56 protein-coding genes (1 of these 56 running past the window's edge) are annotated in these 51,300 nt (G+C 66.9%); 27 read left to right on the top strand and 29 right to left on the bottom strand.

Annotated features, from left to right (window positions below; genetic code table 11):
• Positions 1 to 23 precede the first annotated feature (23 nt).
• Together IE191_RS03265 and lipB are read right to left on the bottom strand one after the other, a co-directional pair.
• A complete protein-coding gene (locus IE191_RS03265) occupies positions 24 to 314 on the bottom strand; it encodes a hypothetical protein (RefSeq protein ID WP_191322908.1) in 291 nt (96 codons plus the stop codon).
• The gene (gene lipB, locus IE191_RS03260) at positions 311 to 988 is read right to left on the bottom strand and encodes a lipoyl(octanoyl) transferase LipB (protein ID WP_191322907.1); all 678 of its coding nucleotides are present in this window, start codon (positions 986 to 988) and stop codon (positions 311 to 313) included. The genes IE191_RS03265 and lipB overlap by 4 nt, the downstream gene beginning before the upstream one ends.
• A 122-nt stretch (positions 989 to 1,110) precedes the next feature.
• On the opposite strand from lipB, the gene IE191_RS03255 reads away from it, so the two are divergent.
• Positions 1,111 to 1,932 carry a hypothetical protein gene (locus tag IE191_RS03255; RefSeq protein ID WP_191322906.1) on the top strand — a complete coding sequence of 274 codons (822 nt, stop codon included), beginning with the start codon at positions 1,111 to 1,113 and terminating at the stop codon, positions 1,930 to 1,932.
• Between the two features lie 84 nt (positions 1,933 to 2,016).
• Here IE191_RS03255 and IE191_RS03250 read toward each other — a convergent pair whose 3' ends face one another.
• The 3 genes from IE191_RS03250 to IE191_RS03240 all read right to left on the bottom strand — a co-directional run bounded on the left by IE191_RS03250 (position 2,017) and on the right by IE191_RS03240 (position 4,300).
• Positions 2,017 to 2,643 carry a class I SAM-dependent methyltransferase gene (locus IE191_RS03250; RefSeq protein ID WP_191322905.1) on the bottom strand — a complete coding sequence of 209 codons (627 nt, stop codon included), beginning with the start codon at positions 2,641 to 2,643 and terminating at the stop codon, positions 2,017 to 2,019.
• Between the two features lie 135 nt (positions 2,644 to 2,778).
• Entirely contained in the window at positions 2,779 to 3,735 is a 957-nt protein-coding gene (locus IE191_RS03245) for a 2-hydroxyacid dehydrogenase (RefSeq protein WP_191322904.1), read from the bottom strand.
• A gap of 55 nt (positions 3,736 to 3,790) precedes the next feature.
• Complete coding sequence (locus tag IE191_RS03240; protein ID WP_229815073.1) at positions 3,791 to 4,300, bottom strand: DUF2141 domain-containing protein; 510 nt, start codon at positions 4,298 to 4,300, stop codon at positions 3,791 to 3,793.
• 293 nt (positions 4,301 to 4,593) lie between these two features.
• Here IE191_RS03240 and rpe point away from each other — a divergent pair, with 293 nt between their 5' ends.
• The 3 genes from rpe to purH are packed head-to-tail and all read left to right on the top strand — an operon-like array spanning position 4,594 to position 8,808.
• On the top strand, positions 4,594 to 5,253 hold the full coding sequence (gene rpe, locus IE191_RS03235; protein ID WP_191322902.1) for a ribulose-phosphate 3-epimerase: 660 nt from the start codon (positions 4,594 to 4,596) through the stop codon (positions 5,251 to 5,253).
• 4 nt (positions 5,254 to 5,257) lie between these two features.
• A complete protein-coding gene (locus tag IE191_RS03230) occupies positions 5,258 to 7,207 on the top strand; it encodes a heparinase II/III family protein (RefSeq protein WP_229815072.1) in 1,950 nt (649 codons plus the stop codon).
• Positions 7,208 to 7,218: 11 nt separating this feature from the next.
• The gene (gene purH, locus IE191_RS03225; RefSeq protein WP_191322901.1) at positions 7,219 to 8,808 is read left to right on the top strand and encodes a bifunctional phosphoribosylaminoimidazolecarboxamide formyltransferase/IMP cyclohydrolase; all 1,590 of its coding nucleotides are present in this window, start codon (positions 7,219 to 7,221) and stop codon (positions 8,806 to 8,808) included.
• 91 nt (positions 8,809 to 8,899) lie between these two features.
• Here the strand turns inward: purH and IE191_RS03220 are convergent, their stop codons facing one another.
• Complete coding sequence (locus IE191_RS03220; RefSeq protein WP_191322900.1) at positions 8,900 to 10,360, bottom strand: PQQ-dependent sugar dehydrogenase; 1,461 nt, start codon at positions 10,358 to 10,360, stop codon at positions 8,900 to 8,902.
• Between the two features lie 71 nt (positions 10,361 to 10,431).
• On the opposite strand from IE191_RS03220, the gene msrC reads away from it, so the two are divergent.
• Positions 10,432 to 10,911: a free L-methionine (R)-S-oxide reductase MsrC gene (gene msrC / locus IE191_RS03215; protein ID WP_191322899.1), complete on the top strand. Its 480-nt coding sequence runs from the start codon at positions 10,432 to 10,434 to the stop codon at positions 10,909 to 10,911.
• A 4-nt stretch (positions 10,912 to 10,915) separates the two neighbouring features.
• Here msrC and IE191_RS03210 read toward each other — a convergent pair whose 3' ends face one another.
• The 7 genes from IE191_RS03210 to IE191_RS03180 form a co-directional block, all read right to left on the bottom strand.
• A complete protein-coding gene (locus IE191_RS03210; RefSeq protein ID WP_191322898.1) occupies positions 10,916 to 11,962 on the bottom strand; it encodes a nucleoside hydrolase in 1,047 nt (348 codons plus the stop codon).
• 132 nt (positions 11,963 to 12,094) lie between these two features.
• Positions 12,095 to 13,072 (bottom strand): ParB/RepB/Spo0J family partition protein, encoded by a 978-nt coding sequence (locus IE191_RS03205; protein WP_191322897.1) that lies wholly within the window; start codon positions 13,070 to 13,072, stop codon positions 12,095 to 12,097.
• Positions 13,069 to 13,845 (bottom strand): ParA family protein, encoded by a 777-nt coding sequence (locus IE191_RS03200; RefSeq protein WP_191322896.1) that lies wholly within the window; start codon positions 13,843 to 13,845, stop codon positions 13,069 to 13,071. Before IE191_RS03200 ends, IE191_RS03205 begins: the two co-directional genes overlap by 4 nt.
• Complete coding sequence (gene rsmG, locus IE191_RS03195; protein WP_229815071.1) at positions 13,842 to 14,546, bottom strand: 16S rRNA (guanine(527)-N(7))-methyltransferase RsmG; 705 nt, start codon at positions 14,544 to 14,546, stop codon at positions 13,842 to 13,844. Before rsmG ends, IE191_RS03200 begins: the two co-directional genes overlap by 4 nt.
• Positions 14,543 to 16,396, bottom strand: a complete 1,854-nt coding sequence (gene mnmG / locus IE191_RS03190; RefSeq protein WP_191322895.1) for a tRNA uridine-5-carboxymethylaminomethyl(34) synthesis enzyme MnmG — start codon at positions 16,394 to 16,396, stop codon at positions 14,543 to 14,545. The genes rsmG and mnmG overlap by 4 nt, the downstream gene beginning before the upstream one ends.
• 175 nt (positions 16,397 to 16,571) lie before the next feature.
• Positions 16,572 to 17,879: a tRNA uridine-5-carboxymethylaminomethyl(34) synthesis GTPase MnmE gene (gene mnmE / locus IE191_RS03185; RefSeq protein ID WP_191322894.1), complete on the bottom strand. Its 1,308-nt coding sequence runs from the start codon at positions 17,877 to 17,879 to the stop codon at positions 16,572 to 16,574.
• Positions 17,880 to 17,911: 32 nt separating this feature from the next.
• Entirely contained in the window at positions 17,912 to 18,181 is a 270-nt protein-coding gene (locus IE191_RS03180; protein WP_191322893.1) for a DUF6489 family protein, read from the bottom strand.
• Positions 18,182 to 18,404: 223 nt separating this feature from the next.
• Between IE191_RS03180 and IE191_RS03175 the strand changes: the two genes are divergently transcribed.
• Entirely contained in the window at positions 18,405 to 18,791 is a 387-nt protein-coding gene (locus IE191_RS03175) for a nuclear transport factor 2 family protein (RefSeq protein WP_191322892.1), read from the top strand.
• A 309-nt stretch (positions 18,792 to 19,100) separates the two neighbouring features.
• On the opposite strand, the gene rho is transcribed toward IE191_RS03175, so the two are convergent.
• Both rho and IE191_RS03165 read right to left on the bottom strand, forming a co-directional pair.
• Positions 19,101 to 20,357 carry a transcription termination factor Rho gene (gene rho / locus IE191_RS03170; RefSeq protein WP_022676461.1) on the bottom strand — a complete coding sequence of 419 codons (1,257 nt, stop codon included), beginning with the start codon at positions 20,355 to 20,357 and terminating at the stop codon, positions 19,101 to 19,103.
• 253 nt (positions 20,358 to 20,610) lie between these two features.
• Entirely contained in the window at positions 20,611 to 21,054 is a 444-nt protein-coding gene (locus IE191_RS03165) for a CopD family protein (RefSeq protein ID WP_191322891.1), read from the bottom strand.
• Positions 21,055 to 21,213: 159 nt separating this feature from the next.
• On the opposite strand from IE191_RS03165, the gene IE191_RS03160 reads away from it, so the two are divergent.
• Positions 21,214 to 21,618 (top strand): DUF2946 family protein, encoded by a 405-nt coding sequence (locus IE191_RS03160; protein WP_191322890.1) that lies wholly within the window; start codon positions 21,214 to 21,216, stop codon positions 21,616 to 21,618.
• 48 nt (positions 21,619 to 21,666) lie between these two features.
• Positions 21,667 to 22,632, top strand: coding sequence for a hypothetical protein (locus IE191_RS03155; protein WP_191322889.1), 966 nt, complete (start codon positions 21,667 to 21,669; stop codon positions 22,630 to 22,632).
• 70 nt (positions 22,633 to 22,702) lie between these two features.
• Here the strand turns inward: IE191_RS03155 and IE191_RS03150 are convergent, their stop codons facing one another.
• The 4 genes from IE191_RS03150 to IE191_RS21240 all read right to left on the bottom strand — a co-directional run bounded on the left by IE191_RS03150 (position 22,703) and on the right by IE191_RS21240 (position 26,939).
• A complete protein-coding gene (locus IE191_RS03150; RefSeq protein ID WP_191322888.1) occupies positions 22,703 to 24,895 on the bottom strand; it encodes a S9 family peptidase in 2,193 nt (730 codons plus the stop codon).
• Positions 24,896 to 24,942: 47 nt separating this feature from the next.
• Entirely contained in the window at positions 24,943 to 25,440 is a 498-nt protein-coding gene (locus IE191_RS03145; protein ID WP_191322887.1) for a TlpA family protein disulfide reductase, read from the bottom strand.
• On the bottom strand, positions 25,437 to 26,465 hold the full coding sequence (hemE, locus tag IE191_RS03140) for a uroporphyrinogen decarboxylase (protein ID WP_191322886.1): 1,029 nt from the start codon (positions 26,463 to 26,465) through the stop codon (positions 25,437 to 25,439). The genes IE191_RS03145 and hemE overlap by 4 nt, the downstream gene beginning before the upstream one ends.
• Positions 26,466 to 26,816: 351 nt before the next feature.
• Positions 26,817 to 26,939, bottom strand: a complete 123-nt coding sequence (locus IE191_RS21240; RefSeq protein WP_268249412.1) for a hypothetical protein — start codon at positions 26,937 to 26,939, stop codon at positions 26,817 to 26,819.
• Between IE191_RS21240 and IE191_RS03135 the strand changes: the two genes are divergently transcribed.
• From IE191_RS03135 to IE191_RS03095, 9 genes are all read left to right on the top strand, one after another.
• Positions 26,886 to 27,674 (top strand): pyruvate, water dikinase regulatory protein, encoded by a 789-nt coding sequence (locus tag IE191_RS03135; RefSeq protein ID WP_229815070.1) that lies wholly within the window; start codon positions 26,886 to 26,888, stop codon positions 27,672 to 27,674. The two genes, IE191_RS21240 and IE191_RS03135, sit on opposite strands and share 54 nt — an antisense overlap.
• Entirely contained in the window at positions 27,671 to 28,255 is a 585-nt protein-coding gene (locus tag IE191_RS03130) for a Maf family protein (protein WP_191322884.1), read from the top strand. The genes IE191_RS03135 and IE191_RS03130 overlap by 4 nt, the downstream gene beginning before the upstream one ends.
• Entirely contained in the window at positions 28,252 to 29,127 is an 876-nt protein-coding gene (locus IE191_RS03125) for a shikimate dehydrogenase family protein (protein ID WP_191322883.1), read from the top strand. The genes IE191_RS03130 and IE191_RS03125 overlap by 4 nt, the downstream gene beginning before the upstream one ends.
• Positions 29,124 to 29,729, top strand: a complete 606-nt coding sequence (gene coaE, locus IE191_RS03120; RefSeq protein WP_191322882.1) for a dephospho-CoA kinase — start codon at positions 29,124 to 29,126, stop codon at positions 29,727 to 29,729. Before IE191_RS03125 ends, coaE begins: the two co-directional genes overlap by 4 nt.
• Before the next feature lie 47 nt (positions 29,730 to 29,776).
• Complete coding sequence (dnaQ, locus tag IE191_RS03115) at positions 29,777 to 30,493, top strand: DNA polymerase III subunit epsilon (protein ID WP_191322881.1); 717 nt, start codon at positions 29,777 to 29,779, stop codon at positions 30,491 to 30,493.
• 74 nt (positions 30,494 to 30,567) lie between these two features.
• The gene (gene hpf, locus IE191_RS03110) at positions 30,568 to 31,149 is read left to right on the top strand and encodes a ribosome hibernation-promoting factor, HPF/YfiA family (protein WP_191322880.1); all 582 of its coding nucleotides are present in this window, start codon (positions 30,568 to 30,570) and stop codon (positions 31,147 to 31,149) included.
• Positions 31,150 to 31,328: 179 nt separating this feature from the next.
• The gene (locus IE191_RS03105; RefSeq protein ID WP_191322879.1) at positions 31,329 to 31,790 is read left to right on the top strand and encodes a PTS sugar transporter subunit IIA; all 462 of its coding nucleotides are present in this window, start codon (positions 31,329 to 31,331) and stop codon (positions 31,788 to 31,790) included.
• 16 nt (positions 31,791 to 31,806) lie between these two features.
• The gene (locus IE191_RS03100) at positions 31,807 to 32,160 is read left to right on the top strand and encodes a DUF1491 family protein (RefSeq protein ID WP_191322878.1); all 354 of its coding nucleotides are present in this window, start codon (positions 31,807 to 31,809) and stop codon (positions 32,158 to 32,160) included.
• Positions 32,161 to 32,354: 194 nt separating this feature from the next.
• The gene (locus IE191_RS03095; protein WP_191322877.1) at positions 32,355 to 33,026 is read left to right on the top strand and encodes a cell wall hydrolase; all 672 of its coding nucleotides are present in this window, start codon (positions 32,355 to 32,357) and stop codon (positions 33,024 to 33,026) included.
• Between the two features lie 21 nt (positions 33,027 to 33,047).
• On the opposite strand, the gene IE191_RS03090 is transcribed toward IE191_RS03095, so the two are convergent.
• Positions 33,048 to 33,872, bottom strand: coding sequence for a DUF815 domain-containing protein (locus tag IE191_RS03090; RefSeq protein ID WP_191322876.1), 825 nt, complete (start codon positions 33,870 to 33,872; stop codon positions 33,048 to 33,050).
• A gap of 65 nt (positions 33,873 to 33,937) precedes the next feature.
• Between IE191_RS03090 and IE191_RS03085 the strand changes: the two genes are divergently transcribed.
• The gene (locus IE191_RS03085) at positions 33,938 to 34,903 is read left to right on the top strand and encodes an L-threonylcarbamoyladenylate synthase (protein ID WP_191322875.1); all 966 of its coding nucleotides are present in this window, start codon (positions 33,938 to 33,940) and stop codon (positions 34,901 to 34,903) included.
• An 11-nt stretch (positions 34,904 to 34,914) separates the two neighbouring features.
• On the opposite strand, the gene IE191_RS03080 is transcribed toward IE191_RS03085, so the two are convergent.
• The 7 genes from IE191_RS03080 to rpoZ all read right to left on the bottom strand — a co-directional run bounded on the left by IE191_RS03080 (position 34,915) and on the right by rpoZ (position 40,113).
• A complete protein-coding gene (locus tag IE191_RS03080) occupies positions 34,915 to 35,214 on the bottom strand; it encodes a hypothetical protein (RefSeq protein ID WP_191322874.1) in 300 nt (99 codons plus the stop codon).
• A gap of 121 nt (positions 35,215 to 35,335) precedes the next feature.
• On the bottom strand, positions 35,336 to 35,860 hold the full coding sequence (locus IE191_RS03075; RefSeq protein WP_022675317.1) for a CarD family transcriptional regulator: 525 nt from the start codon (positions 35,858 to 35,860) through the stop codon (positions 35,336 to 35,338).
• Positions 35,861 to 36,090: 230 nt separating this feature from the next.
• Positions 36,091 to 36,267, bottom strand: a complete 177-nt coding sequence (locus IE191_RS03070; RefSeq protein WP_191322873.1) for a hypothetical protein — start codon at positions 36,265 to 36,267, stop codon at positions 36,091 to 36,093.
• Between the two features lie 89 nt (positions 36,268 to 36,356).
• Positions 36,357 to 36,695, bottom strand: a complete 339-nt coding sequence (gene fdxA, locus IE191_RS03065) for a ferredoxin FdxA (RefSeq protein WP_191322872.1) — start codon at positions 36,693 to 36,695, stop codon at positions 36,357 to 36,359.
• A 15-nt stretch (positions 36,696 to 36,710) separates the two neighbouring features.
• Positions 36,711 to 37,001, bottom strand: coding sequence for an RNA-binding S4 domain-containing protein (locus tag IE191_RS03060; protein WP_191322871.1), 291 nt, complete (start codon positions 36,999 to 37,001; stop codon positions 36,711 to 36,713).
• Positions 37,002 to 37,030: 29 nt separating this feature from the next.
• Entirely contained in the window at positions 37,031 to 39,649 is a 2,619-nt protein-coding gene (locus tag IE191_RS03055) for a helicase-related protein (protein WP_191322870.1), read from the bottom strand.
• A gap of 119 nt (positions 39,650 to 39,768) precedes the next feature.
• A complete protein-coding gene (gene rpoZ / locus IE191_RS03050) occupies positions 39,769 to 40,113 on the bottom strand; it encodes a DNA-directed RNA polymerase subunit omega (protein WP_191322869.1) in 345 nt (114 codons plus the stop codon).
• Between the two features lie 279 nt (positions 40,114 to 40,392).
• On the opposite strand from rpoZ, the gene IE191_RS03045 reads away from it, so the two are divergent.
• The 6 genes from IE191_RS03045 to IE191_RS03020 all read left to right on the top strand — a co-directional run bounded on the left by IE191_RS03045 (position 40,393) and on the right by IE191_RS03020 (position 46,698).
• Positions 40,393 to 41,088, top strand: coding sequence for a PilZ domain-containing protein (locus tag IE191_RS03045; RefSeq protein WP_229815069.1), 696 nt, complete (start codon positions 40,393 to 40,395; stop codon positions 41,086 to 41,088).
• Between the two features lie 132 nt (positions 41,089 to 41,220).
• The gene (locus IE191_RS03040) at positions 41,221 to 42,819 is read left to right on the top strand and encodes an NAD(P)/FAD-dependent oxidoreductase (protein WP_229815068.1); all 1,599 of its coding nucleotides are present in this window, start codon (positions 41,221 to 41,223) and stop codon (positions 42,817 to 42,819) included.
• Between the two features lie 62 nt (positions 42,820 to 42,881).
• Positions 42,882 to 43,286 (top strand): GtrA family protein, encoded by a 405-nt coding sequence (locus IE191_RS03035; RefSeq protein WP_308432868.1) that lies wholly within the window; start codon positions 42,882 to 42,884, stop codon positions 43,284 to 43,286.
• Positions 43,286 to 45,151 (top strand): hypothetical protein, encoded by a 1,866-nt coding sequence (locus IE191_RS03030; protein ID WP_191322866.1) that lies wholly within the window; start codon positions 43,286 to 43,288, stop codon positions 45,149 to 45,151. Before IE191_RS03035 ends, IE191_RS03030 begins: the two co-directional genes overlap by 1 nt.
• Positions 45,152 to 45,259: 108 nt before the next feature.
• Positions 45,260 to 45,724: an IS1595 family transposase gene (locus tag IE191_RS20985; protein ID WP_229815067.1), complete on the top strand. Its 465-nt coding sequence runs from the start codon at positions 45,260 to 45,262 to the stop codon at positions 45,722 to 45,724.
• 425 nt (positions 45,725 to 46,149) lie between these two features.
• Positions 46,150 to 46,698 (top strand): hypothetical protein, encoded by a 549-nt coding sequence (locus IE191_RS03020; RefSeq protein WP_191322865.1) that lies wholly within the window; start codon positions 46,150 to 46,152, stop codon positions 46,696 to 46,698.
• On the opposite strand, the gene IE191_RS03015 is transcribed toward IE191_RS03020, so the two are convergent.
• Entirely contained in the window at positions 46,685 to 47,536 is an 852-nt protein-coding gene (locus IE191_RS03015) for a DNA-methyltransferase (RefSeq protein WP_191322864.1), read from the bottom strand. The two genes, IE191_RS03020 and IE191_RS03015, sit on opposite strands and share 14 nt — an antisense overlap.
• A 155-nt stretch (positions 47,537 to 47,691) precedes the next feature.
• Positions 47,692 to 48,972, bottom strand: coding sequence for a phosphoribosylamine--glycine ligase (gene purD / locus IE191_RS03010; RefSeq protein ID WP_191322863.1), 1,281 nt, complete (start codon positions 48,970 to 48,972; stop codon positions 47,692 to 47,694).
• On the opposite strand from purD, the gene xseA reads away from it, so the two are divergent.
• The 3 genes in view from xseA to IE191_RS02995 are tightly spaced (at most 37 nt apart) and all read left to right on the top strand, a layout consistent with a single transcriptional unit that may run on beyond the window.
• Positions 48,971 to 50,461 carry an exodeoxyribonuclease VII large subunit gene (gene xseA, locus IE191_RS03005; protein WP_191322862.1) on the top strand — a complete coding sequence of 497 codons (1,491 nt, stop codon included), beginning with the start codon at positions 48,971 to 48,973 and terminating at the stop codon, positions 50,459 to 50,461. The two genes, purD and xseA, sit on opposite strands and share 2 nt — an antisense overlap.
• 37 nt (positions 50,462 to 50,498) lie before the next feature.
• Positions 50,499 to 50,705 (top strand): DUF2093 domain-containing protein, encoded by a 207-nt coding sequence (locus IE191_RS03000; RefSeq protein ID WP_191322861.1) that lies wholly within the window; start codon positions 50,499 to 50,501, stop codon positions 50,703 to 50,705.
• 1 nt (position 50,706) lies between these two features.
• Positions 50,707 to 51,300 carry the 5' portion of a M23 family metallopeptidase gene (locus IE191_RS02995; RefSeq protein ID WP_191322860.1) on the top strand. 240 nt of this gene lie beyond the right edge of the window, so 594 of the gene's 834 nt are visible here — the first part of the coding sequence; it begins with the start codon at positions 50,707 to 50,709; its stop codon lies off the right edge, out of view.

The following is a 51,300-nucleotide window of genomic DNA, read 5'->3' as shown; positions in this document are numbered from 1 at the left end:
CCGGGGTGACGACACTGATCCACCTATTGCGCGGGCGGTGCCGCGGGCGCTGCTGCGGGAGTCGGCGTTTCTGTAGCCGCTGCCGTGGCATCCGCACTCGCCGTCGGTTCCGGAGCTGCTGCACTGGCCCTGGCTTTCGGCGCGGGCTGCAAGGGTGGCGTACCGGTGGCGCCATCAAGGTCGATCATCGCGTCGCTGACGCTGCCCGGCAGCACTTCCCCGCCGGCGGCCTTGGCGGCGCCTTTCTCCGGCTCGGCGCTTTTCTGGCAGCCGCCCAGCGCGAGCAGCAGGACAAGGGCAGGCGCGATCTTCATTCCTTTGTCTCCACCACCGGCGGGCAGGCCACATCCAGCTTGGCCAGGAACGCCGGCAAGCGCGCCAGCAGGGCTTCGTCCCACTGCGCGCTGCTCACCTCGCGGCCCAGGTCCTTCAGGCTGGTGACGCCGAATTCCTCGATGCCACATGGCACGATCCCGCCGAAATGCGACAGGTCGGGCGAGAGGTTCACCGAAAAGCCGTGCATCGTCACCCAGCGGCGGATGCGCACGCCGATCGCGCCGATCTTGGCCTCGCGCCCGTCGGCCCCGGCGCACCAGATGCCGATGCGCCCCTCGGCGCGCCAGGCCGCCACGCCGAAATCGGCGAGCGTGTCGATCACCCAGCCTTCCACCGCATGGACGAACCCGCGCACGTCGCGCGCGCGCTGGCGCAAATCGAGCAGGGCATAGCCGATGCGCTGCCCCGGCCCGTGATAGGTGTAGCGCCCGCCGCGCCCGGCCTCGACCACTTCGAAACGCGGATCGAGCAGTTCGGCGCGGTCGGCGCTGGTGCCGGCGGTATAGACCGGCGGATGTTCGAGCAGCCAGATCAGCTCGGGTGCCGTGCCATCGGCAATCGCGGCGTTGCGCACGGCCATCGCCTCCAGCGCGGGGCGATAGGGCACCTGGGCGGTTTCACGAACGATCTCGAGCGTATCGGGCACAGTCATGGTGCCTTGCGACTTGGCCCCGAAGGAGCCGCAACGCAAGGGGCAAGGCGCACCGGGAAGAGTGGTGCACACCCGCGCGCGCTTTGCTAGGGCAAGGACGAACCGGAAACCAAGGAACACCTGTGAGCAAACCGTTGATCGCCCCGTTGGACAGCATGGCCGCCTGGCAGGATGCCCGGCGCCTGGTTTCGGCCAATGCCGATGTGCTGATGGCCATTGCCGGGGTGTTCTTCCTGCTGCCGCTGCTGGCCCTGGCGGTGTTCGTCGATCCGCCGGCTGTGACCGCGCAGATGACGCAGGCCCAGCTCGCGCAATCGATGCAGGATTATTACCTGCGCAACGCGCCGGTCATCCTGCCGCTGTCGCTGGTCCCGATCGTGGGCTTCATCGCCATGCTGGTGTGCATGCTTGATCGCAGCCGGCCCACCGTGGGCGAAGCGCTGCGCAATTGTGCCGCGCGCGTGCCGGCCTATTTCGCCTCGCAGATCATGGTCGGCCTGTTTGCCGCCGTGCTGATGATCGTGGTCAGCGGTGCGCTGATCGTGCTGCGCGTGCCCGCGCCAATCGCGGCCGGGGCCGGCATCGCCGCTGCCGTGTTCCCACTGCTGCGCACGATCATGGTTGGCCCGGTGCTGGGCGTGGGGCGCACCCACAGCCCGATCATGGCGATTCGCGCCAGCCTGGCGCTGACGCGCGGCAATACCGGCCGCATCCTCGCCTTCCTGGCGCTGGCCATGCTCGTCTATGTCGTGGCGAGCAGCGTGGTGATGATGGTGATCGGCCTGCTCAGCGCGCAAGTGCTGGGCGCCGAAAGCGAAAGCGCCCGCCTGCTCAACGAAGCGGTTTCCGCGCTGCTCAATGCTGTGGGGTCGACCTATTTCGTGGCGATGCTGGCGGGCATCCACGGGCAACTGACCAAGGACCTGCCCCGCCCCGCGCTGTGAGATCATGCAAAAACGCCCGCTCCGGTGAAGGAGCGGGCGTTTTTGCGTCAACAATGGAACGCAGCCGTTCCATTGTTCAGAAGGTCAGTCCTTCCACCCCCACGAGATCACGCAAGGGGGCACGTTGATCGGCTCGAACCCCTTGTCGATACGGTGGAAATAGCGGCTCATCAGCGCGCGGGCGCGGGCGGTGTACTGATAGACCAGGAACGCGCCGCCCGGGCGCAGCACACGCTGCGTGGCGGCCATGATCGCCGGCCCGACCCCTTCGGGCAGCGTCGTGAACGGCAGGCCCGACAGCACGTAGTCGGCGTGGTCGTAGCCATGCTGGCGCACGATGCTTTCCACGTCCGCCGCAGAGCCATGCACCGCGATGAAGCGGCTGTCACCGATGGTGCGCGCCAGATAGGTGATGAAATCGGGGTTGGTGTCGATCACGATCAGCCGCGCATCGCGGCGCAGGCGATCGAGCACCGGCTGGCAGAACGTGCCCACGCCGGGGCCGTATTCCACGAACAGGTCGCAGCGTTCCCAATCCACCTTGGACAGCACGCGCGCGATCGTGCGGCGCGAGGACGGCACGATCGCACCCACCATCACCGGGTGCTTGACGAACCCCTTGAAAAAAATGCCTGCCGGGCCGAACATCCGTTCTGCCTTGCGCCGTACCCGCTGATGCAAAGGAGCGCGCGCCGCCTGGGTCGAATTCATTGTGGACAGGCATCCCTATCTTCGTGCGTGAACCGCGCAAGTTGCAAATCCGTGGCACTATTGCAAGCGTTCGCCGCAAGGCCCAGCCCGTTGCGACGAACCGTTATAGCACAACAGCGATTCGCAACATCATGATCAGCCCGGCAATCCAGGGGTTTCCGGCACCGGCGTGAGCGCCCGCCCTTGCGCGAACCAGGTGGCAAGATTGTCGATCATCAACTGGCCCATGGCGGTGCGCGTGGCGACGGAGCCCGAGCCGATGTGCGGCAGCAGCACGGCATTGTCCTGCGCCACCAGCGCGGCGGGCACCTGCGGTTCGCGGGCATAGACGTCGAGCCCGGCCGCCAGGATCGTGCCGTCCTGCAAGGCCGCGATCAGCGCCGCCTCGTCCACCACGCTGCCGCGCGCAACATTGACCAGCACGCCCTGGGGGCCGAGCGCGCGCAGCACCGCCGCATCGACCAGGCCGGCCGTGGCCGCGCCGCCCGGCACCACCACCACCAGGACGTCGACCGCCTCGGCCAGGGCCAGCGCGCTGGGATACCAGGGATAGGCCACGCCATCCTGCCGGGTGCGGCCGTGATAGGCGATCGCAACGCCAAAGCCCTCCAGCCGGCGCGCCACCGCCTTGCCGATCGCGCCGAGCCCAAGGATGCCCACGCGGCGCCCGCGCAAGGTGGGGGAAAGCGGGAAGGCCCCATCCGGCTTGGTCCACAGCCCGGCGCGCAAGTGCCGCTCGGCCTGGGGAATGCGGCGGATCGTGGCGAGCAGCAGGCCCAGCGTCAGGTCGGCCACTTCCTCGTCGAGCACGCCGGGGGTGTTGGTCACCACCACCCCGCGCGCGGCGGCTGCGGCCACGTCGATATTGTCATAGCCGACGCCGAAATTGGCGATGATTTCCAGCGCGGGCAGGCGGTCCATCACCTCGGCACCCAGGCGGCCGAACAGCGTGTTGGTGGCCAGCGCGCGGATCGATCCGGCGGCGCGATCGTCCAGCCCCTCCCACAGGCGGTGCACCGCGAAAGCGGCCTCGAGCGGGGCCATGGTGAACGGCGGAAACGGCGCGGCGGCGAGAACGGCTGGCTTGGTCATGCCGCCATGGTAGCGCGCGAAAGCTTGAAAAGGCAGCCCTTTATCGGGCTGCCTCTCAGGGATAGCGCAGGCGGATCTTGGTCGAAAGGTTGGTGCGCGGCACCGCCAGGCGAACCGAGCGGAATTCCAGCAGGCTTTCGATCGAGTTGGGATTGCCGGAAAAGCCGAAGCCTTCGGCCGGCAGGCCCATCGGGCCGATGCGGTTGAGCGAGCCGGAATTGTCCTCGTCGTGATAGACGGCCAAGGCATAGATGCCGGGCTGGGGCAGGAACAGGCACATGCGGGTCTTTTCCGCCCGCGCCGGCACCCGGGCAACATAGAGCGAGCCGCCATCGATCAGGAATTTGCGCGCGTCGTCGGGATAGACGGTTAGCGCGATCACGCCGCGGTCGGAGCGTACCTTGTCGATCGTGACATTGAGCCAGGTGTCGCTGGGCGGGCCGACGCAACCGAGCGGCGGCAGGTGCACGCCATGGCTGGACGCCAGCGCAGTGCCCGGCAGCAGTGCCAGACTTGCGCCAAGCGCGACCAGGGCGCACCGGAAGGAATCGAACAGCGTTTTCACCCCGTTGTCGATGGCAAGCCCGGCCGCTGATGGCAAGAGGGCGCAGCCGCCAGAGCGGTGTTCGCCGCACGACCGTGGCATTGCTGCCAAAGTGTGCGGGCCAACCCCTATCGCCACGCTTTTGGACCGAACCACCGGCAATCGGCCCCGAAACCGGACAATGCGTGTGGAAAATTCCGCAAAGATTGCTTGTGGCGCCGATTCGCGGCCGTTAAGCGCCGAACGGCGCCCGCTTGGCGATTTGGCTGGTGCGGGCTATCTCTTACTCCCGTATGCGATCGGATCCGTCGTCGATGCCCCCCTTGATTTCCCCCTCGATCCTTTCTGCCGACTTTGCCCGGCTGGGCGAGGAAGTCCGCGCAATCGATGCCGCCGGGGCCGACTGGATCCACGTGGATGTGATGGATGGCCATTTCGTGCCCAACATCACCATCGGCCCGGCGGTGGTGAAGGCGTTGCGCCCGCACACCACCAAGCCGTTCGACGTGCACCTGATGATCAGCCCGGTGGACCTCTACCTGGAAGCCTTCGCCCAGGCCGGGGCGGACATCATCACCGTCCATCCCGAAGCCGGCCCGCACATCCATCGCACCGTCCAGGCGATCAAGGCGCTGGGCAAGAAGGCCGGGATCGCGCTGAACCCGGCCACGCCCGCCAAGATGCTGGATTACCTGATCGACGAAATCGACCTGGTCCTGATCATGAGCGTCAACCCCGGCTTTGGCGGGCAAAGCTTCATTTCCAGCCAGCTTCGCAAGATCGAGGCGGTGCGCAAGATGATCGACAAGACCGGCCGCCCCATCCACCTGGAAGTGGACGGCGGCGTGGACGCGACCACCGCGCCGCTCTGCGTGGCCGCTGGCGCCGATGCGCTGGTGGCCGGCACCGCCACGTTCAAGGGTGGGCCGGATCGCTATGCCGCCAATATCGCGGCGCTCAAAGGGATCGGCTGACCCAGTGGACGAGCCCGGCTTCTCCATCGCCCGTGGTCAGCCCGCCAAAGGCAAGGCGCGCGCCGTGGACGAAGCCAGCCCCGCCCTGCCCCTGGGCCTGGACCGCGAACCCCTGCGCCAGGATGTGCGCGAGGATGGCGCGACGCGCGCGATCCGTCCTCTCCCCCCCTTGATGCCTGCCGAAGACGAAGCGCCGCTGCGCCCCGAAGTGGTCGAGCCAGGCCGCGCCCTGGCCCTGGCCGATTTTTCCCCACCGGCGGTCAGCGCTGGAGAACGCTTGCTGCGCTTTGCCTATCGCCTCGGCCTGCCGGCCGGTGCCCTTCATCCGTTCCGCAAGCGCGCCCGCCCGCGCCTGACCGCCACAGTCAGCAATCCGCTTCCCGGCGATGCCGCCGCCGGCAAGGCCCTGCGCGCCGGGCATTTCCTGGTGCACGGGATGAAGGCGGCGATTGCCGATACCGAATTCACCGGGCCACGCCTGCCGCCGCCGTTCGAGCGCATGGTACACGGCTTTGCCTGGTTGCCCGATCTGGAAGCCAGCGGCCCGCGCGCGCAATGCACCGGCATCGCCGAGCGTGTGCTGGGCATGTGGCTCAATGCCAATCCCCAGCCCAACGCCAGCCCGGCGTGGGACGTGGGCCACACCGGCCATCGCCAGCTCACCTGGCTGATCCATGCCCCGCTGCTGCTTTCGGGCAGCGACAAGAAGTTCCGCAGCCGCGTGCTGCACGCCATGGCCGAGACCGCGCGCTGGCTCGATCGCAACGTGACGCGCGCCGACGACAAGCTGGGCGAAGTGGCCGGCTGGGCCGCGATCACTGCCACGGGCCTGCTGATGGCCGACGGCGGCCCGCGTCGCCTGTTCGGCGAGGCCGGGCTGATCCGCGCACTGGGTGACATGGTGGGCGACGACGGCGGCGTGCTCTCGCGCAGCCCGTTGGGCCAGATCGAGGCGATCACCATCCTGGTGCGCCTCAAGGCCTGCTACGCGGCCGTGCGCCGCGATCCGCCGCAGCAGATCGAGACGATCCTGTCGCTGCTGGTGCCACCACTGCTGGCCCTGCTCCACGGCGATGGCGCATTGGGCAGTTGGCAGGGCGCCGGCGCCGTGCCGGCCGACCAGATCGCCACCCTGATCAAGGCCAGCGGCGTGCGCACGCGCCCGCTGCGCGACGCGCGGCAATGGGGCTATCAGCGGATCACGGCGGGCAAGTCCGTGCTGCTGCTCGATGCCGCGCCACCGCCGATCGCCCGCCACGCGCGCGATGGCTGCGCTTCCACCCTGGCGTTCGAATTCAGCCACGGCGCCGAACGCCTGATCGTCAATTGCGGCGGCGCGGCCTTTGCCGGGGGCCTCATCCCGCTGCGCCTGGCCCAGGGCCTGCGCGCCACGGCGGCCCATTCCACGCTGACCATCGATGATTTCAATTCCACCGCCGTGCTGATCAACGGCAAGCTGGGCAGCGGTGTTTCCGAAGTGGAAGTGGACCGCCGCACGCTTCAGGCCGATGGCAGCTATGCCGCCGCCGCGCCGGGGCCGCAGGGCCAGTCGGCCACCCGGATCGAGGCGAGTCACAACGGCTATGTCAGCCGCTATGGCCTGCTGCACCAGCGCATCCTGATCCTGCGCGACGATGGCACCGAGCTGCGCGGCGAAGACCTGCTGGTGCCGCAGGGCAAGAAAGGCAAGCGCGGCATGATCGGTGTTGCCTTGCGCTTCCACCTCGGCCCGCATATCGAGCTGGCGCAAGGCCAGGACGGCCTTGGCGTCACTCTTGCCCTGCCCGACGGCGGCCTGTGGCAGTTCCGTTCGGGGCGTGAGCCGGTGACGATCGAGGAATCGCTCTGGGCCGATGGGCTGGGCCGCCCCCTGGGCACGCGCCAGCTTGTCATCACGGCCAAGATCCCGCGCAGTGGAGAAAGTTTCTCCTGGCTGCTCAAGAAGATGAGATAGGAATTTTCAACGTGAGCGATGTGACGATCCGGCGGGCGCTGCTTTCGGTGTCCGACAAGACCGGCCTTGTGGAGCTGGGCCAGGCGCTGGCCACGCACGGGGTGGAACTGGTGTCCACCGGCGGCACGGCCAAGGCGCTGCGCGAAGCGGGCCTGGCGGTGAAGGACATTTCCGAACTCACCGGCTTTCCCGAAATGATGGACGGCCGCGTCAAGACGCTGCACCCCAAGGTCCACGGCGGGCTGCTGGCGGTGCGCGACAATGCCGAGCATGCCGCCAGCATGGCCGAGCACCAGATCGGCGCGATCGACCTGGTGGTGGTCAATCTCTATCCCTTCGAAGCGACCGTGGCCAAGGGCGCGGACCGCGACGAAGTGATCGAGAACATCGACATCGGCGGCCCCTCGATGGTCCGTTCGGCGGCCAAGAACCACGATTACGTCACGATCCTCACCGATCCGGCCGACTATGCCACGGTGATCGCGGAGCTGGAACAGACCGGCGGCAAGACCTCGCTGCCTTTCCGCCGCGCCATGGCGGCCAAGGCCTATGCCACCACGGCGGCCTATGATTCGGCGATTGCCACCTGGTTCGCCACGGTCGACCAGCAGCAGCATTTCCCCCAGACGCTGGCCGCTGCGCACAGCCTGGTGACCACGCTGCGCTATGGCGAGAACCCGCACCAGTCCGCCGCGCTCTATGTGCCGCGCCGCAGCGCCGTGGTCGGCCTGCCCCAGGCCGAGCAGATCCAGGGCAAGGAACTGTCGTACAACAACTACAACGACGCCAATGCCGCGCTGGAACTGGTGGCGGAATTTGCTGCTGACAAGCCGACGGTGGTGATCGTCAAGCATGCCAACCCCTGCGGCGTGGCCAGCGCGGAAACGCTGCTCGATGCCTGGCAGGCCGCGCTCGCCTGTGACAGCGTTTCGGCCTTTGGCGGCATCGTCGCGGTCAACCAGCCGCTCGATGGCCCCACTGCCAACGCGATCTGCGAAATCTTCACCGAAGTGGTCGTGGCGCCGGGCGCCGACGCCGCTGCGCGCGAGGCTTTTGCCCGCAAGAAGAACCTGCGCCTGCTGCTCGTCAACGAACTGCCCGATGCCGCGCGCGCCGGCCTGATCACCGTGCCGATCGCCGGCGGCCTGCTGGTTCAGGATCGCGACAACGGCAAGATCAGCGCCAGCGACCTCAAGGTGGTGACGCAGCGCGAACCCACCGCGCAGGAATTGAAGGACGCACTGTTTGCCTGGACCGTGGCCAAGCACGTCAAGTCCAACGCCATCGTCTATGCCAAGGATGGCGTCACCGCCGGTATCGGCGCGGGCCAGATGAACCGCCGCGACAGCAGCCGAATCGCTGCTGCCAAGGCCCAGGAAGCGGCGCAGACCCACGGCTGGAGCGAAGCCCGCACGGTCGGCTCCGCCGTCGCTTCTGACGCCTTCTTCCCCTTCGCCGATGGCCTAATGGCCGCCGTGGAAGCGGGCGCGACCATGGTGATCCAGCCCGGCGGCTCGATCCGCGACGAAGACGTGATCAAGGCCGCCGACGAAGCCGGCCTGGCCATGGTCTTCACCGGCATGCGCCACTTCCGCCACTGATCGCTGGCGTTTGAACGACAAAAAAGGGGGGCGGCGCCTTTCGGCACCGCCCCCCTTTTTTGCTCCCCTCCCGCTTGCGGGAGGGGAGTCATCATTGCTGCGGCTTGTTGAGCACCGAATCCGGGTTTTCCTGGATGCGGATCTTGCCCATCGGCGGCTTGGGCGGCAGCGGGGTATCGGCGATCTGGGCAATGGCCGGAGCGGGCTTGGCGCCGGGCGCCGTCACGCGCCAGATCACGCCGCCGACGTCGTCGCTGACCAGCAGCGCGCCATCCTTGGCAAAGGCCACCCAAGTGGGGCGGCCATGGGCCTTGCCATCCTTGTTGAGGAAGCCGGTGAGCACGGGCGCAGGCGGCGCGGGCAGCACGTTGCCGTGGCTGTCGAAGCGCACGAAGACCACGTCATAGCCGGCCAGCGGACGGCGGTTCCACGAGCCATGGCGGGCGATGAACGCGCCACCGGCAAAGCGATCACCCATGGTGTTGCCGCCGCGCGCAAAGGCCAGGCCGAGCGGGGCGACATGCGCGCCCAGGCCGTATTCCGGCTTGCGCACGTATTCCATCATGTATTCCGGCATCGGCAAGTTCACGCGCCAGTCGATGTACTTCTTCCAGTACGCCCAAGGCCAACCGTACTGCGCACCGAGCGGCACGTTGGTGAGGTAATCGGGCACGAGATCGGGGCCGAGCATGTCGCGCTCGTTGACCACGGCCCAGAGTTCCCCGGTATAGGGATTGAAGTCCATGCCATTGGGATTGCGCATGCCGCCGGCAAACTGGCGCACGCGGTGCTTGGTGAAGTCATATTCAAAGATCGCGGCGCGATCGGCTTCGGCTTCCAATCCGTTGTCGGCAATATTGGTGCCAGATCCCACCGAGATGTAGAGCCGCTGGCCATCGGGGCTGAGCGCCAGGTTGCGCGCCCAGTGCATGCCGGACGGCGGCAGGTCCATGAGCTTTTCAGGCTTGCCCGGCAGCGTCGTCTGCCCCGGCTGGAACGGCCACGACACCACGCCATTGTGGTTGGCCACATAGAGCCGGCCTTCGCGCCAGACCATGCCGAATGGCGAATCGAGCGCCGGATTTTCCATCACGAAGCGCTGCGTCGCCTTGCCGCTAGCATCCTGACGGAGCACGACGATCTTGTTGGGGGAAGGCTCGCCCGCGCCGGCCTGGCTGAACAGGATGCCCGCGACAAGGCCGGTCAGGCCACCACCGGCCCGATCGCCCGCCGGGGCATTGGTCTCTGCCGTCAGCACGTCGCCATTGGGCAGAACCGCCAGGGTGCGCGGATGATCCAGCCCATCGGCAAAGCGCGTGACGACCAGACCCTGCGCCGCCACCGGGGTTTCACCGGCCTGCCAGCCGATCGGCTTGGCAATGCCCACGCCGGGAATCGTCTGGGGCGAAGGCTCGGCGATCTTGGGATGGGGGCCAGAGGTTTCGTCGGTGGTATATTGCGCGGCCGGGCCACGGATGGCCCAGGCCAGGAACGCGGCAATCGCGATCAGCAACAAGCCAAGGGCGATGAGGAACTTCTTGAGGGTGCTCATGCCGGCAAACTAGGGCCGCCAAGGCTTCGCTGCAATGACAGCTTGCGGGAAATGCGCTAGACGCTGGCGTCATGTACGATTTTCATTTCGATGCCGCCGACAAGCCCACGCTCTATGCCGATCTGGTCGCCGCCGCGCGCGGGCTGATCCATGGCGAAAGCGATGGCGTGGCCAATATGGCCAATGTCGCCGCGCTGCTGGCCATGGCCCTGCCCGATTGCAACTGGACCGGGTTCTATCGCCGGATCGGCGAGACGCTGGTGCTCGGGCCTTTCGCCGGCAAGCCCGCCTGCATCCGCATTCCACTGGGCCAGGGCGTGTGCGGCGCCGCGGCCGCCACCGGCGAAACGCAACTGGTGCGCGACGTCCACGCCTTTCCCGGCCACATCGCCTGCGACGCGGCCAGCGCATCGGAGCTGGTCGTGCCGATCAAGCGCGATGGCGTGGTGATCGCGGTGATCGATCTCGACAGCCCCACCCTCGCCCGCTTCGACGAGGAAGACGCACGCGGGATCGAGGCGCTGGCGGCCGCTCTGGCCGAGGCAATCTGAGGAATTAGCGACCCGCGTCGCGCAGGCTCTGCGCATAGAATGCCAGCACGGCAGGCGCATCCACCCCGGTGGCGACATGGACCGTGCCGTGCCTGGCAAAGCCCGGATCGCGGCTGCCGGGTGGCGCCATCACCGTGATTCCCGCCGCTGGCCCGGTTCCCGGCTCCACCCGCACCACGCCTTCCACGGTGGTATAGGCGGAAGGCCGCAGCGCATAGAACACCGCGCTCGAATCGTGCACCGGCATGCTGCCTTGCGCGTTCACATAGGTCTGCCGGGTGATCGCGCGGATCAGCGCGCCATCCTTGCCGGGCAGCGCGGCGAGATAAGCGCGGTCCATCACCGTGCGGATGGTGACGTCGAGTGGCACCAACGTGACCGGCCAGCCGGCGTTGATCACTTCATCGGCCGCTTCGGGATCGCCGCCGATATTGGCTTCTGCCACGCTGAACGGATTGCTGCCGCTGCGCTGTCCCTGATAGTTGTAGCCAAAGGCGCCGCCCATGATCACCACCCGCTTGACCAGGTGCGGCAGATCGGGCGCCAGGGCGAGCGCCGTGGCCAGGTTGGTGAGCCGCCCGACCGCCAGGATCGTCACTTCGCCGGGATGGGCGCGGACGAGATCAATGATCAGTTGCGGCGCGCTGCGCGGATCGAGCGCAGCACGCGGCACAGGCACAGGATAGTTGCCCAGGCCATTGGCACCATGAATCCAGGCGGGCGGCGGCGGCGTTGGGCCAATCAGCGGCTTGGCCGCGCCGCGCGCAACGGGGGCGGAAAGGCCAAGATAGTCTTTCAGGAACAAGGCGTTGCGCGTGGTATCGGCAATCTGCGCATTGCCGAATACGGTGGTCACGCCCAGCAGCGCCACATCCGGGCGCCGCGCCAGCAGGATCAGCGCCATGGCGTCATCGATGCCGAAATCAGCATCGTAGATCACCTTTTCCGGTATCGGCGGTTCCTGTGCGAATGCCGGCCCGGTCCCCAAGGCCAGGTTCAGCACCAGGCCAAGCAGGCGCCGACGGATGGAAAGGGAAACAGTCAGAGCCATGGGCCGGGGCACCTCGCGTCAACGGTCGATCGTTGACGCGGAACGTGGCCCGGCGATGGGCAGGGGAGCAAACGCAATGATCCGGACAAGGCGTTGCGAAAATTCGCGTGCCCCGCGCGCCCTATCCGCCGGTCAGATCGCCCCGCCGGTGAGCCGCTGGCAGATCAGGTCGAGCTGGTCGAGCGTCTTGTAGCGAATCACCACGCTGCCGGTGCGCGGATCGGCATCGGCATTGATCGTCACTTTCAGGCCGAGGAATTCCTCCACATGGGCCTGGACCGCGGCGATATCGGCCGAATCCGAAGGGTCGCGCTCGGCACGGGCACGGCGCGGGCCGCTTTCCGGCTTGGTTGCGCGCTTGGCCAGGCGTTCGGCATCGCGCACCGACAGGCCCTTGGCAACGATGTCCTGCGCCAGCGGCAGCGGATCGGGCACGACCGCCAGCGCGCGGGCATGGCCCATCGACAGATCGTCGCGCTGCACCATGTCGAGCACTTCTTCGGGCAGCGACAGCAGGCGCATGAGATTGGCGACATGGCTGCGTGACTTGTCGACGAAGCGGGCGATTTCCTGCTGGGTCAACCCGTCGTTTTCCGACAGGCGCTGATAGGCGCGGGCCTCTTCCACCGGGTTGAGGTCTTCACGCTGGAGATTTTCGATCAAGGCCAGCGCGGTCACTTCGCGTTCGTCGAGCTGACGGACAATCGCGGGAATCTCGTGTACGCGGGCGCGCTGCGCGGCGCGCCAGCGACGTTCCCCCGCCACGAGTTGATAGCGGCCACCGGCCACCGGGCGCACGATCACCGGCTGGATCACCCCGCGCGCAGCGATCGACTGGGCCAGTTCGTCCAGCGCCTCTTCATCGAAATGGCGGCGCGGCTGATCGGGATGCGGCTCGATCTCGGCAACAGAGAGCAGCGCCACGCCGGTTGTGGCGCGGGTGGCCTGGACCGTGGCGGCAGAGGCCCCTGCCCCATTCGCGGCAGATGGCGCCGGCGCGGGCCGGACCAGCGATTCCTCGCGCCGGGTTTCACCCAGCAAAGCGCCCAGCCCCCGGCCCAATGCAGCGCGCTTGGCCGGTGGTGCCTTGACGCCCTCTTCGCCGCTCATGCCGCCTTCCTCCGTTCCGGCAGGCGCCCGATCAATTCGCGCGCCAGTTTCATGTAGGCCTGCGATCCCGAGCAGGCATGGTCATAGATCAGCGCCGGGAGCCCATGGCTGGGCGCTTCGGACAAGCGCACGTTGCGCGGGATCACCGATTCAAACACCAGATCGCGCAGGCACGAGCGCACGTCGTCAGCCACCTGGTCGGTCAGGCGGTTGCGGCGATCGTACATGGTCAGCACGATGCCCAGGATGCCAAGATCGGGATTGAAGCGTTCCTGCACCCGCTCCACCGTCTGGAGGAGCTGGCTAAGCCCTTCCAACGCAAAGAATTCGCACTGCAAGGGAACCATCAGACTGTCTGCCGCCGCCATGGCGTTGAGCGTCAGCAGGCCAAGGCTGGGGGGGCAATCGATCAGGCAGATTTCATGCGTGGTATCGCGATGCAGCGCGGCGCGCAGGCGACCGGTGCGATCTTCCACGCTCACCAGTTCCACTTCCGCGCCCGACAGGTCCACGGTGGCCGGGATGATGTCGAGGCCGGGAATGCGCGTGGGCACGGCGCATTCGGCCACCCCGGCCCCGTCGATCAGCATGTCGTAAGACGAGCGTTCGCGGTCTGCCGCATTGAGGCCGATTCCGGTGGAGGCATTGCCCTGCGGGTCCAAATCAACCAGCAGCACTTTCCAGCCGGTCGCGGCCAGGGCAGTCGCGATATTGATGGCGGTGGTGGTCTTGCCCACGCCGCCCTTCTGATTCGCAATGGCGATGGTGATCATTGACGGGAGCCTCGTTGGGAAGCCGACGCCGGCTTGCGGGCAGGCTTCGGGGGATGGCCACCCAGCAAGCGGCCGGCGATCACGCCGGCGGCGGGATCGGTCAGCGATTGTTCCACGTGAAACACATGGCGCCAGGTTTCCGGCAGTATAGCCAATTCTTGCGCGGCCTTCGCCCCTTTTGGCAGCAACCACACCGTTTCCGATGTGGAAAAACGCGAAGAAATCGCCAAGAGCTTGTCCAACGGCGCAAAAGCGCGCGCCGAAAGCACGGAATAGGTTTGATCGGGCAGATCTTCCACGCGCGAAAGTGTCACGGTGACACGATCGAGGCCCAAGTCCTGCGCCGCACGCGCCAGCCACTCGGTGCGCAGCCGCCGCGAATCAACCAGCGTGACCGGGCGATTCGGTTGCAGCGCGGCAATGACCAGACCGGGGAAGCCCGCCCCGGTGCCAAGATCGAGCCATGGCCCCTCGGGCAATGTTTCACGTGGAACAGCCAGAAGCTGCGCACTGTCGACGATATGGCGCTGCCAGACCATCGGGATCGTGCCCCGCGCGATCAGGTTCTGCCGCTCGTTCTCCTCGACCAGCAGCTCGACCAACCGCGCCAGCCGGGCCATGGCGGCGTCATCGGCGCCCAGGACCTGGCGCAACCAATCCTGCGCCTGGGCTTCGCTTTCGATCAGGGTGGCCACGATCATGCCGCCACCATGCGACGGCGGGCATGGACCAGCAGGCTGGCCAGCGCCGCCGGGGTGATCCCGGCGAGGCGACCGGCAGCGGCCAGGGTTTCAGGCCGCGCCGCGCTCAGGCGTTCGACCATTTCGGCCGAAAGACCCGGCACTTGCGCATAGGGGAAGTCTTCGCCCAGCGGCACGGTTTCATTGGCGCGCAAGTCGCGCAGCTCCGCTTCCTGCCGGGCGAGATAGGGGGCATAGGCGGCGTCTTCCTCCACCTCTTCCACCAGCAAGGCATCGTCGGGCATGGCGTCATCCAGCCAGGGAGCCAGGCCGGCGAGCGTCACTTCGGGGAAGCGCAGCCATTCCATCAGGCTGCGCCGCGCACCATCGGCGCGCACGGCCAGTCCCGCGCGGGCCATTTCGCTGGGTGTGGTTTCCTGGGCCAGCGCCGCTTCGAGCCGGGCGCGATCCTCGCCGCGCCGCTCGAACCAGGCCCGCCGTTCGGGACCGACACAACCGGCCGCCAGCCCCAGCGGGGTCAGCCGCGTGGTGGCATTGTTTGCGCGCAGGCGCAGGCGATACTCGGCCCGCGCGGTGAGCATGCGATAGGGCTCGCTCACTCCGTGCAGCGTCAAGTCATCGATCATCACCGCCATATAGCTGGACCCGCGATCGAGCGGTGCCGGTGCCGTGCCGAGCACGGCGGCCGCCGCGTGCATGCCAGCCACCAGGCCTTGCGCGGCGGCCTCTTCATAGCCGGTGGTGCCGTTGATCTGGCCGGCGCAATAGAGACCGGGCAGGCTGCGCACTTCCAGGCTGGGCCGCAAGGCGCGCGGATCGATGTGATCGTATTCCACGGCATAGCCAGGCACGACGATCTCCACCTGCTCCAGCCCTTCCATCGAGCGCATCATCGCCAGTTGCACATCGGCCGGCAGCGAGGTGGAGAGGCCGTTGGGATAGACCAATGTATCGTCGAGACCTTCCGGTTCCAGGAAGACCTGGTGGCTGTCGCGATCGGCAAAGCGGTGAATCTTGTCCTCGATCGACGGGCAATAGCGCGGTCCCCGCGCGCCGATCGCGCCGGTGAACAAAGGCGAGCGATCAAGCCCGCTGCGGATGATGTCATGGGTGCGCGCATTGGTGCGGCTGATGCCACAGAAGATCTGCGGCAGCGGGCGCGCCTTGGTGAGGGGAGACATCGTCCAGGGATCGGCATCGCTGTGCTGCTCTTCCAGCCGTGCCCAATCGATGGTGCGGCCATCCAGCCGGGGCGGCGTGCCGGTCTTGAGCCGGGCCATCGGCAGCGCGGCATCGCGCATCTGCGCCGCCAGGCGATGGGCGGCATCCTCGCCAATGCGGCCGCCCTCCATCCGCTCTTCCCCGCGGAACAGCCGCGCGCCCAGGAAAGTGCCGGTGCAGAGCACCACGGCCGATCCCTCCAGAATGGAGCCATCGGCCAGATCGATGCCGGTGACCCGCCCCCCGGCCAGACGCAGCGCCGCCGCTTCTCCAGCCACCACGGTCAGGCCCGGCTGATGATTGACCACCGCCTGCACCGCCGCCTTGAACCGCTTGCGATCGGCCTGCACACGCGGCCCCTGCACCGCACTGCCCTTGGAGCGATTGAGCATGCGATAGTGGATCGCACCGGCATCGGCGGCACGGGCAATGACGCCATCGAAAGCGTCCACCTCGCGCACGAGATGGCCCTTGCCCAATCCGCCAATCGCCGGGTTGCAGCTCATCGCGCCGATCTTGTCGGGATCGAAACTGACCAGCGCCGTGCGCGCGCCCATCCGCGCCGCGACAGCGGCCGCCTCGACGCCGGCGTGACCGCCGCCGACCACAATGATGTCGAAGGAATGCATGCCCCCTGCCCTATCGCTCTGCGCTCTTTGGGTCAAAGTGTGTTTCACGTGGAACATATGTGAGCGGGGTAAGCGCAAGGCTTCACGCCCTTCGACAAGCTCAGGGCGAACGGAGTTTTCAGGGATATTGAAACCAGGTCCGTTCGGGCTGAGCTTGTCGAAGCCCCCGCGCCGATCACTTGCCGATGCAGAACCGCCCGAACAAGGCATCGAGCATGTCCTCGGTTCCCGCCCGTCCGGTCAACGCATCGAGCGCGCGCCGGGCCAGGCGCAAGTGCTCTGCCGCCAGCAGAGGATCATGCTCCTGCTGCGCCGCCACAAGAGCGGCATGGACCTGTTCCAACAGGCCATGCTGGCGGGCGTTGAGCGCCGCCTCGCCCGGCGCCGGCAGGCTGGCGCGAGCATGGGCGACCAGGTCGCGGCGCAGGGCATCGAGCCCTTCGCCGGTGTGGACCGATAGGCGATGCCGTGGCTTCACCTTGGCGGGCGCCGAGGGATCATCGGCGCGGGCGGCCAGTTCCCACAGCGGCGCCGTGCCATCAACCGGCCCTTCCCCCTCTGGCCCCAGCCACAGGATCAGATCGGCGCGGGCCGCTTCGGCGCGCGCGCGGGCGATGCCGATCCGTTCGATCTCGCCCGCGCCTTCATCCCGCAGGCCGGCCGTGTCGGCAAAGGTGAACGGCACGCCGTCGATCGCCACGCTGCGCGTCAGCACGTCGCGGGTCGTACCGGGCTCGGCAGCGGTGATCGCCGCCTCGGCCTCGACCAGGGCATTGAACAGGGTGGACTTGCCGGCATTGGGCGGCCCCGCCAGCACGATGCGGAAGCCTTCGCGCAAGGGCTCGGCACGCGGACGCAACAACCAGGCCTCGATGGCAGCGGCCAGCGTCGTGGCTTGCTCGGCAAAGCCCGGTGGCAACAGCGCGCCACCGTCGGCCACGTCATCCTCGTCGGAAAAATCGAGCAGCGCTTCCAGCCGGGCCGAGAGCAGCAGCACACCGTCGCGCCAGGCATCGACCTGGCGAGACAGCGCACCTTCGGCCATGGCCAGCGCGCTGCGCCGTTGCAATTCGGTTTCGGCGCTGAGCAGATCGGCCAGCCCTTCCGCCTCGTTGAGATCGATCCGGCCATGGAGAAAGGCGCGGCGGGTGAACTCGCCCGCTTCCGCCGGGCGCAGACCGGGCAGGCGCGCCAGGGCGGCCAGCACGGCGGCCACCACGGCACGACCGCCATGGAGATGCAGCTCGGCACTGTCTTCCCCGGTCGCGGTACGCGGACCGGGCAGCCAGAGGACCATCGTGGCATCGAGCGGGCTACCGTCGGCGGGATCGACCAAGGGCCGGAACGTGGCACGGCGCGGCGCCGGCAAGGAGCCGCAAAGGGCCGCCAGCGCAGGTCCGGCTTGTGGACCACTGATCCGCACGACGGCAATGCCGGCCGGCGGCGCACCCGAACTGAGGGCAAAGATGGTATTCTCGCTCATGCCCGGCGCTTATCACGCGCAGGCCAAGGCGCCTACTTCTTGTCGCCGCTCATCCCGGCCTTGAACCCGGCCATGGCGGCGCCGGCGCCCTGCTCCATGAACTGCTGGAACAGCTTGAGCCCCATCTCGCCCATCGGCGCGAGCTGCTTGGCATAGCCTTGCAATTGGTCGACACTGCTCACGCCCTGCATGGCGCGCGCCAGGGCATCGACATAGACATCGTTGGCTTTCGACACATCGGGCAGGCCGAGAAAACGCCGCGCTTCTTCCGGGCTGCATTCGATTTCTACATTCACTTTCATCGCATCGCTCTCCCGGTTGCGCACGGCCTTGATCGCAAAGCCTGTCACAGTCTCTGCCGCGCGCCAAGCGACACATCGACCAAATCGGCATGGTGGCCGACCAAGGGCTCGCATCGACCCAGCAAAGCCTTGTCTCGGATCAATGCATCGGGCGCGGCGTTGTTTCACGTGGAACATGAGAGTATCCTTTCGCTCTCGGTCCCTGTTGACGGGAGACACGATCATGCAGCTTGGATTGGCCGCCTGGCACCGCGCGATGCTGGCCGGATGCCCGGAAGACATGCTGGCCGAACTCGTGGCCGACGATGCCGTGTTCCACTCGCCGGTTCTGCAAACACCGCAAACGGGGCGCGAAGCCGTGCTGCTGCACCTTACCGCCGCCTGCCGTACCTTGCGCCAGACCCGGTTCGCCTATGTGCGCGAGCTGACCGATGGACATGAGGCCGCCCTGGAATTCGACGCCATGCTGGATGGGGTGACCGTCAACGGCGTGCATCTGCTGCGGTTCGACCTGGAAGGACGGATCGTCGATTTCAAAGTGATGGTCCGGCCATTTGCTGCGGCCGACCTGCTGTGGCGCAAGATGGCCGAGGCGCTGGAGGATGGCTGACCTTGAGCCTTGTGCGTGACGCCCTTCGACAAGCTCAGGACAGGCCCTTCGACAAGCTCAGGGCGAACGGAGGTAACAAGGTAAAACTCTACGGTCCGTTCGGGCTGAGCTTGTCGAAGCCCGAGGAGCCAACGCTGCGCCAGCGGCCCTTCGACAGCCTCAGGGCGAACAGAGGTGATTAAGCGTTCGCTCGTTTCCGTTCGGGCTGAGCTTGTCGAAGCCCCCTCCCCCCGCACCAGCAGCGCACAAAAAAGGGGCAGGAAGCCCTCGCTCCCCACCCCTTCTTGTGCGCGGTAAACCCTTGCGGGATTACTGGTTCATCGTCGCGAAGAAGTCTTCGTTGGTCTTGGAATCCTTCATCTTGTCGAGCAGGAATTCCATCGCGTCGACCGTGCCCATCTGCATCAGGATGCGGCGCAGCACCCACATCTTGCTGAGCTGGTCGCGCGGCACGAGGAGTTCTTCCTTGCGAGTGCCGCTCTTGCCCACGTCGAGCGCGGGGAAGATGCGCTTGTCGGCCACCTTGCGGTCGAGCACGATTTCCGAGTTGCCGGTGCCCTTGAACTCTTCGAAGATCACTTCGTCCATGCGGCTGCCGGTATCGATCAGCGCGGTGGCGATGATCGAGAGCGAGCCGCCTTCCTCGATGTTGCGCGCCGCACCAAAGAAGCGCTTGGGACGCTGGAGCGCGTTGGCGTCGACACCACCGGTCAGGACCTTGCCCGACGAGGGCACCACGGTGTTGTAGGCGCGGCCGAGGCGGGTGATCGAGTCGAGCAGGATGACCACGTCGCGCTTGTGTTCGACCAGGCGCTTGGCCTTTTCGATGACCATTTCGGCCACCTGCACGTGGCGCGTGGCGGGTTCGTCAAAGGTGGAGGAGATGACCTCGCCCTTCACCGAACGCTGCATGTCGGTCACTTCTTCCGGGCGCTCGTCCACCAGCAGCACCAGCAGGAACACTTCTGGATGGTTGTCGGTGATGGCCTTGGCCATGTTCTGGAGCAGCACGGTCTTGCCGGTGCGCGGCGGCGCCACGATCAGGGCGCGCTGGCCCTTGCCCTGCGGGCTGACCAAGTCGATCACGCGGGCGGACTTGTCCTTGACCGTGGGATCGAGCGTGTCGAGCTTGAGCCGCTCGTTGGGATAGAGTGGGGTGAGGTTGTCGAAGTTGACGCGGTGGCGCACGGCCTCCGGCTCGTCGAAGTTGACTTTCATCAGGCGGGTGATGGCGAAATAGCGTTCGCCGTCCTTGGGCGCGCGGATTTCGCCTTCCACGGTATCGCCGGTGCGCAGGCCCCACTTGCGGACCTGGTTGGGCGAGACATAGATGTCGTCCGGGCCGGCCAGATAGTTCGCTTCCGGGCTGCGCAGGAAGCCGAAGCCGTCGGGCAGAACCTCGATCGTGCCGATGCCGAGGATTTCCTCCCCGTCCTCGGCCACTTCCTTGAGGATGGCAAACATCAGGTCCTGGCGGCGCATCGTGCTCGCGCCTTCCACGCCCAGCTCTTCGGCCATTTCGACCAGCTCGGCGGGGGTTTTCTTCTTGAGTTCTTTCAGGTGCATTGCGTGTGTTCCGTCAGCGGAATTAGGCTGGAAAATGGCCGGCGGGCCGAAGGGCTTGGAGAAAGCGGGCCTTGGCATCGCGACAGGTGCGATGCGGTGAATGCCGGTCACGCGCGGCGATATGCCGGGAATCGGGCCGCGTCAATTGAGGAATGGTGGGTGGGGGCGCGGGTGCGGGTGCGGGTGGCGTTGGTGCCTGGTTTCCACCACCCCCAACCCCCTCCTCTGAAGAGGAGGGGGCTTTATCATTCTGTTAGAATGGCTTGATGATCACCAGGATGACGATGATCGCGCCGAGCACGCCGGGCACTTCGTTGAGCAGGCGAAGCTGCTTGCCGGTGAGGCGGCGCTCGCCGCGTGCCAGGGCGCGGTGATAGCGCGCCAGCCAGATGTGATAGGCGGTCAGCGCCACGACGAGCAGCAGCTTGGCATGGAGCCAGCCCTGGGTGAACCAGCCGCCGGTCACGGCCATGGCCAGCCCCAGGATCCACACCACGGCCACGCTGGGCGCCATGATGATCTTCATCAGCTTGCGCTCGCGATCGGTCCACACCGCGTTTTCGGGCGAATTGACCGGGGTTTCCTGGTGATAGACGAACAGGCGGGGCAGCATGAACAGGCCCGCCATCCAGAAGATCACGAAAATGACATGGCCGGCCTTGAGCCAGAGATAGAGCATCGAGAGCACCTGGAGCATGAGGGTCTTCCAGCTTGGGGAAACAGCGTGGGAGAACGAAGCGAACAGCTTTCCCTGCCATCTCGCCCTTTGCAACGCCGATTGCAAGAACCTTGCCCCCTCGGGTAGGATAGGCGTGCAGGGGGGAACCAAGCGTTGCAGGCCGGCCGCCGATTGCTGATGCGCCATCCGCGCCTGGGCCTGGTGATCCTGGCCCTGGTGCTGGGCCTGCGCGTGCTGATCCCGCCGGGCATGATGCCGGTGGCCGATCGCGCCGGTGGCCTGGTGGTGACGCTGTGCGATGGCAGCGGACCTGCCACGATCCGCACCATCACTTTGGCCACCAAACCCGGCAAGGGCAGCGATAGCAACCGGGCCAACCCCGGCCCCTGCGCGTTTGGCGTGCTGGCCGAAGCGCTGCTGGGTGGTGGCGAGCCACCTGCCCTGCCCGGCCCCGCGCCGCTGGTCGGGCTGATCGCCCCGGCGCTGGCCGCCGCGCTGGCCCTGGCCGCGATCGCGCGCACCCGGCCCCCGGCCCGCGCGCCACCTGTGGCTCGGTTCGCGCCCCTCCGTCCAACAGCATAACCGGCCCCTGCCCCGAGCGGCGGAGGGCCGCCATCGGGATATCCAACAATGACCCGTTCCCTTCCCGCAGCCCTTGCGGCTGCCTCCGTTGCGTTTGTGCTCAGCCCATCGGCCGCTTTCGCCTGCGCCAGTTGCGGCTGCACGTTTACCGCCGACTGGCTCAACCAGGGACTGGTGACCCAGCCAGGCCAGGCCGCCACCCTGCGCGTGGACTATGTGCCGCAAAGCCAGTTGCGCAGTGGCACCAGCCGCGTGGACACCAGCAAGCTGCCCCTGCCCAACGATCACGAAATCGAACGCTGGACCGACAATGTCTATGTCACCGCCAGCTATGACCGGCAGTTTGCGAGCGACTGGGGCATCAACGTGGCCGTGCCATTGGTAATTCGCCCCCACGCCACGATTGCCGAGGATACCGAGAGCGAGAGCCGCTCGCGCACGCATGGCCTGGGCGATATCCGCGTCACCGCGCGCTGGCAGGGGCTGTCCACGCCCGGTGGCGTCACCGGGCTCCAGTTCGGGCTGGTGCTGCCGACCGGCGGCTTTCACCAGACCTTCCACAGCGGCCCGGCGCAGGGCGAAGTGGTCGATCGCGGCCTGCAACCCGGCACCGGCACGACCCAGGCGGTGATCGGCGCCTATCACTATCGCCGGCTCGGCCGGGATTGGGCGATCATGCTCCAGGCCCAGGCCCAGATCGCGCTCAACGCCCGCGAAGACTATCGGCCCGGCACGATCGGTGAAGGGTCGGTTGCGGTGCAATGGCTCGGGCTGGGCCGGGTGGTGCCGCAATTGCAGGTCAATGCCCGCATCAACGCGCAGGACAGCGGCCTCAATGCCGACGTGGAGAACAGCGGGGGCGAGCAGGTCTATATCGCCCCGGGCCTCACCGCGCCGCTGGGCGGGCGGATGTCGGCCTTTGCCCATGTCCAGTTGCCGCTCTACCAGCGCGTGATCGGCTGGCAGCTTGCCCCGCGCGTGAACCTGGCCGCCGGGCTGACCGCGCGGTTCTGACCGCACGGGATAGGGCTTGTGGGGATAGCGAAAAAGCCCCGGCTTCCCTCGCTATCCCCCGGTTTTCAGCTTACTTGCCCACAGGCTGGGTGGGCTTGAGCCAGCGGGCCAGCCAGCCGAACACGCTCTGGTGCCACTGGAGCGAGTTCTTGGCCTTGAGCACCCAGTGGTTTTCGTCCGGGAACACCAGCAGCTCTGACGGAATGCCCCGGCGTTGCAGCGCGGCGAAGCTGGCCAGGCCCTGCGTATAGGGAATGCGGAAGTCGTTTTCGCTGGTGATCACCAGCATCGGCGTCTTCCACTTGGCCACGTGGTTCACCGGATTCCACTTTTCAAAGGCTTCGGGCGCCTCGAAATAGGCGTGGCCGCCGTGTTCCCATTCGTCGAACCACAGCTCGTCGGTTTCATAGGCCATGGCGCGGGCATCGAACACGCCATCGTGCTGGATGATGCACTTGAACGCATCGGGCCACTGCCCTTCGATCCAGTTCATCATGTAGCCGCCATAGCTGCCGCCGGCGGCGCAGGCGTTGGATGGATCGACCGCGCCATCCTTGGCCGCAGCGGCGGCCATGCCGAGTTGCAGGTCCTGGAGCGGCTTGCCGCCCCAATCCTGGTTGATGCTGTCGGTGAATGCCTGGCCATAGCCGGTCGAACCATGGAAATCGATGGTGATCGCGGCATAGCCCTGCGCCGCCCAGAGGCGCGGGTTCCAGCGGGTGGACCAGCTATCGTTGAACGAGCCCTGCGGCCCGCCGTGGACCAGCAGCACGGTGGGCAGCTTGCCGGTGGTGCCGGCCGGCTTGAGGATCTGGCCCCAGACGGTATCGCCATTGGCCCCGGCGAACGAGAAGCGCTCGACCGCGACCGGCGCCATGGCCCGAAGCGCGCTGGCATCGAGATCGGTCAGGCGCTGTGCCGGGCGGCCAAGTTTGCCCAGATAGGGCTTGCCCAGATAAAGTTCCGGCGCGGCATCGACGGCATCGCGCTTGAGCAGGAAGGCCCCATCCTTGAGCGGGATGATCTGCGCCACATGGCCTTCGCGCCCCTTCTGGAACGACAGGCGCGTGGCCTGGCCGCTGGCGAGATCGACGCGGAAGGCAGGCGTATCCAGCACATCCTCGGCCGTGACGATCAACGCCTTGCTGTCGGGCGTGAACGCCAGCGAGCTGGCCGAACGGTCCCAGTCCTGGGTCAGCGCGCGGCTCTTGCCGGTCTTGAGGTCCATGAGCTGCACGACCAGGCGATCGGCCTCGTAACCGGGGCGCGCCATTGCCGCCCAGGCCAGCCAGCGGCCATCGGGCGAAACCGCCGGGGTGGTGTCGGTGCCATGGTTGGCGGCGGTGAGATTGCGCGGCGCGCTGCCGTCGACCGGCGCCCACCACAGGTCAAGATTGGTCGAGCGCGGCTCGTCGCGATCGGCCTGCCGCGCGGCATAGATCACGGCGGTGGAATCGGCGCTCCACGCAAGTTCGCTGCCATCGCCGAACGGCTTGCTCGGTGCGTCGCCCGTCAGGCCACCCTTGGCCGGATCGCCATCCAGCGCGTGGCCGCTGGCGGGATCGACCTGGCCGCTGCTGTTGAGCGCAAAAGCGAAGATGCGGCTGTGGATGCCTGGCGTTTCCCAGGCGTCCCAGTGGCGGACGAAGCCGGCGCCATCCTGATAGAGGCGGCCGGTTCCCGGCCCCGGCAGGCCGAGATTGCCATCGCCGTGGGGCAGATCGGCACAGCCGCCAAACGTGGGGCAGGCGCGGGCGATATCGCCCCACACCGCCAGGCGCCGGCCATCGGGCGACAGCTTGAACCCGGCGACTTCGGCGGCCAGATCGGTCACCTTGCGCGGCCCACCGGCGCTGCCATCGGCGCCGGGCAGCACCGACCAGACCTGCGCGGTCTTGCCATCCTTGTCGGACAGGAACCACAGCCGCCCGTCCGGCGCGAAAGCGGGATCGCTCAGGCTGCCCTGCCAGGCCAGCTTGACCGGCGTTGCCCCCTTGGTGCCGAGCGGGAGCAGCCACAGCGCCGTGCTGCGCTGGTAGCTGCGCGGATCGGTGGTGGTGACGGTATAGGCGGCCAGGCGCTCGTCGGGCGAGACGGTGACATTGCCAAGGCGCGGCAGCGTGACGAGATCCTGCGCCGTCATGGCCGGAGCCTGGCTGGACGGGGTGGCGGGCGCGGGGTTAGCAGGCGCGGCAGGCGCGGCGAATGCGACGGGCGCCGTGCCGAGGGCCAGCACCGCGAGCGAAAGCTTGATCGTGTTCATGGTTGCATGCGTAACCAGCCCCCGCCGCAACGCAAGCGGGGAATGGCTCAGCGCGCCAATGCCGTGTCGAGCGCCTGGGCAAAGCGGGCCGCGTCCAGCGGGCCGAACCGCGCCAGCACGGTGCCATCACGGTCATAGATGCGCGTTTCCGGCAGAGCGGTGGGCAGGTCGCGCGGGCGCAAGTGGGTGTCGCTGGCGCGGATCAGCGGGAAATGCACGCCCATGCCGCCGGCCAGGATGCGGCTGCGGCTGGCCGCTGTGTCGAGCGAAATGCCGACCATGCGCAGGCCGTCATTGCGGTGGCGCTGGAATGCGGCATCGAGGATCGGCATGTCGGCCCGGCACGGCGCGCACCAGGTGGCCCAGAAATGCACGACCACCACCGCGTGGGCCGCCGGATTAATCGCGAAGGGTTGCCCGTCGAGCGTGGTGGTGGCTAGCGGTGGCAGGCGATCCGGCGCGGCATGGGCGGGCAAGCCAAGGGCCAGGGCCGCCAGCACCACGCCGAGCCGGGTCAGGCCGCGCCGAACCGCCCGCGCGATCAAGCGCGCTCCCAGCCCCGTACGATGGCGAGCAACTGCTCGACGTGGGGGATCGGGGTGAACTGGCCGATGCCATGGCCCAGGTTGAACACGTGCGGGCGATCGGCAAAGGCATCGAGCACGCGCAGGGTCTGGCGCTCCAGCTCCGCCCCGCCCGAGAGCAGCAGCAGGGGATCGAGATTGCCCTGCACCGGCAAGCCGGCGGGCAGTTCACGGGCGGCCCACAGCGGATCGATGGTTTCATCCACGCCCACGGCATTGACCCCGGTTTCGCGGGCATAGGCCGCCAGCTTTTCCCCGGCGCCCTTGGGAAAGCCGATGACCGGCACATGGGGATAGCGCGCCTGCATGGCCGCAGCGATGCGGGCATTGGGCGCGATCACCCAGCGTTCGAATTCCGCCGGGGCCAGGCTGCCGGCCCAGCTGTCGAACAGTTGCAGGCCCTCCGCGCCCGCTTCCACCTGGCCGGACAGATAAGTGATGGTCACCTCGACGATGGCGTCGATGATGGCCTGGAACGCGTCCGGATCGCGATAGGCATAGCTGCGCGTCTCGTGATGGTCGCGGCTGCCCTCGCCCGCCACCATGTAGGTCGCCACGGTCCAGGGACTGCCGGCAAAGCCCAGCAGGGTGGTCTGCGGGCCAAGGGCGGCCCTGACCTTCCCCACGGTAGCGTAGATCGGCGCAAGGCGCTCTGGCACGCCCTGGAGGGCACTCAGGGCACTATCCACCAGCGGAGGGGACAGCCGCGGTCCCTCGCCGGCGGTGAACGTCAGGTCCTGGCCCATGGCATAGGGCACGATCAGGATGTCGGAAAACAGGATCGCGCCATCGAACCCGAAGCGGCGGATCGGCTGGAGCGTGATCTCGGCTGCGGCGTCGGTGTCATAGACCAGTTCGAGGAACCCGCCCTTCTTGGCCCGCAGCGCGCGATATTCGGGCAGATAGCGGCCGGCCTGGCGCATCAGCCAGATTGGCCGACGGGAAAGGTTCTGGCCGCAGAGCGTTTCGAGAATGGGACCGGGCATCCTTGTCTTTTTCCAATCCAATCAAAAAAAATAGAATCTTATTAAAGGGGATGATGAAAGTAGTTGGCCCTGTGGAAACCGGGGATAGCAAGGCTCTGCCCGATTTGTCCCGGATGCTCCACAAAAATCGCCGGGTGCGAATCCCGATGACTCCCGGTGCAAGTCAAACTTCTCCTCGATTCCCACAGGCTGTGGGAAAGGCTGTTCCCATGGGGATGAAACGGCCGGGGAAGGACTCGCATCGGGGGTGAAATCGGGGGTGAAACTTGTCGTCGGTTTCGTCCCGTGGTTTATCCTAGCGCTTTCCACAGGGTTACCCCGGCGGCCCTGCAAAGCCTTGCGCCGGCCTGTTCACAAAGGGTTTCCATGCAGCGCCTGCACCTTCACCTGCTCTCTGACTCGACAGGTGAAACCCTTGAAATGATTGCGAAAGCGGCCCTTGCCCAGTTCGAGGACGCCGATGTCGTGCGCCATTTCTGGCCGATGGTCCGCTCGCAACAGCATCTAGACCGCATCCTCGGTGAAATTTCCGCCAACCCGGGACTAGTGCTTTTTACGCTCGTCAACACCGAAACCCGCGACCGGCTGGAGCAGCGCTGCGCCACGCTGGGCCTGCCCTGCGTGGCCGCGCTCGATGCCGTGACCAATGCGCTCGAACAACAGCTTGGCCAGGAAGCGCGGGGCCGGCCGGGCCGCCAGCACATGATGGACGAGGCCTATTTCCAGCGGGTGGACGCAATCCAGTTCACCATTGCCCACGACGATGGCGTGGGCTGGGAAAACTGGGAAGAGGCCGATATCCTGCTCGCGGGCGTGTCGCGCAGTTCCAAGACGCCCACCTCGATCTACCTCGCCAACCGTGGTTACAAGGTGGCCAATATCCCGATCGTGGTGGAAAGCCCGCCGCCGCCCACGCTGTTCACCGTGCGCCGCCCGCTGATCGTGGGGCTGACGACCAGCCCGGAACGGCTGATCGCGGTGCGCCGCAACCGCCTGCTTTCGCTCAACCAGGCGCCCGAGACCGCCTATGTCGACAGCGAGCACGTGGCGCGCGAAGTGCAATATGCCCGGCGCATGTTTGCCGACAACGGCTGGCCGGTGATTGACGTTTCGCGTCGATCGATCGAGGAGACCGCTGCGGCGGTGATCACGCTCTACAACGAGCGCAAGGCGGCCGCCGAGACCAATTCGGGAATGAAGGCTCTATGATCGTTCTTGCTTCGCAAAGCGCCTCGCGCAAGGCCATGCTGGAGGCGGCCGGCGTGCCGTTCGAGGCGCGCAGCTCCGATGTGGATGAAGGCGAGATCAAGCGCGAGCTGATCGGCGTGCCTGGCTGCCAGGTGGCGCAGATCCTGGCCGAGGCCAAGGCCATGCCGGTGTCCGCCGCCATGCCCGGCCGCCTGGTGCTGGGCGGGGATTCGCTGGTCGAAGTGTGCGGGCGCAGCTTCGACAAACCGGTCAGCCGCGCCCAGGCGGCCGAGCACCTGGCGTTCTTTTCCGGCCAGACCATGCTGCTGCACAGCGCTGCCGTGCTGATGCGCGATGGCGCGGTCACCTGGCGCCATTGCGAGACGGCAAAACTTCAGGTTCGCCGGCTTTCCGACAGCTTTATCGACAGCTATCTCGACAGGGAATGGCCCGCCGTGTCCGGCTGCGTCGGCGTGTTCCGGATCGAGGCGCTGGGCGTGCAACTGTTCGAGCGGATCGAGGGCAGCCACTTCACTGTGCTGGGCATGCCGCTGCTCGCGCTGCTCGGCGCGCTGCGCGAGGCCGGGGAACTGGCGGCATGAGCGAGGCGGTTCCCTATGCAGAGGTGATCGGCGATCCGATCGCCCAGTCCAAGTCTCCGGTGATCCACCGCTATTGGCTGGAGCAACTGGGCCTTCCCGGCGATTACCGGCAGGCCCATGTGCGCGCCGAGGGCCTGGCCGACTATCTCGCCAGCCGTCGCGCTGATCCGGCCTGGCGCGGCTGCAACGTGACGATGCCGCACAAGCAGGCGGTGATCCCGCTGCTCGACCGGCTCGATCCGCTGGCCGCGCGGATCGGTGCCGTCAACACGATCGTGCCCGAAGCGGGCGCGCTGGTGGGTTACAACACCGATGCGCCCGGTTTCATGGAGCCGCTCAAGCCCTGGCTGGAAGACACCCATCTGCTGCGCATGGCCCGCGTGATGGGCACCGGCGGCGCGGCGCGGGCGATCGTCGCGGCTCTGGCCGATGCCGGCTTCATCGTGGTGCTGGCCGGGCGCGATCCGGCCAAGGCGCAGGCCCTGCTGGATGAACTGGCGCGCGGCAACAACCATCATGCGGTGGACAGTGCCCATTTCGCCGATCCCACCGATTTCGCGTTCGACGATCGGGCGCAACTGTTCGATCTGGTGGTCAATGCCTCGCTGCTCGGCATGGCCGGGCAGCCGCCGCTGGCCTATGATCTGTCGCACACCCCGCCCGGCGCGGTGTTCTATGACATTGTCACCAGTCCGCTGGAGACCGATCTGCTCGCCCGCGCGCGGGGAGCGGGGTTTGCCACGGTCGATGGCCTGGCGATGCTGGTGGGCCAGGCCGACCATGCGTTTCGCCGTTTCTTCGGGGCCACGCCGCCGCGCGGGGCGGCGGATACGGGCTTGCGCGCACGTTTGCTGGCGCCCGTCCCGGCATGAGGCGCCCCTTTGTCCTGGGCCTGACCGGATCGATCGGCATGGGCAAGTCCGCCGTGGCGGAGATGATGCGCGAGGCGGGCGTGCCGGTGTTCGATGCCGATGCGCAGGTTCACCGCCTGCAAGGGCCGGGCGGCGCGCTGCTGCCAGCGATCGAGGCTGCCTTTCCCGGCACCACCGGCCCGGCCGGGGTGGATCGCGGCAAGCTCGGCGCGCTGGTGTTTGGTGACAAGGCCGCGCTCACCCGGCTGGAGCGAATCGTCCACCCGGCGGTGGCGGCCGCGCGCGAGTCGTTCCTGATCGAGCACGGCGGGCAGCCGCTGGTGGTGTTCGACATTCCCCTGCTGTTCGAGAAAGGCCATGCTGCCGGGCTCGATGCCGTGGCCGTGGTCTCGGCCCCGGCGGCGGTGCAGCGCGCGCGCGTCTTGGCGCGGCCGGGCATGACGCCGGAAAAATTCGCCCAGATTCTGGCGCTTCAGGTGCCCGACGCGGAAAAACGGGCGCGCGCCGACCATGTCATCGACACCGGCGTGACAATCGCGCAGACCCGCGCCATGGTTAACGATCTGGTTTCTCTCTTGCGGGAAAAAAACCCCCGGGGTTGATCGTCGCGCCCCTTGCCAGCCCCCCTCGGCAGGTTCACATATTGTCTATGCGTGAGATCGTCTTCGATACCGAAACGACGGGACTCGATCCGCAGGGCGGTGACCGGCTGGTTGAACTCGGCTGTGTGGAAATGGTCAACCGGGTGCCCACGGGCGCCACGTACCACGCCTATTTCAATCCGGAACGCGACATGCCGGCAGAGGCCGAGGCCGTCCATGGCCTGTCGGCCGCGTTCCTGGCGGACAAGCCCCGTTTTGCCGAATGTGCCGCGGCTTTCCTCGAATTCATCGGCGATGCGCCGCTGGTGGCGCACAACGCCGGGTTCGACTTTGGCTTCATCAATGCCGAACTCTCGGCCATCGGGCTGGAGCCCGTTAGCCGAGATCGCATGGTCGATACCGTGGCGATCGCGCGGCGCAAGCATCCCGGCGCCAAGCTCAGCCTGGATGCGCTCTGCACCCGCTATGGCATCGATCGCAGCCACCGCACCAAGCACGGCGCGCTGCTCGATGCCGAGCTGCTGGCGCAGCTTTACGTCGAATTGATGGGTGGTCGGCAGATCGGCCTGGAACTTGCGGCAGAGGCCAGCGTCTCTTCCCCGGGTGCTGGAGCCGCCGCTGCCGTCGTGGCCGTGGCGCAAACCACCGTCACCCAAAGCACCCGGATTTTCCGCGAGCCCCGGCCGCATGCGGCCAGCGAAGCGGAATTGGCCCGCCATGCGGAATTCATGGCGGGCATCAGCAACCCGCTCTGGTCGCGCTGAGCTGCCGGCGGCCCGTCTTGCGGGCCGCGCAGGCCCAGTTTGGCCGGAACGGGCCCAAGAAGGAGAGAAGACCCATGGACATTCGCGTTTCGGGACACCAGGTCGATACCGGAGCCGCCTTTGAAGCCCACGCGGCGGACCGGCTTTCCGGCATTGTCGACAAGTACTTCTCCCGCGCGCTTTCCTCGCAGGTCACGCTGGGCAAGGCGCCGCACGGAGGCTTCCGTTGCGACATCATCACCCACGTCACGCAAGGGTTGATTCTCAAGGGCAGCGGCGTGGCGCAGGATGCCCACCAGGCGCTCGACCAGTCCGCCGAGAAGATCGACAAGCAGTTGCGCCGCTACAAGCGCCGTATCAAGGCCCACTCCGAAGGCGCCGATTTTGCCCGCCGCAGCGAAGACGCGGCCTATACCGTGTTCATGCTGGAAGAGCCGGCCGAGGATCACGACGAGAGCGAAGCCACCGATGCGCCGCTGGTGATTGCCGAAACGCGGGTGGACGTGCCCACGGCCACCGTCTCCGACGCGGTGATCATGCTCGACTTGCGCAACACCAACGCGCTGCTGTTCAAGAACGCCGGCACCGGTGTGCACAACATGGTCTATCGCCGTGGCGATGGCTCGATCGGCTGGGTCGAACCGGCCGGTTCGTGAATTGAAATGGCCCGCCCGCAAGTCCTGTCCGGGCTTGCGGGCGCATTCCTGCAAACCGGCCGTGAAGCGGCCCGGATTTGCGCCCTGACACGATTCGACGCTTGCATGGGGGCACAATAGGGCGCAAAGGCCCCCCAACTTGACCGTGCCTTTACACAGGCTGTGGCGTTTTTCGTTTCATGACCGCACTTTTTTCCATTGATCCCCAGGCCGTCCGCGTGATCCGTGCCGAATCCAAGGCGCAGATCCTGGATACGCTGGCCGATTGCTTTGCCGCCGTGTACCGGCTGGACCGCGCGCAGGTGCAGGAACGCATCGAAGAGCGCGAGAGCCTGGGCAGCACGGGCTTCGGCCGCGGCGTGGCCATTCCCCACGCCCGCCTCGATGGCCTGTCGCGCCCGGTGGCGGTGTTCCTGCGTCTGGAAGAACCGGTCGATTTCGATTCCGCCGATGGCATGCCGGTCGATTGTGTGTTCGGCCTGCTCTCGCCCGAGCAGGCGGGCGCCGTGCATCTCCAGGCCCTGGCCGCGATCAGCCGCCTGATGCGCGACGATCGCATGCACCAGCGGCTGAGCAGCGCGCCCGATGCCGATGCGCTCTATGCCGTGCTGGTCAACGTGATCGACCGCGACGCGGCGTGATCCGCCGTTTCATTCCATGAGCACCCGCCTGCCCGCCCGGATCGAGGCGCAGGGCTGGATTCGCGCGGTCCAGGCCGCCGGCGGCTTTGCCATGGTGCTGCACAAGGGCGACCCCGACGCTGGCACTATCGCCTTGGTGACGCTGGAAAATACCGCCGAACATGGCGAACTGGCACGGTTGTGGGAACGACTGCCACAGGCCGATGGCGCCCGCCCATGGACTGTCACCAAGGCGCAAGACCCGGAAAGTAAACAGGAATTTAACGACTACATAGCGCGAAGAACCGCGCGTGATCCCGATTTGTGGCTGCTTGAACTGACCATCGCAGACGCACAACAGTTCATCGGGAACTTTGCCGGCGAAGGTTGACTCCCTTTCGCGCGCGGATAGACCCGCGTCCATCGATTTGCGCAGGCGGCGCCGCTTGGCATGGGGTCTTAAGGCGCTGGCACGCAGACGGGGGTTTACCGTCGTGGCCCATGGGGGCAAGCTTTCCGGCATGATTGCCGGACTGTCTTGTCGCGCGCCGCAGACGGGCGATCACCGCCCAATGCAGATGGCAGATGACCGATCGGTTCCGCGTTGCCCGCCAGGTCTTTTCCGGCCTGCTCGCCCTGGTAACGTTGCTGGGCGCACCCGCCGCGCAGGCCAAGGATCCTCTTCATGCCCTTTCCGGCGCCCATGACCTTCAGGTCGTGGTGCCGGAAGGCCCCGCCAACGGGGCAATTGCCCTTCCTGCCACTGGCCCCGCCACCACCACCCTGCCCCCGGCACGCGGCATGATAGGCCTGGCGCCCGCGCCGGCATCCTCCGGCACAGCCATGGCCAGTCTGGCCGATCTGGTGGAAGCCACGCCGGTTCCCGCCCACCTTTCGCCCGAGCTGGAATGCCTGGCCGGGGCGGTCTATTTCGAATCCAAGAGCGAAAGCCTGGCTGGCCAACTCGCCGTGGCGCGCGTGATCGTCGCGCGCAGCCAGTCCGGCCGTTATCCCGCATCCTATTGCGGCGTGGTCTACCAGCCTTCGCAGTTCTCGTTCGTGCGCGGCCACACGATGCCGGCGATCAACCATGCCAGCCGGTTCTGGGCCAATGCCGCGCGCATCGCGGTGATTGCCGACCAGGGTAGCTGGAAAAGCCCGGTGGAAGGCGCCCTGTTCTTCCACGCCACGCGCGTTTCGCCGGCCTGGGGCAAGACCCGCCTGGCCGCCATCGGCGGGCACGTGTTCTACCGTTGAGCAACGCGGAACGTCGCGCGTTTACAACACGCGCCCGGCCCGTCCCGCCACTTCGTTGACATATTGCCAGGCGACGCGACCCGAGCGGCTGCCGCGCCGCTTGGACCACTCCAGCGCATCCCCGGCCTCGAACGGCAGGCCAAGGTCCGTGCAATAGCCGGCGATGATCGCCAGGTAATCGTCCTGGTTGCAGGCGTGGAAACCCAGCGACAGGCCGAAGCGGTCGGCCAGGGCCAGCCGGTCGTCCACGGCATCGCGCGGATTGATCGGATCGTCCTGCTCGCTCATGTGGCGTTCGACGATGGCGCGGCGGTTTGAGGTGACGGCCAGCCGCACATTGGCCGGGCGCGCTTCCACGCCGCCTTCCAGCCAAGAGCGCAGCAGGCGCGCGCCTTCAGCATCGCCGGCATCGAAGCCGAGATCGTCGAGCAGCACCAGGAAGCAGCGGTCCACCCCGCGCAATTGCCCGAACAGCAGCGGCAGCGTGGCATCGGGCATGGCCTGGACCAGCGCGATCGAGCCGGGCCGTGCGGCATCGGCGGCCTTGACCGCTGCGCGCAGCACGGCGGACTTGCCCATCCCGCGCGAGCCCCACAGCAGCATGTCGTGCGCCGCCGCGCCGCTGGCAAAGCGCTGCACATTGGCCACCACCACCGCCTTTTGCGCATCGATCCCGCGCATCTGGGCCAGGTCCGGTGCTTCCAGGCGATCCACCGCGCGCGCGGTCTGCCCCAGCCAGACATAGGCGGGATGGGCGCGCCAATCGACCGGCGCGGGCGCAGGCGGCGCCAGGCGTTCCAGCGCATCGGCAATGCGGACAAGCAGGGCGTGGGTCTGGTCGGTCATCGGGCCACCTGGTGAACGAGAGGAAGCTTTGCAAAAGGCACGCCGCCGCGATAGCGACGGGGGCCATGACCTCCAACCCCTTTTCCCAGCCGTTTGCATCACCCCGCGTCCTGCCCGCCGACCGCGAAGGCGTGACCGCCGCCGTGGCCGTGTTGCGCACGGGCGGCACGGTCGCGGTGCCGACCGAGACGGTCTATGGCCTGGCCGCCCGCGCCGATCGCGACGACGCCGTGGCCGCGATCTATCGCGCCAAGGGACGGCCGGATTTCAACCCGCTGATCGTGCATGTGCCCGATCTGGCAGCCGCCGAGCGCCTGGCGCTGCTGGACGAACGGGCCAAGGCACTGGCAGCAGCGTTCTGGCCCGGCGCACTCACGCTGGTGGTGCCGCGCCGCGCGGACAGCGGCCTGGCCCCGGCAGTGAGCGCCGGCCTGCCCACGGTGGCCCTGCGCTGCCCGGCGCATCCGGCGATGCAGGCGGTGCTGCGCGAGTCCGGCCTGCCGCTGGCGGCACCGTCGGCCAACCGCAGCGGCGCGATCAGCCCGACGAGCGCCGGGCACGTGTCCGCTTCGCTCGGTACCCGCGTCGATCTGGTTCTGGATGGCGGGGAAACGCGCCAGGGCATCGAATCGACCATCGTCGGGCTGCGCCCTGAAGGTGGCTGGGCCTTGCTGCGCCCTGGCCCGATCACCGCCGCTGCCATCGCCGCCGTGCTGGGCGAGGCACCCGAACAGGGGCCGGGGCGCGGGATCGAGGCACCTGGGCAACTCGCCAGCCACTATGCGCCGGGCAAGCCGGTGCGGCTTGAGGCGCAGGCAGCGGACGAAGACGAGTTCCTGATCGGTTTTGGGCCGGTTTCAGGGCACGTGACGCTGTCTGCTGCCGGTGACCTGGCCGAAGCGGCAGCGCGGCTCTACGCCTGCCTCCACGCCGGCGCAGCGGCCGCGCAGCCGCGCATTGCCGTGGCTCCTGTGCCAGACAGCGACGTCGGTGCGGCGATCAACGACCGCCTGCGTCGCGCCGCCGCCTGACAGGAACTTACTCAGCGCATGGCGTGAGGGGCGGCAGGCATCGCTTCGGGTGCGATCGCCTGACCGTTGAGATCGTCGAGCACGGCCTTGGCCGCAGTGGCCCGGGCGCAGGCGCGGCGGTTGCCCCGCTTGCAACGGGCCCGTTCCTTGGCAAGCCGGGCCCGCGCCGTGGTGAGTGCTTGGGCATGCTGCTGCGTGCGTTGGGCCTGCACGGTCGCATTGGGTCGGGTGGGATCGCGCGGGGGCGGGTTCCGCGCCGCGCAGACCATCAATGCCAGGGGAATCGCGAGAAAAACGGCCTTGCGCGTCATGGCTTACCCTTTTTTGTGGGCTGGTCGGTGGCAGGCTTGCCCCGCCGCCAAACGAAAAAGGCCGCCGGTGGTTCCGGCGGCCCGTTTCACGTGAAACATGGCTGGTCGCGCAATCGCGGGATCAGACGGTTTCGTAATACTTGGGTGCGTGCTCGTTGAGGATCGCGAGGATCTTCTTGAGCGCGGCCGGTTCGTCGGTCTTTTCCATCGCGGCCAGTTCGCGCGCCAGGCGCGAGGACGCGGCTTCAAAGATCTGCCGTTCGGAATAGCTCTGTTCCGGCTGGTCGTCGGCGCGGAACAGGTCGCGGGTCACTTCGGCGATCGAGACGAGGTCGCCGGAGTTGATCTTGGCTTCGTATTCCTGGGCGCGGCGCGACCACATGGTGCGCTTGACCTTGGGCTTGCCCTTGAGCGTGTCGAGCGCTTCGCGCAGCGTCTTGTCCGAAGACAGCTTGCGCATGCCGATCGCTTCGACCTTGTTGACCGGAACGCGAAGCGTCATGCGCTCCTTTTCAAAGCGGAGCACATAGAGCTCCAGCTTCATGCCCGCGATTTCTTCCTGCTGAAGCTCGACCACGCGGCCGACACCGTGCTTCGGGTAAACGACGTAATCCCCAACATCGAAGGCAAGAGCCTTGGCTGCCATTTCTTATCCTTTCGACGCCGGCAGACGGGACGGCGGGGGCGGGATGCCCGGCTAAGGGAAAACTGCGAGACGGCGAACCGATATGCCCGTGCCACTCCAACCTGCCCGGTCAAACCGGTGCGCGGCTGGTCCCGTGGAGTGCGAACTGGCAAAGAACCGTTTCAAGCCCGGCCAAATTCAAGCCCGGCTGCGGCCCTGCGATCGTCGAAGCGATCCGATAGCGCGATCCGTCAGCGTTTTCCGTTTGCCGCCTGTTTCTGCCTTCTCGTAACAAAAAGGGCGCCCGGCAAAGGATTTGCCCGGCGCTTGAGCCTTATATAGCAGCTTTGTGGCAAAATTACCAGAGCCGAGACGGCAAAAGCCATAGGGCTTTGCGCCGCACCCAGCGAAAAAACCGGGGCAGCCATGAAATCGGCACCGAATCACCGCCTCTGCAAGGACCGGGCCGGCGCTATCCGGGCGGCGGGCGAATCGCCCCGGCCCGCCCTGCGCAGTCTCAGTCGCCCTCGCCCGGTTCGGGCGAGAAGTGGTTTTCGAACTTGTTGTCCACGCCCTTCCAGGCGTCGGCATCGGCCGGCGCGTCCTTCTTGGTCGTGATGTTGGGCCATTCGGCGGAATACTTGGCGTTCAGCTCCAGCCACTGTTCCAGCCCGCTTTCGGTGTCGGGCAGGATCGCTTCGGCCGGGCATTCGGGTTCGCACACGCCGCAGTCGATGCATTCGCTGGGGTTGATCACCAGCATGTTGTCGCCTTCATAGAAGCAGTCGACAGGACACACTTCCACGCAGTCCATGTACTTGCAGCGGATGCAGGCATCGGTGACGACGTAAGTCATGCTGTGGGTATTTCCTCAAGGCTCGATTTCGGGCCGTGCTAGAGGCGCGAGGGGCGCCGCGTCAAGCACCCGATAGCATCCTTGTGCCTCAAGGGCGGGTCCGCGCCGCCCTGGCAGGGTGACGATCTCGATTACCCGCACCCCATTGCGCAGCGGCAGGACCAGCACATCGCCCACTTTCACCCCTGCGCTGCACCGTTCCACGCGCCGGCCGTTGAGGCGGATATGCCCTTCTTCCACCCACCCCTGGGCAAGGCCACGGGTGCCGGCAAAGCGCAGGAACCAAAGCAACTTGTCGATCCGCATCCGTGCTCCCTCGGTCTGGTGGCGGTGCCCTATCGCAAGAGTTCGGCCAGCGCGGCAAAGGCGCCGGTGGCCGCTGGTGGCGCCGGTCTTGGCGCGGCGGTGGCCCCCTTGCCTTTCGCTGCCAGACTTTTTGTGGGCGCCACGGCAGCAGGCCGGGGCGGGCGCCATTGCCACAGCGGCGGCGCGGGCGGGCCAGCCTGCCCTTCGGCCAGCGCGCGCGGCACGGCGGCGCGGAACCCTGCCTGGCGCAGCAGCGCGGCATAGCTGGCGGTGGTCAGGCCCATCGAGCGGGCCAGCGCCGGATCGAGCACGAAGCGACGGCTCCGATAGCCTTGGCGCACGCCATGGGCCGCGTGGAGCAGCTTTTCGGCCATGTCCACGCGCAAGACCTGGCTGCCGGCACGGCGATAGCCCAGGGGCACCGTCTTTCCGGCGAGCACCGGGGCAAGACCGCTTGGCGGAGTCACCGGCGCAAGGCCCCACACCCTGGCCAGCGTGGCCCAGGCCGCAAGCGGCGCGCTGCGCAGCGCGGCGGGCACGAACACGTCGAGCGCGCCCACCTGGATGCCCAGCTTGCGCGCCATGGCGCGTTGCGCCGGGCTCAGGTCGTCAAGTCGCGCCGCCTCGCGCGCCAACACGCCGCCGCCTTCCACCAGATGAAGCGCCAGCGCGCGCAGTTCGGCGCCGGCGGCGGGATCGCGCGCCGCCTCGGCCAGGCGGCGCAAGGGGCGTAGCGGCGCCGCCAGGGCCTGTTCCAGCCACTGCGCCAGCGCGGCCTGAACCTTGTCGCGCTCGGCTGGCGCCAGGCGTTCCAGCGCGGGCTCCAGCGCGATCCGGGGTTCTAGCAGGCCGCGGCCCTTGGCCAGGCCCGCCACGGCAAGGCCGCGCCACGTCACCTGTCCCTCGGCCAGGGCGAGATCGCGGCCGCTGGCGGCGTCGGCCACCAGCTCGGCCAGGCGACCGGCGAGCAGGCCGGGCAAGTGCCGCTCGGCCGCTGCCAGCAGCAGCTTGCGATCGGCCGCGCGCGCCAGCGGATCGACCACGAAGCGGAAGCCATCGAGATGGCCGATCGGTTCGTCGTCCACCAGCACGGCCCCGCCCTCGCCCAGCCGCACCGGCAACAGCGAGGCGTCGGCGCCAGCCTTGCGCATCAGCACGGTGGTGCGGCGGTTGACGAAGCGTTCGGTCAGGCGGCCGTGCAGGGCATCGGACAGGCGCGTTTCCACCGCGCGGGCGCGGGCCGACATTTCATCACGCGCCAAGACCCAGTCGGGCCGCTGGGCGATATAGGACCAACTGCGAATCGCCGCGATGCGCCCTTGCAGCGTGTCGATATCGCCCGAGGGATTGTCGAGCTGGGCAATCGCCTGGGCGACATAGTCCGCGCCGAGATAGCCGCCGCGCAGATCCTGCCACAGCCGCGCCACGAAGCGCGCGTGGGTTTCCGATCCCTGCTGGCGGAAATCGGGCAGCGAGCAGACATGCCAGAACCGCTCCACGCTGCGCGCCCCGCGCAAGGTGGCCGCCACGTCCGGATCCTCGGCCAGGCGGCGCAACACGGCGAGGTCGATCGCTTCGGGTGGCGTGGTCAGTTCCGGCCGGGGTGGCGGGCTTTCCAGATCGGCGATCAGCGTGGCCAGCGAATCGAAGCGCGGCTCCGCTTCGCGCCAGAACAGGCGGGTCAGCGGCGGGAAGCGATGCTCTTCGATGGCATAGACTTCCTCGTCGGTGAATTCCGGGTCGCGCCCGCCTGTGCCCGCAAGCGTGCCAAAGGTGCCATCCTTGTGATGACGCCCGGCGCGTCCAGCGATCTGGGCCATTTCCGCCGTGGTCAGCCGGCGATGGCGATGCCCGTCGTATTTGGAAAGGCCGGCAAAGGCGACATGCTCGACATCGAGATTGAGGCCCATGCCCACGGCATCGGTCGCCACGAGGTAATCGACCTCGCCCGACTGGTACATCGCCACCTGGGCGTTGCGCGTCTGCGGGCTGAGCACCCCCATGACCACCGCCGCGCCGCCGCGAAAGCGCCGCAGCATTTCGGCCATGACATAGACCTGCTCGGCCGAAAACGCGACGATCGCGCTGCGCGGGGGAATGCGGCTGAGCTTCTTGGCGCCGACATGGCTGAGCGTGGAAAAGCGCGGGCGGGTGATGATCTCCGCCTCGGGCACCAAGGCTTTCACCATCGGTTCCAGCGTGGCCGAGCCAAGCAGCATGGTTTCCTCGCGCCCGCGCGCATGGAGCAGGCGATCGGTGAAGATGTGGCCGCGTTCGGGATCGGCGGAAAGCTGCGCTTCATCGAGCGCGACAAAGGCCAGGTCGGGCCGGGCCGGCATGGCTTCGGTGGTGCACAGCAGCCAGCGCGCGCCCTTGGGCTCGATTCGCTCCTCGCCGGTGATCAGCGCGACCTGGGCCGGGCCCTTGATCGCGCAGACCCGGTCATAGACCTCGCGCGCCAGCAGGCGCAGGGGAAAGCCGATCGCCCCGGAGGAATGGGCGCAGAGCCGCTCGATCGCAAGATGGGTCTTGCCGGTGTTGGTGGGGCCAAGCACGGCCTTGATCGTGCCGCCGGCCGCCGCTCTGCCAGTGGACAGACGATTCGCCGACGAGGTCACTCGCGGAGAGGCGGGCGCGCGGTTGGCCATGAACCTGAATGTGGCGGGCGCAGCATGCACATGCAAGAAGGCGCCGCGGAATTATCCCCGGCGCCCTGCAAGCATCTGGCTTGTCGTTTCAGCGGGCCGGACGAGCCAGCCCGGCGCGATCAAGCGTCGTAATCGGCGCCCAGCGAGGTGTTGCGCACCGGCGCGGCGGCCGTGATGCGCAGCGCTTCGGCCGACTGCGACAGCGAGCCGATTTCATCGACTTCATCGTCGTCGTCAGGCAGCACGCGCTGGAGCGACTGGATCAGGTTTTCCTTGAGGATGGTGGGGCGCACCGTCTCGTCGGCGATTTCGCGCAGCGCCACCACGGGGTTCTTGTCGCGGTCGCGATCGACGGTGAGTTCGGCACCGCCCGAGATCGCGCGGGCGCGCTCGGCGGCCAGCAGGACCAGATCGAAACGGTTGGGAACCTTGTCGACGCAATCTTCGACGGTAACGCGCGCCATGGGCACTCCGGAAAATGGAAATGATCGGGGAGAGGGTGCAGCTAGGCAAGCGCGACCGAAAAGTCAAGGAACTTGGCCGGGCACATGCGCCATCGCGGGCATGGCACCCTGCGCGCCCGCCTTCGCCCGGTGGCCGCCCGGCGCCGTTTTCAGGCAATTTTTGCCGGTATACCGCAAATTAGGGTAACGCAAAGGCAAGACTTGCCCGATAAGAGAAGCCATACCGGGACCGTGTGCACCCGGCCAAGGGGAAATTGCACGCCATTGGAGAAGAGGGCTGTGGCCCAGCGCAACGATCTGCCCGAGGAACCCGGGCAAGACACCGCCGCTTCCCCCACCGGTGCCGAACTGCGCGCCGCGCCGCGCTTCACCCTGTTGATCCGTGCGGCCAAGCTGATCGTCGATGGCCGCGAATTCCTCTGCATCCTGCGCGATGCCTCGGCCACCGGCGTGAAGATCCGCCTGTTCACGCCGATCCCCGAGCACAAGAGCCTGGCGATCGAGCTGGGCACCGGCGAGCGCCACGAGGCGCGCCTGGTGTGGACCACGGGCGATCACGCCGGCTTGCAATTCCTGGAAGAGATCGACGTCCAGCGCCTGCTCGACGAGCGCGAGGGGCCTTATCCCCGCCGCCAGGTGCGCCTGCGCCTGGTGCTCGATGCCGTGCTCCATTCCGGCGGCGAGAACGTCCACGTGCAGTTCCACGACATTTCGCAGCAGGGCGCCTGCATCGAATGCGAAAAGTGGCTGATGGTGCACGAGCTGGTCCGGCTCGATACCGGGGTGATGGAACCGCTCTATGCCAAAGTGCGCTGGCGCAACCATCCCCGCTATGGCCTGGTCTTTGAACAGACCTTCAAGCTTGACGAGCTGGCGCGCATTTCCGCGCCGCTGCAACTGGGCCAGGCCCTGACCGAAGCTGCGCGCCAGGCCGCTCGTCAGGCCGGCCGGCCCGGCAAGGGGCAGCCCGGTTGACCGGCGGCGCGGGGGTCGCCCCTCGCGCAAAACCCTTAGAGCCTCGGCAAGATACGCTTAACGTTAACTGTCCCTTATCCATTTTCCTGCATTCCGATTCCATCAGCGAGACCGCTTGGACGGGGGCATGTGATGGTTAACGGGATGGGCACTTCGGGGGATGAAGGCCGTCAATACGATGTCGACGTGGCGATCATCGGCGCGGGGCCGGCCGGCCTGACCGCCGGCTATCTGCTCACCAAGCAGGGCCTTTCGGTGGCGATCATCGAGAAGGACACGCGCTATGTCGGCGGCATCAGCCGCACGGTGGAGCACGAAGGCTATCGCTTCGACATCGGTGGCCACCGCTTCTTTTCCAAGTCCCAGGCCGTGGTCGACCTGTGGAACGAGATCCTGCCCGACGATTTCATCCAGCGCCCGCGGATGAGCCGGATCTATTACGAGGGCAAGTTCTATTCCTATCCGCTGCGCGCGTTCGAGGCGCTGTTCAACCTCGGCGTGCTGCGCTCCACCCTGTGCATGGCCAGCTACGTGAAAGCCAAGGCTTTCCCCAAGAAGACCGTGCGCAGCTTCGAGGATTGGACCACCAACCAGTTCGGGCAAAAGCTCTATTCGATCTTCTTCAAGACCTATACCGAAAAGGTCTGGGGCATGCCCTGCAACGAGATGAGCGCCGACTGGGCCGCGCAGCGCATCAAGGGCCTGTCGCTTGGCGCCGCCGTGCTCGACGGGTTCAAGCGCAGCCTGGGGCTCAACAAGAAGCCCAACGACGGCATGCAGACCAAGACGCTGCTGGAAACCTTCCGCTATCCGCGCCTCGGGCCGGGCATGATGTGGGAAGCCGCGCGTGACAAGATTCTGGCCAAGGGCGGCCATATCCTGATGGGCCAGGCGATGAAGCAACTGGCGGCCGATGGCCAGGGCGGCTGGCGGCTGAGCGCCACCGGCGCCGATGGCGGGGAAACCCTGATCCGCGCCCGCCATGCCATCTCCTCGGCGCCGATGCGCGAGCTGGCGGCGCGGATGCACCCGCTGCCGCAGACCACGATCGAGGCCAACGAACTGAAGTATCGCGACTTCCTGACCGTGGCGCTCAAGATCCGCTCGGAAGACCTGTTCCCCGACAACTGGATCTACATCCACGACAGCAAGGTCAAGGTTGGCCGCATCCAGAACTTCCGCTCGTGGTCGCCCGAAATGGTGCCCGATGACAGCGTTGCTTGCGTGGGCCTGGAATACTTCTGCTTTGAAGGCGATGATCTCTGGGCATCGAGCGACGATGACCTGATCGCGCTGGCCACCCGCGAAATGCAGATCCTCGGGCTGGTCCAGCCCGACCAGGTGATCGGCGGCGTCGTCGTGCGCCAGGAAAAGGCCTATCCGGTCTATGACGATACCTATGCCGCCAATGTCGCCGCCATGCGTGCCGAACTGGAAGCGGCCTATCCCACCCTGCACCTGGTGGGTCGCAACGGCATGCACCGCTACAACAACCAGGACCACGCAATGATGACCGCGATGCTCACGGTGGAAAACATCGTGGCCGAGCGTCGGCTCTACGACACTTGGTGCGTCAACGAAGACGCCGAATATCACGAAGCAGGGGCCGAAGGCGCCGAGGCCGGCCTGCCCAGCACGCGCCCGGTCACGCCCGACCAGGCCGCCGCGCTGGCTTCGGTGCGCGCCGTGCCGGAACGCATCGCTGCGGCGCCGGATCGCCGCGCTGCCTGAGCATTTCGCGAACCGGATCGATTTATCCTTTTGCCGAGAGGCGTTAGACGGCAATGATGGCCATGGTCGTGCCCCTGTTCCACCGTTTGGGCCAGCTCACGCTGGTGCGCTATGTCCTTGCCAGCGTGGGGGCGCTGGCGGTGGACATGGGCAGTTTCCTGGCGCTGCTGGCGCTGGGCGTGCCGGCCATGGCGGCTTCGGCGCTGGGCTATGCCCTGGGCATCGTGGCGCACTGGCTGCTGTCCAGCCGCGCGGTCTTTGCCGAAACCGTTGCTGCGTCCGGCCCGGCGCGGCGGCGGCAGCAGGCGCTGTTCGTGGGCTCGGCGCTGGTCGGCCTGGCGATCACCACGCTGGTGGTGGGCGGCCTGGTGCGTCTGGGGCTTGATCCGCGCGGCGCCAAGGTGCTGGCCATCGGCCTGAGCTTTGCCGCCACCTGGGTGCTGCGCAAGCAGGTGGTGTTCCGCTGATGGCGATGCTGGCTCCGGCGCACACCGAGCGCGTTTCTTCCGCTGCCGAAGCTGCCGCGCCGCCACCTGGGGCCATGCCCGCCGCGCCGCTGCGCTGGTGGATGGTGCTGGGCATCTGGGCGCTGATCGTAGGGCTGCAACTGCTGATCTTTGCGCGCGACATTCCCGCGCTGCGCATGGGCGATCCCGACGACGTGCTGCGCCTGGTCCAGGTGCGCGATCTGCTGGCCGGGCAAGGCTGGTTCGATCTGCACCAGTATCGCATCATGGCGCCAGAAGGCGTGCTGATGCACTGGTCGCGCCTGGTCGACCTGCCGATCGCGGCCACGATCGTGGCGCTGCGCCCGCTGCTGGGCACTGCCAACGCCGAAATCGCCGCAGCGGTGATCGTTCCGGCGCTGACCGTGCTGTGCACGCTGGCCCTGGCGATGCACGCGGCCAATCGCCTGTTCGGCCGCGACACGGCCGTGGCGGCCGGGATCATCGTCGGGCTTTCGGGCATCGTGCTGCACCAGATGCAGCCCTTGCGCATCGATCACCATGGCTGGCAGATCGTCTCTGCGCTGGGCGCCGTGGTCGGGCTGCATGCGCGCGATCCGCGCCGTGGTGGCTGGGTGCTCGGCCTGGCGCTCGCGGCCGGGCTGACTGTTTCGCTCGAAGGCCTGCCGCTTACCGCGCTGTTCATCGGCGTGGTCGGCTTGCGTGCGGTGATCGACGGGCAGTGGCAGCGGCCGGGCCATGCGGCGGCAGCGCTGGCGCTCGGCACGGCCGGCCTGTTCCTGGCCTGCCGGGGCCTGGGTGACCTCGTTGAGCATTGCGATGCCGTCTCGCCGATGCACATGGCCGCGCTCGGCTGGGTGGCGCTATGCGGCGCTGGCCTGACCCAGTGGCGTCCATCCCGGCGCCCCTCCTCGCGCCTGCTGGCCCTGGCTGTGCTGGCCTTGGCCGCTGGCGGCGCGGCCGCGATCGTGGCTCTGGCCGCGCCGCAATGTGCCAATGGCGCGTTCGGCGGCATCGATCCCTATGTCAAGAGCCACTGGCTGGACAATGTGCGCGAAGGGCGCCCGATCTGGGAAACCACGCTGCACAATGCCATCGCGCTGATCGGCGCGGTGCCGCTGGGGCTGTGGGCCTGCTGGCGCCTGATCCAGAGCGCGCCCTCCCTGCCGGAGCGGCTGCGCTGGATGCAGCACGCCCTCGTCCTGCTCGGCGCCGTGGCGGTTGGCGCCATGGTCAGCCGGGCGATGGCCACGGCGGTGGGCGTCGCCATCCTTCCGGCGGCCTGGCAAGTGCGGCAATGGCGCCTGGCGGCCGTGGCGCAGACCAGTTCCGCACGTCGCATGGGCATCAACGTGCTGATGCTGCTGGCGGTGCTGCCGATCCTGCCGGTCGCGCTGGGCGAGACGGCCTGGGCCAAGCTGGGCCATCCGCCGGCCGATCGCGACCCGGCCATGGGCAGCCTGCGCGGATGCGATTTCCGACGTGGCCTGGGTACGCTGGCGGCGATGCCGGCCACCGATATTTTCGCGCCGGTCGATATCGGCCCCGATATCCTGCTGCGCACGCACCAGCGCGTGGTGGCCACCGGCCATCACCGCGCCGCTGCGGCGATCAGCGATGTCATGCACGCCTTCCTGGCCGATCCCGAGGCGGCGCGCGCCTATGTGCGCAAGCGCCACGCCACGCTGGTGGTGGTCTGCACCACGGCCCCGGAAATGCGCATCTACAGCCGGCAAGCGCCGCATGGTCTGGCGGCCGCCCTGCTGGCGGGCACGCCACCGGCCTGGCTGCGCCCGTTCCCACTGGCCAGCGCAGGCCAGGAGCAAACCCATATCGCCGCCTGGCAGGTGGTTGACCCGCGCTGAAAAACAGAGGGATTTATATACATGAGAGACCCATTGGCTTGGGGCCGTTAGACGCCTATATGTAAGGTGGCGAAGCGGAGAAAGCCAGTGCTCACAACATTCAACAGTATGCTCGAAATGATGCGGGAAGCACCTGATGAGCAATCCGCGATTGACCACTTCACCGCAATCCGCTGGAAAAACGGGGCATTTTGCCCACACTGTAATTCAGACCGCATTTATTGCTTCTCTGACCAACGCACCCACAAGTGTGGTCATTGTCGCAAGCGCTTCTCTATCCGTGTAGGCACCATTTTTGAGGACAGTAAATTGCCGCTTCGCACGTGGCTTTTGGCAATCTGGCTCATCACCAGCCACAAGAAGGGAATCGCCAGTACGCAGTTGGCAAAGGACTTGGGGATCACCCAAAAATCAGCATGGTTCGTTCTACACCGCCTGCGCTACGCTGCGCAAACGCGCTCATTCAACCGCCCGCTCAGCGGCGAAGTTGAAGCAGACGAAACCTTCATCGGCGGTGAGCAAATGAACAAGCACTCTTGGCAGCGTACCGGTGGTAAGCAGAGCGGCAAATGAAAGATTGCCGTTCTTGGAATGCTAGAGGGAGAAAGTGAACTGCGTACTGGCATTACCCCACGCCTAGGTCCGCGCAATATCCAATCAGCAAGCTGCGAAAATGTCGCGCCTGGCACCGCTGTCATGACCGACGAGCAAACTTCGTTAGTCGGGCGTGGTGACGCCTATTTTGATATCCGGGTTAGCCATAGTGCGGGCTAATATGTCCGTAAATATTGCCTTCGCACCAGTGGTATTAAAAACGTGCGGACGTCGTTAAAGTGCCAAATCGTCGGCACGCACCATTGGCTTTCATCCAAGCACCTAGGTCAGTGTCTTGGCGAAATGACATGGCGCTTTAGCCGCCGTGATGCTGATGAGGGGGCAGGGGTTAATCTGTTGCTTGATCAAGTAGCAGGACGGCTCACTCACTAGGAATTGATCGAATGACAGGAGCCACTCGCAATCCACCGTTCGGACTCGACTTATCCTTTGACGAAGCGCTCGCTCGTTTCATACAGACTGATAGAAACGAAGCGCTCGCGGCCGAGGTGGCCGACGGACGTTCAATAAGGGGATCATCCTTGCTTACTTGGCAAAAGAGTCTTTCGACGACGGATGCACAGCAGCCAACCAAGGGCGGAATCGTGCCATATCTACGCCTAACCAGCGGAAATATCTCGACCGGTATCTTTCAGACGTGGTTCCGACAGACCCTGTTCGCCAACGCGGCTTGGCAGCCAGGGCAGTTTAACGGCAAGCCGGTTGAAGAGGCGCACATTCCTCTTAATGTGACCATTCAAGGCATCTACCTCGGTATGGTGTTGTTTAAGGTCACCCATGACAGCACCCGTCAGGATAACAACGACGCGCCGAATACATGGCTGCACTGGCCAGATCAGATTGCAACCATCCTTCACAATAACAATTTTTCTGGTCATGTCGTAACGGTCACGCGCGATAACGCGGGGGTGTTCAGCCTTACGATCCAGTGAGAGCAAGCTGTCGCCCCATCGCCCAGTCTATCGCCTTGCGATGCTCGCGGGCTGGGCTGGTGGGGCTTACCTTGATCGCGCAGCCGGGCACTTGTGATAGCCGCTGTGCCGCCACGTCAATTAGATCGACTGCGCCGTTGCGGAACAGTTGCACATCCTCGTTTAGCTCGATGCCGATGGCGTTGCGGCCCTCCATCGCGGCGGCAACAAGAAAACTTCCCGATCCGAAAGCATTGTCCATTACCACGTCGCCTGGCTCGGTATAGGTGCGGATCAGATAGCGGCCCAAGCCAACCGGCTTTTGGGTGGCATGGAACACCGTACCCTCGCTCTCGGCAGTCTTATGATAGATCACATCCGTGGGGTAACGTCCACCCTCGCTCTTGATACGCGCGGGTTTGAAATCGCCGTAGGAGCCAGTTAGTTGGTTCTTGCGGACACCCTTATCGTAGGCCTCACCCGCGCCCATCTGCGGCTGATACTTAGGTTGGCGCGGGTAGAAGATGCAGATGTCCTCATGCTTGCGTAGGGGCTGTTTTTTCGCGTTCAGGAAGTTGGTTGGCTTAGATTTTTCCCAGACCAACTTGTATTTGAACCACGGCTCGTTGCTCATCATGAGTCGCGCTGTGAACGGCCCTTGACCGGTAAGAGCGATCACTCCCTGCGGAGCCAGAATGCGTTCGTACTCGGCCCAGAGTTGGTCGAGGGGAATGACGCTGTCCCAGTTGTTCTGGGTCGTGCCATAGGGCAAATCACACAAGATCATGTTGATGCTGCGGTCAGGGACCACCTTCAACGCCGCGAGGCAATCAGCCTGAATGAGCGAAACTCTTGACATGACACGTCTCCTTGATGGGCAAAGAGCATCGCATATTTGTCTTGTCAAAATGTAACTTGTTCTGAGAAAAAGGGAAATTCTAAATACCGATAAACTCAGGCATCTTTCTGCAAATTAGGTCACTCATGTATATAGGCCTCAAAATCAGCGCGGGTTCAGGCGCCTTCGCGGGCGATTTCGCGCCAGCCGATGTCGCGCCGGCAGAAGCCATCGGCAAAGTCCAGCGCATCCACCGCCGCATAGGCCGCATCGCGCGCCGCGCGCACGCTCTTGCCCCGCGCCGTCACGTTGAGCACGCGGCCCCCGTTCGACACCAGCCCACCATCGGCACCCAGCGCGGTGCCGGCATGGAACACCTTGGCCCCGGCCGCCTCCGCAGCGGCGATGCCATGAATGGAGCCGCCCTTTTTCGGCGTGCCGGGATAGCCCTGCGCCGCCATCACCACGGTCAGCGCCGGATCGGCGCTGAAACGCGGCGGCTGGACCGAGGACAGGCGGTTTTCCGCGCAGGCCAGCAGCAGTTCGACCAGGTCGGTTTCCAGCCGCAGCATCAGCACCTGGCATTCCGGATCGCCAAAGCGGGCGTTGTATTCGATCAGTTGCGGGCCTTTGGCGGTCAGCATCAACCCGGCATAGAGCACGCCGGAATAGGGCGTGCCGGCATCCTGCATGGCCTTGACCGTGGGCACGATGATCTGCGCCATGGCCTGGGCTTCCAGCGCCGGGGTCAGCACGCGGGCCGGGCTATAGGCGCCCATGCCGCCGGTGTTGGGGCCGGTATCGCCATCGCCCACGCGCTTGTGATCCTGGGCCGAAGCGAGCGGCAGCACGGTGGCCCCATCAGTCAGGGCAAAGAAGCTGGCTTCTTCCCCTTCGAGGAATTCCTCGATCACCACTTCCGCGCCGGCTTCGCCGAACTGGCCGTCGAACATGTCGTCCACGGCGGCGCGGGCTTCGTCCATGGTCATCGCCACGACCACGCCCTTGCCGGCGGCCAGGCCATCGGCCTTGATCACCACCGGCGCGCCGAACGTGTCGAGCGCTGCATGCGCGGCGGTGGCGCTGGTGGCGCGCACATAGCCGGCGGTGGGAATGTTGGCGCGGGCGCACAAGTCCTTGGTAAAGCCCTTCGACCCTTCGAGCTGGGCAGCAGCCTTGCTCGGCCCGAACACCGGGATGCCTTCGCCGCGCAGCGAATCCGCCAGGCCATCGACCAGCGGGGCTTCCGGCCCGATCACCACCAGGCCGATGCGCTGCTCGGCGCAAAAGGCGATGACGGCGGCATGATCGGTGGCGTCGAGCGCCACCAATTGCGCGTCCTGCGCGATGCCGGGATTGCCGGGCGCCGCATAGAGCTTGCTGCACAGCGGGGATTGGGCCAATTTCCAGGCCAGGGCATGTTCGCGCCCGCCCGAACCCAACAACAGGATATGCATGGCCTTCCCTTCCGCGCCCTATGACGACGATGACTTTCGCAAGGACGGGCTCCTAGCGAGCGAACGCGCCGGCGACAACGCCCCGGCCCTGTCGATTTCCGAGATTTCTGCCCAGCTCAAGCGCACGGTGGAGGATCGGTTCGGCTTCGTGCGCGTGCGCGGCGAGCTTTCGGGGGTGAAGCGCGCGGCTTCGGGCCACCTCTACATGGCGCTGAAAGACGAAGGCGCGCGGCTGGATGGCGTGATGTGGCGCGGCAATGCGCAGCGTCTGGGTTTCCTGCCCGAAGACGGCGTGGAAGTGATCGCCACCGGCAAACTGACGACCTATCCCGGCCGCTCCAACTACCAGATCGTGGTCGATCGCATGGAGATCGCCGGCGAAGGCGCGCTGCTCGCCCTTTTGGCGAAGACCAAGGCCCGGCTGGAGGCTGAGGGGCTGTTCGATCGCGCGCGCAAGCGGGCGCTGCCGTTCCTGCCGCGCGTGATCGGAGTGGTGACGTCACCCACCGGCGCGGTGATCCGCGACATTCTCCACCGCCTGTCCGATCGCTTTCCCAGCCATGTCGTGGTCTGGCCGGTGCTGGTCCAGGGCCAGGGCGCGGCGGCGCAAGTGGCCGCAGCGGTGCGCGGCTTTTCCGATCTGGCGCCGGGCGGCCCGGTGCCCCGGCCCGACGTCGTGATCGTGGCGCGCGGCGGCGGTTCGATCGAAGACCTGTGGAGCTTCAACGAGGAAGAAGTGGTGCGCGCGATTGCCGCCAGCACGATTCCCGTGATCAGCGCCGTGGGGCACGAAACCGACACCACCCTGGCCGATTTCGCGGCAGACCTGCGCGCCCCCACGCCCACCGCCGCTGCCGAACTGGTGGTGCCGGTGCGCGCGGAACTGGCCGCGCAGGTCCACGATCTCCAGGCCCGGCGGGGCCGCGCATTGGCCCGGCTGCTGGCCCATGCGCGCGAGCGGCTGGAGGTGCGCAGCCAGCGCCTGCCCACCGCGCAGGCCCTGCTCAGCCCGCAAAGCCAGCGGCTGGACGATCTGTCCGACCGCCTGCGCCGCGCCCTGGTCCACCGCACCGAGATTGCCGCCGGGGTGCTTGCCCGCCACGGCGGCGCGCTGCGTCCGGCCTTGCTGACCCAGCGGCTGGGGCGCGAGCGGGAGCGGTTGGCCGCCCAGCGCCTGCGGCCCGAGGCGCTGTTGCAGCGCATCGAACACGCGCGCGGCCGGGTCGAGGCGCTCGACCGCCTGCGCCGCTCGCTCGATCCCGAGGCGCCGTTGCAGCGCGGCTATGTGCTCGTCACCGATCGCGATGGCCACGTGGTCAAGGATCGCGCCACGGCCGCCGCGCGTGTGGCGCTGACGCTCAAGTTCGCCGATGGTCCGCTCGATGTCACGACGGGCCAAGGGCCGGTTCCGACCGTGTCGGCGGCCCCGCCCCGCCCGGCAGCCCGGCCGCGCGGCGCGACGGACAGCGTCCAGCCCAAGCTGCTGTGATTTGCCAAGGCGGGCGGCAGGGCGTAAAACCACGGTCATGTTGATGTCTCCCACCGGCCGCCTCGCGCGCCTGCAATACCTGCCCGGAACGTTTCGCCAGCTTTCGGCGGGCGATCATGTGATCTGCGCCGTCAGCGGCGTGCCGATCCCGCTCGATGCGCTGCGCTATTGGAGTGCGGAGTTGCAGGAAGCCTATGCCACCCCGGAAATCGCCACGCGGCGGCTGCTGGGCCAAGGGAACTGACATGCCGGGCCTGACCCGCCGGGCTGTTCTGGCCGGCGGGATCGGAGCGCTGGCCCTGCCCCTGGGCGCGAGAGCACAAGCCGAATGGCCGTCAAAGCTGTCGCAGGGTGGCTGGCTGCGGGGCCTGGCCCCGCCGGGCACCGTGGCGGTGGACCTCGACGGGGTGCCGTTGTCGCTGGCCCCGGACCGGCGCTTCTTCGCCGGCTTTGATCGCGACGCGCCCCCGATGGCGACTCTCACTCTGACCGACACCAGCGGCGCGCGCAGCGCAGTGCCGCTCGCCATCGCGCCGCGCGACTGGCAGATCGAGCGGGTGGATGCGCCGCTGCGCCCGCCCGGCGTGCCCGACGCGGAATTTCTCGCCCGACGCGCCCAGGAACGCGCGCAGATCGAGGCCGCGCGGGCGCGCCGCACGGAGGCTCAGGGCTGGCGGCAAACCATGGTGCGCCCGGCACCCGGCCGCTTTTCCGGCCGGTTTGGATCGCAGCGCATCTATCGCGGCCAGCCCGGCGCCTATCACGGCGGGCTGGACATGGCTTCGCCCGCCGGCACACCGTTCGTGGCACCCGCCGATGGTGTCGTCGTGCTGGCCGCG

This window comes from Novosphingobium pokkalii, from assembly GCF_014652855.1.
GTDB lineage: Bacteria > Pseudomonadota > Alphaproteobacteria > Sphingomonadales > Sphingomonadaceae > Novosphingobium > Novosphingobium pokkalii.
The sequence above is the reverse complement of the archived record's forward strand: the minus strand, read 5'-3'. Positions and strand labels throughout refer to the sequence as shown.

Bases quoted from the DNA above. Each gene is read 5' to 3' on its own strand.
- IE191_RS03155 (WP_191322889.1), top strand. From the start codon at position 21,667: ATGACCCGTTCCCTTCCCGCAGCCCTTGCGGCTGCCTCCGTTGCGTTT.
- IE191_RS03070 (WP_191322873.1), bottom strand. From the start codon at position 36,267: ATGGCTGCCCCGGTTTTTTCGCTGGGTGCGGCGCAAAGCCCTATGGCT.
- rpe (WP_191322902.1), top strand. From the start codon at position 4,594: ATGCCCCCCTTGATTTCCCCCTCGATCCTTTCTGCCGACTTTGCCCGG.
- purD (WP_191322863.1), bottom strand. From the start codon at position 48,972: ATGCATATCCTGTTGTTGGGTTCGGGCGGGCGCGAACATGCCCTGGCC.
- IE191_RS03020 (WP_191322865.1), top strand. From the start codon at position 46,150: ATGACAGGAGCCACTCGCAATCCACCGTTCGGACTCGACTTATCCTTT.
- dnaQ (WP_191322881.1), top strand. From the start codon at position 29,777: ATGCGTGAGATCGTCTTCGATACCGAAACGACGGGACTCGATCCGCAG.
- rho (WP_022676461.1), bottom strand. From the start codon at position 20,357: ATGCACCTGAAAGAACTCAAGAAGAAAACCCCCGCCGAGCTGGTCGAA.
- IE191_RS03030 (WP_191322866.1), top strand. From the start codon at position 43,286: ATGGCGATGCTGGCTCCGGCGCACACCGAGCGCGTTTCTTCCGCTGCC.
- hpf (WP_191322880.1), top strand. From the start codon at position 30,568: ATGGACATTCGCGTTTCGGGACACCAGGTCGATACCGGAGCCGCCTTT.
- IE191_RS03015 (WP_191322864.1), bottom strand. From the start codon at position 47,536: ATGTCAAGAGTTTCGCTCATTCAGGCTGATTGCCTCGCGGCGTTGAAG.
- IE191_RS03150 (WP_191322888.1), bottom strand. From the start codon at position 24,895: ATGAACACGATCAAGCTTTCGCTCGCGGTGCTGGCCCTCGGCACGGCG.
- IE191_RS03125 (WP_191322883.1), top strand. From the start codon at position 28,252: ATGAGCGAGGCGGTTCCCTATGCAGAGGTGATCGGCGATCCGATCGCC.
- IE191_RS03040 (WP_229815068.1), top strand. From the start codon at position 41,221: ATGGTTAACGGGATGGGCACTTCGGGGGATGAAGGCCGTCAATACGAT.
- IE191_RS20985 (WP_229815067.1), top strand. From the start codon at position 45,260: ATGCTCGAAATGATGCGGGAAGCACCTGATGAGCAATCCGCGATTGAC.
- IE191_RS03035 (WP_308432868.1), top strand. From the start codon at position 42,882: ATGGTCGTGCCCCTGTTCCACCGTTTGGGCCAGCTCACGCTGGTGCGC.
- coaE (WP_191322882.1), top strand. From the start codon at position 29,124: ATGAGGCGCCCCTTTGTCCTGGGCCTGACCGGATCGATCGGCATGGGC.
- IE191_RS03180 (WP_191322893.1), bottom strand. From the start codon at position 18,181: ATGAAAGTGAATGTAGAAATCGAATGCAGCCCGGAAGAAGCGCGGCGT.
- mnmG (WP_191322895.1), bottom strand. From the start codon at position 16,396: ATGCATTCCTTCGACATCATTGTGGTCGGCGGCGGTCACGCCGGCGTC.
- msrC (WP_191322899.1), top strand. From the start codon at position 10,432: ATGTACGATTTTCATTTCGATGCCGCCGACAAGCCCACGCTCTATGCC.
- IE191_RS03100 (WP_191322878.1), top strand. From the start codon at position 31,807: ATGAGCACCCGCCTGCCCGCCCGGATCGAGGCGCAGGGCTGGATTCGC.
- IE191_RS03000 (WP_191322861.1), top strand. From the start codon at position 50,499: ATGTTGATGTCTCCCACCGGCCGCCTCGCGCGCCTGCAATACCTGCCC.
- hemE (WP_191322886.1), bottom strand. From the start codon at position 26,465: ATGCCCGGTCCCATTCTCGAAACGCTCTGCGGCCAGAACCTTTCCCGT.
- fdxA (WP_191322872.1), bottom strand. From the start codon at position 36,695: ATGACTTACGTCGTCACCGATGCCTGCATCCGCTGCAAGTACATGGAC.
- IE191_RS03210 (WP_191322898.1), bottom strand. From the start codon at position 11,962: ATGGCTCTGACTGTTTCCCTTTCCATCCGTCGGCGCCTGCTTGGCCTG.
- IE191_RS03245 (WP_191322904.1), bottom strand. From the start codon at position 3,735: ATGACCAAGCCAGCCGTTCTCGCCGCCGCGCCGTTTCCGCCGTTCACC.
- rpoZ (WP_191322869.1), bottom strand. From the start codon at position 40,113: ATGGCGCGCGTTACCGTCGAAGATTGCGTCGACAAGGTTCCCAACCGT.
- IE191_RS03080 (WP_191322874.1), bottom strand. From the start codon at position 35,214: ATGACGCGCAAGGCCGTTTTTCTCGCGATTCCCCTGGCATTGATGGTC.
- IE191_RS03175 (WP_191322892.1), top strand. From the start codon at position 18,405: ATGCAGCTTGGATTGGCCGCCTGGCACCGCGCGATGCTGGCCGGATGC.
- IE191_RS03085 (WP_191322875.1), top strand. From the start codon at position 33,938: ATGACCTCCAACCCCTTTTCCCAGCCGTTTGCATCACCCCGCGTCCTG.
- mnmE (WP_191322894.1), bottom strand. From the start codon at position 17,879: ATGAGCGAGAATACCATCTTTGCCCTCAGTTCGGGTGCGCCGCCGGCC.
- IE191_RS03075 (WP_022675317.1), bottom strand. From the start codon at position 35,860: ATGGCAGCCAAGGCTCTTGCCTTCGATGTTGGGGATTACGTCGTTTAC.
- IE191_RS03165 (WP_191322891.1), bottom strand. From the start codon at position 21,054: ATGCTCCAGGTGCTCTCGATGCTCTATCTCTGGCTCAAGGCCGGCCAT.
- IE191_RS03265 (WP_191322908.1), bottom strand. From the start codon at position 314: ATGAAGATCGCGCCTGCCCTTGTCCTGCTGCTCGCGCTGGGCGGCTGC.
- IE191_RS21240 (WP_268249412.1), bottom strand. From the start codon at position 26,939: ATGGCGCACGACATCGGCGTCCTCGAACTGGGCAAGGGCCGCTTTCGC.
- IE191_RS03095 (WP_191322877.1), top strand. From the start codon at position 32,355: ATGACCGATCGGTTCCGCGTTGCCCGCCAGGTCTTTTCCGGCCTGCTC.
- IE191_RS03200 (WP_191322896.1), bottom strand. From the start codon at position 13,845: ATGATCACCATCGCCATTGCGAATCAGAAGGGCGGCGTGGGCAAGACC.
- IE191_RS03160 (WP_191322890.1), top strand. From the start codon at position 21,214: ATGCGCCATCCGCGCCTGGGCCTGGTGATCCTGGCCCTGGTGCTGGGC.
- lipB (WP_191322907.1), bottom strand. From the start codon at position 988: ATGACTGTGCCCGATACGCTCGAGATCGTTCGTGAAACCGCCCAGGTG.
- IE191_RS03220 (WP_191322900.1), bottom strand. From the start codon at position 10,360: ATGAGCACCCTCAAGAAGTTCCTCATCGCCCTTGGCTTGTTGCTGATC.
- IE191_RS03250 (WP_191322905.1), bottom strand. From the start codon at position 2,643: ATGAATTCGACCCAGGCGGCGCGCGCTCCTTTGCATCAGCGGGTACGG.
- IE191_RS03060 (WP_191322871.1), bottom strand. From the start codon at position 37,001: ATGCGGATCGACAAGTTGCTTTGGTTCCTGCGCTTTGCCGGCACCCGT.
- IE191_RS03090 (WP_191322876.1), bottom strand. From the start codon at position 33,872: ATGACCGACCAGACCCACGCCCTGCTTGTCCGCATTGCCGATGCGCTG.
- IE191_RS03135 (WP_229815070.1), top strand. From the start codon at position 26,886: ATGATTGCGAAAGCGGCCCTTGCCCAGTTCGAGGACGCCGATGTCGTG.
- rsmG (WP_229815071.1), bottom strand. From the start codon at position 14,546: ATGATCGTGGCCACCCTGATCGAAAGCGAAGCCCAGGCGCAGGATTGG.
- IE191_RS03205 (WP_191322897.1), bottom strand. From the start codon at position 13,072: ATGAGCGGCGAAGAGGGCGTCAAGGCACCACCGGCCAAGCGCGCTGCA.
- xseA (WP_191322862.1), top strand. From the start codon at position 48,971: ATGGCCTTCCCTTCCGCGCCCTATGACGACGATGACTTTCGCAAGGAC.
- IE191_RS03130 (WP_191322884.1), top strand. From the start codon at position 27,671: ATGATCGTTCTTGCTTCGCAAAGCGCCTCGCGCAAGGCCATGCTGGAG.
- IE191_RS03105 (WP_191322879.1), top strand. From the start codon at position 31,329: ATGACCGCACTTTTTTCCATTGATCCCCAGGCCGTCCGCGTGATCCGT.
- IE191_RS03055 (WP_191322870.1), bottom strand. From the start codon at position 39,649: ATGGCCAACCGCGCGCCCGCCTCTCCGCGAGTGACCTCGTCGGCGAAT.